We start from the raw sequence: 50,825 nt of genomic DNA on the forward strand, positions 1-50,825 counted from the left end.
AGATTGTAAATAAACTTTTGATGACGAAAAATAAGTTTAGTCAAAAATTAAATTTTATGGTAGCAAAGAATTACAGATTCACTACCGATAAAACTTTATTAAATTAACATATTAAATAAATAATAAGCAGCCTCACAGTGTATTTTACACTGTCAGGTTGTTTTCTTATTGTCGTTCGCTTTAGGTTGTGTTTTGTTATGTGTTTTTTGATTTGAGTAGGACGCAATTTGATAATTAAATTTATAAAAGACATAAAATTACTTGCCTGTGTACATGCTTCTTTAAAACGCTGTGAGTTGTAAAGCACTTTCGATAGCGTTAAATCCACTCAATAAAACTTTTTTAATAATTATACAGTAAAGCGTACATAGTATATGCCACAAATTGTTATTTATAATATAGAAAAAATAATTAGGAGATGAACAAACGGTGATTAATTACTTAAAATCATTAATCAAATTCGATAAAATAAAAATCGATCCATTAAAAGGGACGAGACAAGCCATATTAATGTTTATACCACTTATAATCGGTTATCTTACGGGTCAATTACAAATTGGTTTGTTAATGGCTACAGGTACATTAGCTCATATCTATGTTTTTGGAGGATCAGCACGTTCTAAATTACGCATCGTGTTATATTCAACCATTGGATTGTCTATAGCGATGGTGTTAGGATCCTTGACAGTTACGCAGCCACTAATGTTTGGTATGGTACTACTTATCGTAACTGTAGTTCCATATTTTATATTTAGCGCATTAAACATTCCGGGTCCGTCGTCTACATTCTTTATTGTGGCTTTCAGTTTACCTATTAATTTACCGGTAGCACCTGAAGAAGCACTGACTAGAGGGGGGACGATGTTTGCTGGTGGTTTACTAGCCACTTTAGTCGTTATTGTGAATATTTTAATTTCAAAAGAATCTGCAGAATTTAAAGCAGTTAAAAATGAATATTTAATTATTAAACAATTGATTGAACAATTTAATGATGCACAAGCATTTGCTACAACTTCTAGAAAAGCGGTTAATATGTTTAAAAATGCAGATAATCAATTTATCGCAGCGAGTCTACCTAAGGGTAAGAAATCGATTAAATTTCAAAAGCTATTAATCTTACATAATTTGGCACAAGGTATGTATGCTGAATTGTTAGAATTAAATGCTAGCAATAATAGACCGTTGCCAACTGAAATTGTAGAAATGGTAACATATATTAGCGATATGGTCACAAATAAAGGTCAAAATAATGCATTATGGCGAAAAGAAATAACCGTGAATCACGTGTATCAAAACTTAATTGACTATATTTTTAGAGTCGATGAAATTATGCATGCCAATGATGAAAAAATAGTTCATGAAATTGATATAAGAATACCTATTTATGGTCAGCATATGTATCAAAATTTAACTTTAGATTCTATTATCTTTAAAAACACTTTAAGATATATTGTTATAATGGGAATTTCTATTTTTGTAGCCTTAATGTTCCACTTTGACAAAGCGTATTGGATTCCATTATCGGCACACACCGTTTTAGTGGGAAGACACACGATGCATAGTCTCGAAAGAGCAGGTGCAAGGGGTATCGGTACCGTATTAGGTGTTGTCGCATTATCTTTAATATTAATAAGTAATCCATCAGTGCCTGTAGCGATAGCATTACTTGCGTTGACTGCTGGTATTACAGAAATGTTTGTCGGTGCGAACTATTCTTTCGCAGTTATATTTATTACGATTCAAGTGTTATTGTTAAACGGGTTAGCATCTCAACACTTAACACTGTCGATAGCCTTACCACGTATTACAGATGTTATGGTCGGTGTTATTATCGGTGCGATAGGATTAGTAATTTTGGGCAGAAAGACTGCTTCATCTATGTTGCCTAACTCTATAGGTGAAGTAGTAAGAGCTGAAGCCAAAATATTCCATTACCTTTTCTCAACTAATAGTTATGGTACGAAAGAAGAGGGTAAAAAAGAAATGTTATTGTTAAGCGTTAAATTAAATAATATGTCACGCGTATATGACAGTGCGAATGGTGAAATATTTAATCATAAAATTGCAATTCAAAATTATTATCCGACGATTTACGCTTTAGAAGAAATTAGTTTTATGCTGACACGCGCTTTAAATAACAATAAGCGACTTCATATAGATGATGCGCAAATGGGAGAATATTTAGTCGCGTTTGAAAATATTGCAAAACATTTTGACCATAACAATTATCTTGTTGTGAAAGAGTTATCGACGTTACCGCAATACGTATACATTAAAGAGGCCTTAATGAATATTCAACATAATTGTACGCATACAAACAATGCGTAACATAAAATTGGTAGAACGTTTCAGATAGTCAGTAAGTGGTAAAGCATTAGAAAAAGAAAGGTTGATGATAACATGCCTTGGACTATGGAAGACTATCCGCAAAGTTGGAAGAACTTTGATCAATTAGAACGTAAAAAAGCGATTGATATTGGCAATGCGATGCTCAAAGATGGCTATAGTGAAAATGATACTATTCCAATTGCGACGCAACAAGCCGAATCTTGGTATGAAAATGCCTCCCAACAAGAATTAGACGAACTAAAAAATAAAAAAATTACGCAACATCAAAAAGATAGTGAAGCCAATCCAAAACTTAACGAACGTGACGTGCATGTATACTTCGAAGATGATAGTTGGAAAGTGAAAACAGACGGAGCCAAACAAGCGTCAGATCGTTTTGATAAAAAAGAAGATGCGATGAAAAGAGCACGAAATATCGCAGATAATAGAGATGTAGAAATTATAAAACATAAAAAAGATGAATAATTTAAAGACAGAGTTTGGAGACAAGATCATGTCCAAAGCCTCTGTCTTTTAGCATATATAGTTATAATATTTCTACGACTGGGTAAGTAAGATATAAGTAATTAAAGGGGGCGTGTATCATGTATATACCAAAACATTATCAATTGCATGATTATGAGGAAATTAAACAGTTTATGCAAAACAATAATTTTGTCACTATAATTACTACTGATGGGGAAAAGCCAATTGCAACGCATTTACCAGTAAATATAGAAGAACACAGTAATGTTTTATATTTCAGGCCATTTTGCTAAAGGTAATAAACAATGGCAGACGATAAATAATAATGACAATATATTAATTATTTTTCATGGTCCTCATGCCTATGTTTCTTCAACTTGGTATGAACAAGAAGACGTTCCAACGTGGGATTATGAAAGTATCCATACATACGGAGAAGGACAGTGGCTTAATGAAGAACAATTGGCTGTACATTTAACGAAACTATTAAAGCAATATGAACAACAGCGAGAAAATGGTGCAACTTGGGACAATTTAGCGGACCAAACAAAAAAACAGATTAAAGGTATAGTAGGTTTCACAATAAAAGTTACACATATTGAAGCGGCTTATAAACTAAGCCAAACACGTAGTGAACTAGAAAAACGTAATATAACATCACAGTTAAATAACAGTGATAACCGTATGGAACATATTTTAGCTGATGAAATAGAGAAACATTAAAATCATATCAAAGATAAGTGCAGTGCGAATCAGAAAAGATTCGTACTTTTTTGTTGGCATAAAGGAAATTTAGCGTATAATTATCATTGTACAAATACAAAATACAAGTGTATTACTTAAAAAATCACTTCAAATAAAGTATACTTAACTTAACAAAGATAAAACCAGGGGGAATGAAGGATGTATGTTGAACGCAAGCCTTCACTATATTTAGAAGAATTAAGAGAAGATTTTAAGCATAGTTTTAACAATTTTAACGATTCGGACGAAGCTTTTTCGACACTCGTAGATTTTGTAAGTTTGGACCAAGTCTACAGTTCGGCACTCAAAGAGATTAGTACGAAATTAGATATATTAGATGATAATTTCCAACATATTTATAAACATAATCCAATACATCATATGGAACGACGCGTAAAACAATTAAGTAGTGTCATTTCAAAATTACAACGTAAGGGGTATGAAATATCAGCAACTTCGGCACGAGAAAATTTACTAGACATTGCAGGAATACGCGTAATTTGTAATTATATTGAAGATATTTATGCGATAGAAAAAATGTTATTAAAACAAGGCGATATTGAATTGTTAAAACGTAAAGATTACATTGAATATCCAAAGAGTAATGGTTACCGCAGTTTACATTTAGTAGTAACCATACCTGTGTTTCTCGCAGAATTTGTAGAATATGTTCCAGTAGAAATTCAAATACGAACTATCGGCATGGATATGTGGGCGAGTCTAGAACACCAGATTAGATATAAAAATGAAGCTAACACTGAAAAATATCGTAGTTTATTAAAGCAATGTGCGACACAAATTACCGATGTAGAACATACAATGCAAGATATACATTCCGAAGTTTTTGATCAACATTCATATAAATAAAAGTGGGGTGACCACATGCGCTATCTTGTTTTCGTTAACAGCGAAAACGAGATAGCTTTTTTGTGCTGTAATGTCTTAGTGTGCTGAATAAATAAGAGAATAAGGCGAAATGATTTTGTGGCGTTGGATAATAAAATTTAAAAATAAAAATTTTATATAACTGGAAGCGTTTGCAATTTTTACTAATTTGTACTAATATACTTGTATACAAGTATATTAGGTGTTTGTGAGGTGAGTACTTTTGGAATTTGAATATCCAGAACAATGGCTAGAAGGCGCATCGAAAGGTGAGATGATAGCAGCTGAAATTCGTTTGCAAATTGTTAAAGGAACGATTGAACCAGATACTTTGTTAACAGAAAATCAAGTAGCTAAAACGTATAACGTTAGCCGTTCGCCTGTACGTGACGCTTTTAAATTATTGAAACAAGATCAATTAATTCATTTGGAACGTATGGGAGCAGAGGTCTTACCATTTGAAGAAAAAGAGAAGAAAGAGTTATATGATTTACGTATAATGTTAGAGTCTTTTGCATTTTCAAGATTAAAAGAACAACAACTTGAGCAAGTCGTTAAACAATTAAGTAAACGGTTAGAAATGATGAAAGTTGCGGTCCAATTTGAAGATGCTGAGTCGTTTACAGAGCATGATATTAAATTCCATGAAGTAGCAATTTTAGCTTCCAAACATCAATATTTAAAAAGTTATTGGAATAATTTAAGACCGGTAATGGAGTCACTCATATTATTGTCTATGCGCCATAGAATGCACAGCGATAAAGAAGATTTTGAGCGTATTCATTATAATCACCAGACGTTTATTGATGCGATTGCTACGCAAGATTCAACGAAGTTAAGACATGCATTCCATTTAAACTTTGATGATGTCGGCGAAGATATTGAAAGTTTTTGGTTGAAATAGAAAAGTGTAAGTAATTTAGGAGATGACAAAATGAAATATATGATTGGTGTCGACATTGGTACAACAAGTACTAAGTCCGTATTATACGATGAGCAAGGTAACTTCATCTTAAAGCATAATATTGGTTACCCACTCAATACACCGAATGTAGATGTATCTGAAGAAAACCCCGATGAATTATTCGATGCTGTGTTAATGACAATCAAATATATTATTAGAGAATCAGGAATTAACAAAGATGATATAAAATTGGTTTCGTTTAGTGCACAAATGCATAGTTTAATCGCGATGGATAGTAATCATCAACGCTTAACAGAAAACTTAACTTGGGCGGATAATAGAGCAAGTAAGTATGCTGAAAAAATAAATAACCAACATAATGGTGTTGATATTTATCAAAGAACGGGTACACCTATTCATCCAATGTCTCCGTTAGCTAAAATATTTTGGATGAAGCATGAACAACAACAAACATATAATAATACAGCTAAGTTTGTAGATATTAAAACGTATATTTTTTATCAATTATTTGAGCAATATGTAATCGATCAGTCAATGGCTTCTGCAACTGGCATGTTGAATTTAAAATCATTGCAATGGGATGCCGAAGCATTACAATTACTCGGCATTGATGAAAGCCAATTACCTGAAGTTGTTCCAACAACGCACATTTTAACTGGAATGAAAAAACGTTATGCAACGTTAATGGGACTGAATGAAGACACACCATTTGTAGTAGGTGCAAGTGACGGCGTGTTATCCAATTTAGGCGTTAATGCGTTTAAAAAAGGTGAAGTCGCAGTGACTATTGGTACTTCAGGTGCTATTCGTACCGTGATAGATAAACCACGCACTGATTACAAAGGACGTATTTTCTGTTACGTTTTAACAGAAGATCATTATGTTATCGGTGGCCCAGTTAATAATGGTGGCGTTATCTTACGATGGTTGCGAGATGAAATATTAGCAAGTGAAGTCGAAACGGCTAAACGCTTAGGTGTTGATACTTATGATGTATTGACACAAATTGCAAGTAGAGTGAAACCAGGCGCGGAAGGTCTTATATTCCATCCTTATTTAGCAGGTGAGCGTGCACCGCTTTGGAACGCAGACGCCCGCGGTTCATTTTTCGGATTAACGTTATCACATAAAAAAGAACATATGATACGTGCAGCATTAGAAGGCGTATTATATAACCTTTACACAGTTTACTTGGCGTTGATTGAAGTGATGAACGAAACACCAAGCACGATTAAAGCGACAGGTGGTTTTGCTAAAAGTAAGATTTGGCGTCAAATGATGGCGGACATCTTTGATACACACTTAAGTGTACCTGAAAGTTACGAAAGTTCTTGCTTAGGCGCTTGTGTATTAGGAATGAAAGCACTTGGCGAAATAGAAGATTTCTCAATTATTGAAGACATGGTCGGTACGACTAATGAACATGAACCTGATAAAGAGCAAGTACAAACTTATCAGCAATTGGTCTCAATATTTATTAATTTAAGCCGTTCTTTAGAAGAACGATATGCTGAGATTGCAGATTTCCAACGTCAAAACATGACGACAGAGTAGAATTGTTTATAGAGCATAGGTGACACAATAACAGTGTCACCTCGCTATGCTCATTTAATTAGAATCAAATTTTTTTGGGAGTGAAAGAAAGCGTTAACAATTATAGAAAAAATAAATCGTTCATCGAGAGGGGATTAACTTATGTTTGAAACTATATGGCCACTTATTACAGTGGTAATAGGTATTGTATTTTTACTTGTACTTATTATCTTTCTGAAACTAAATACATTCATTTCTTTAATTATCACATCAATAGTTACAGCAATATTATTAGGTATGCCACTAGATAAAATACTTGATACAGTGGAAAAAGGAATGGGAAGCACACTCGGTCACATCGCCCTAATTTTTGGTTTGGGCGCAATTTTAGGTAAATTACTAGCAGATGGTGGCGGTGCAACTAGAATCGCAGATACATTAATCAACAAATTCGGACAAAAACATGTGCAATGGGCAATGCTAGTTGCGGCATTCATTGTAGGTATCGCATTATTCTTCGAAGTTGGATTGGTACTTTTAATACCATTAGTGTTTACGATTGCCAAACGCGCTAATGTTTCCCAATTAAAACTTGGTTTACCGATGGTGACAGCACTTTCTGTAACACATGGTTTCTTACCACCACATCCAGGTCCAGTAGTTATCGCTAAAGAATTGCATGCAAACTTAGGACATGTATTGTTATACGGTATTATTATTGCTATACCAGTAACGATTATCGCAGGACCAATCTTCAATAAAATCGCACACAAACTTACACCTACTGCATATACAAGAGAAGGGGATATCTCAGCTTTAGGTGCACAACGAGAATTTAAAGATAGTGAAATGCCTAGTTTCTTAATGAGTTTAATTACAGCTGTGTTACCAGTGATTTTAATGTTAATTTCGACGATAGTACAGTTAATAACAGGACACGAAAAGGCTACAAATGGCTTTGAAGGCTTTATTTACTTTATAGGAACAGCAGGTACTGCAATGCTAGTTGCCGTTATCTTTGCAATGTTTTCAATGGGCGTTAAACAAGGGCGAAAAAATTCAGAAATTATGGATTCAGTATCCAATGCTATCTACCCAATCGGTATGATGATCTTAATCATTGGGGGTGGTGGTACATTTAAAGAAGTACTTATTGATGGTGGTGTAGGTGATACAATTGCGCACTTATTCCAAGGTACAGAAATGTCACCCATATTATTAGCATGGATTGTAGCGTCAGTATTGCGTATTGCTTTAGGTTCAGCTACAGTGGCAGCTATCTCTACGACAGGAATCGTCTTACCATTGCTTCAACATTCAGACGTTAATATAGCGCTAGTCGTATTAGCTATTGGTGCCGGAAGCGTTATCTTGTCACATGTTAATGATGCAGGATTTTGGATGTTTAAAGAATATTTTGGTTTAACTGTAAAAGAAACATTTTTAACTTGGTCTTTATTAGAGACAGTTATTTCTGTATCAGGTATCATCTTCATTTTATTCCTAAGTTTATTCGTTTAGGCAAAAGCGATACTATAATAAAAGAAATGTATTTTATTGCTAAAATATAGAATATAATTGTAAAATAGAAGGGCACTTATTACATATATGTGCACATCTATTAGTCTTATAAATAGTGTATTATGTTACGCGTAATACAGAAGTCTAGGACATAATGCCTAGAGAATAGCCAGTAAATGGGTTTTTATGAATTCATTTACTGGCTTCTTTATTTGCAAAACTTCGTATTGTTGGCTCGCTTTCTTAGGGGACAGCTTCAGCCTATAGTCTTCAGCTTGTCCTGTTCCTTCAAGTGTCGCCAAATTACTTTTAAAAAGAATTATAAAAAAGGTGATTTCTATAGTATTTCAATAGAAATTGCCTTTTTTCACTTGTCCAAGAACTTTATGTCCTAGACCCTTTATTTATAATGGCACAGTATGAATCATTTTAGTTATAATTGATTTAAAGAAGGTGATTTACATTAGATATAGACAATTAGATTTACTGAAAGCACACGCACAAGAGTTAATAGGGATAAACCTAGAGGGCATACCAATTTCAAATTTATCTCGAATTACACAATTATTAATTTCACCGTTCACTAATACTAAAAGTAAAAAGTTCAATACTATGTTGAGCGACTTTTTAAGCAATATGTCAAGCGAAAAGATTTATCATTATTGTAACCAGTTTGGGGTTAACTACTTAATTTTTAAGTACAATAAAACGCAAGAATTGTTTGTTTTAGGTCCATATTTAGAACAGAGACCGAATGAACAAAAGTGTAGAGCATTACTAAATCATAATAATGTTAATATGAGTAAAATTAATGTCTTAAAGCAATACTTTATGAAAATACCGATATGCAGTCATAGTAAAGTGAAAAAGATGTGTAGGTTAGCAATTAAATTTATCAAAGGCAGAAATTACATTTATGATGTAGCATCTATAGATTTTCATTTTCACCTAGAGCAAGACAATTATGCGACGAAAGAATTGCAAACTCAATACGTTAACATGGATATTAAAGCACGCTATGACATTGAAAATAGTCTATTAATTGCCGTAGAAAATGGTGACATTAACGAAGCGGTAGAGTTACTAAGTACCATGTACACAAAAGTAGTGGGTTTAAAACGACTACAAGATGAAGTGCAAAACGCTAAATATAAGTCGTTTGTAATTAATGTATTATGTCGAAAAGCAATAGAACGAGCAGGGGTGGCATTAGTAACGATTGATGCACTGTCTTCCAAATATGCTGCTATAATCGATAGCACGATGAGTTATGAAAATATGTATGACGTAACGCAATCAATGATTATAGATTATACTGAAGCGGCTTTAAAAATTAAATCAACATTATATAGTCCTAAAATTAATAAAGTAGTGCAGTATATCGAATTGAACTTAATGAATGAACTGAATTTAAGTCAGTTAGCTACTTATGTCAATCTAGCTCCGGCATATTTATCACGTGTGTTTAATCAAGAGGTTGGTATGTCATTAGCGCATTATATAACAGAAATGCGTATAGTAAAGGCAAGTGAGTTGTTAATGAGAACGTCATTAACTGTGCAAACAATTTCAGAGCAAATAGGTTTTAAACAACTGAGTTATTTTAGTAAAAAATTCAAACAACATTTCGATATGACACCCATTCAATACCGCAAAAAATTTCAAAAGTTGGTATAAGTCGTGCTTTTTTGGCCGTGAACATACTAAATTAGCAAATATGTAAAGAAATTATTATTTTAGTAAATAAAATAATAAAATAACATCTAAAACTTTAGATATTTAGACGTTTCGATGTTGAAATATTGTGAAAGTCAAAAATAGAATTAACTACCGTGCAATAATTATTAATTCTGAAAAACACTATACATTAAGCGATTTAATGATAGTTCAATCTGATTTAATAATATACAAAGTTAAATCACAAAATAACAACGTTGTTATTTTGTGATTGACTGCCCACTTTTTCAAAATATAATGGTATGTAAAGGGAGAAGGAAAATAAAACAACACGACTATAAAATTTTTTGAGTAACAAAGAAAGCGTTTTCAAAAAGATTTAAACTTTAAGGGTGTTGTTTTTAAGTTGACAAGGGGTGAAATTATGGTCGTCGCAAAGTTAAAATCTGAAAATAGAAGGTTACGTACATTTAAAGAAATCCAGTCACCTAAATTAAAATTTAGAGAAAAACTTTCTTACGGTTTTGGTGATCTAGGCAATGGCATGATGTTTGATATGGGTCAAATATACTTACTTAAATTTTTTACAGATATTTTGGGGATTTCAAGTGTTTATGGTGGGTTAGTCTTCTTCCTTTCTAAAATATTTGATGCCTTTTTCGACACAGGTGTTGGCGCATATGTTGATAATAGGAAAAACATTGGAAGTAAAGGTAAGTTTAGACCGTTCATACTATACGGTTCAATACCACTAGCCTTATTTACGGTATTAACTTTTATTTCACCAGATTTAAGTTATACAGGTAAAGTAGTGTGGGCATTTACGACATATATATTGTTTAATTTTGCCTATTCAGTCGTGAACATTCCTTATGGTTCATTATCGGCGACGATGACATTAAACGCTGATGATCGTACGCAATTATCTGTATTTCGTAACTTAGGGTCGCAAGGCGCGTTGTTTATCGCTGGTATTGTAGTTATTCCTATGGTTAATGTGTTTCCAAACCATGCAGTGGGATATCCATTTGCTGTTGGACTACTTGGTATTGCCGGCGTTGTTTTCCATATGATTTGTTATAAAGGTACACAAGAACGTCACGTTATCGAACAACCTAAAACAAAAAATATGGGCCGCAAAGCGTTTAAAGAATTATTTAAAAATTTACCTTTTATTATTTTAGTTATCTATACATTGCTCACTATTACGGCACAATTTTTAAAACAACAAGTGCAGTTGTATTACTTCCAATACGTACTTGATTCACCAAATCTGGTAAGTATTGTGAGTACATTAAACTTTATTGTATTGATACCAGCTTTAATTTTAACAACGTTATTAAGTAAAAAATTCGGTAAGAAAATGACGGCAATTATTGGCGTAACTGCATTCTTTGTTTTTGAATTTTTAAACTTTGTAGTATTTGGTGGTGACTTAAGATCATTCTTGGTAGTAAATACATTATCTAATATGAGTTTGGTTATACCTACTACTGTGTGTTGGGCCTTTATTGCGGACGTAGTGGAATATCAACAGTGGAAAACAGGTATTCGCTCAGAAGGTATTATTTATTCTAGTTATAGTTTCACAAGAAAGATTACGCAAGCATTGGCTGGTTTGATTTCAGGTTCCGCTTTAACATTAGTAGGATATCAACCCAATGTACAACAAACGGCATCTACAATATTTGGAATGAAATTTATCTTCTTTGCAGTTCCTGGAATAGCTACGCTTATTGGTATGGTAATATTCTTAATATTTTATCCTTTAACAGACAAACGACATAATCAAATTGTTAAAGAATTAGCTTTACGTGAAGAAATTTAATTAAAAATGAGAGGAGATTTATTGTGTTATATCCAATTACAAATGAACATAGAAGCATAATCGATTTAAATGGGCTTTGGAGTTTTAAATTAGAAAATGTAGGTGATGTTATCGATGTAACGAAGCCGTTAGTGACCAATAAAGTGATGGCTGTACCAGGTTCTTACAACGAACAAGGCGTTACTAAAGAAATTCGTAATCATGTAGGTAATGTATGGTATGAACGTGAATTTACAATTCCTAAAGTATTGAAAGATGAACGTGTCGTTTTACGTTTTGGTTCAGCGACACATCAAGCTACTGTATACATAGATAGTGTTGAAGTTACTTCTCATAAAGGCGGTTTTTTACCATTTGAAGTAGTATTAGCTGACCAATTTTCACATGGTACGCACCGTTTAACTGTGTGTGTAAACAATATCTTAGACGAAACGACATTACCTGTTGGTTTTTATTCTGAATCAATTGATAAAAATGGAGACACGATAAGAAAAAACGAGCCAAACTTTGACTTTTTTAATTATGCTGGATTACATCGGCCGGTTAAAATCTATACCACACCGCAAACGCATATTGAAGATATTACAGTCGTACCTGAAGTATTTCCTTCATATGCTAACGTGAATTACAAGGTAGCAACGAATACACAAAGCGATGTACAAGTAAGGCTTTTAGACGCAGAACAAAACGTCGTTGCAGAAACAATTGGTGCTGAAGGCACAATCGAAGTTCAATCTCCACATTTATGGCAACCATTAAACGCTTATCTTTATAATTTAGAAGTAAGCTTAATTAATAATGGTGAAGTTGTGGATCAATACACTGAAAGATTTGGTATACGTTCAGTTGAAGTCAAAGATGGACAATTTTTAATAAATAACGAACCGTTTTACTTCAAAGGGTTCGGTAAACATGAAGATACTTATTATAATGGACGAGGTATGAATGAAGTAGCAAATGTGATGGACTTCAACTTAATTAAATGGATTGGTGGTAATTCATTTAGAACATCACATTATCCTTACTCAGAAGAAATGATGCGTTTAGCTGATGAGCAAGGTCTTGTCGTTATAGATGAAACAACAGCAGTAGGTGTACACTTAAACTTTAACGCCGTGTTAGAAGGTGTGAGTACACGTAATACGTTTAAAGAAATTGGTACGCAAGAAGCACATGAAAGTGTTATAAAAGAATTAATAGCTAGAGATAAAAATTACGCTTGTGTCGTGATGTGGTCAGTTGCTAATGAACCAGCATCAATGGAAGAAGGTGCTAAAGCTTACTTCGAGCCACTTGTTAATTTAGCGCGTGCGTGTGATCCACAAAAGAGACCAGTAACTATCGTCACATTGTTAACGGCTCAACCAGATAATTGTCTAGTGCAAGATTTAGTAGATGTACTTTGTCTCAATCGTTATTATGGTTGGTATACACAAACAGCAGACTTAGATGCCGCTAAGACAGCCCTAGCAAATGAATTGGATGAATGGGGACGTAAACAACCTAACAAACCCATTATGTTCACTGAATATGGTGCAGATACAGTTGTTGGACTCCATGCTACGGACGATATTTTATTCACAGAAGAATATCAAGTACGCTATTATGAAGCAAACCATGAAGTTGTAGATAAATATCCTCAGTTTATCGGTGAACATACATGGAACTTTGCAGATTTCGAAACAAGTAATGGTTTAATCCGTGTCCAAGGTAATAGAAAGGGTATTTTTACTCGTGAACGTCGACCTAAGGCAGTTGCGCACTACTTCAAAAAACGTTGGGAAAATATTCCGGATTTCGGTTATAAAAGTTAATATGTATTTGCGCAAAAGATAAAATAAACGTCAATTTCTATATCAATAGAAATTGACGTTTTCTGCATTTATACGTAGGCTTTAAAATTGTGTTTAACTTCATTATATTCATATAAAGAATTGTACATGCGCATGCGTATATGGTCTTCAGAAGCAAAAGGTATGCGGATGTGATTATGTTTATTCACAAATAAACGGAATGCGCGTTCGAGCGATTTACGTTGTGCTAACGGTAATTCAATCCATTCTTGCTCAGTAAATAATGCATTAAAATGAAACTCAAATGAAGTACGACCTTTTTGTTCACGAAGTTGGGCAATTCTATCTTCAAAGTTCATAAGATTCCCCCCCTATTTTAATATCCTTAATTCTTACTTTATTACTAAATTGAGAGATTTACAAGTAGTGGTATTGTTCATGGTGCTTCATTAATGATTGCAATAGTGGATATGTGGTAGTGTTAAATTAGTAAAGCATAATAGGGAGGTAAAATGATGAATTTAAACGGTAAAGTAGCTGTGATTACTGGTGCTAGCAGTGGCATTGGTGCTGGCATTGCTCAAGCATTTGCACAGCAACAGATGAATGTCGTATTAGGCGGACGTAATGAACAACGTCTAAAAGAGGTAGCATCAAGCATTCAAGAAGAAACACAAATACAAGTAAGTACATTTGTCGTTGATGTTACTAAAAATGAAGAGGTCAATAATTTAGTGGATTTTGCCCAAGATCAATTTGGTAAAATTGATGTTTTAGTTAATAGTGCTGGCCAAATGTTGTCATCTGCAGTTACAGATGGCGATGTCGACGCTTGGGATACAATGTTAGACGTTAATGTAAAAGGAATGTTATATGGCATAAATGCTGTATTGCCTAAGTTTTTAGCACAATCTTCAGGGCACATTATTAATATTGCATCTATTTCAGGTTTTGAAGTAACTAAACAAAGTACGTTATACAGTATGACAAAAACTGCTGTGCATACGTTAACACAAGGATTAGAAAAAGAACTAGCTAAGACAGGCGTTAGAGCTACAAGCATTTCACCAGGTATGGTAGAAACTTCTATGACAGCAAGTACAGATTGGGGCGGACGTAAAAAATTAGAGCCTAAAGATATTGCTGAAGCGGCAATATATGCTTTACAACAACCCGCACATGTAAATGTAAATGAAGTTACTGTACGGCCAGTATAAAAAACGTTGAGTGCATACTCAACGTTTTTTTATCGTTACCAATTATTAATATCAGAACGTTCACCTTTAAAATTGTTCGCTTGCTTATGACGCTCTGCTAAGACGCTTTCTACTTCTGCAAAGTTTATATTTAAATTGTGTAGTAAAACAAATAAGTGGTACAGTAAATCTGCAGTTTCATTTGTTACTTCTTCACGATCATTTTTCATTGCACCGATAACAACTTCAAATGCTTCTTCACCAAACTTTTTAGTGATTTTCTCAATGCCTTCTGCTAATAAATATTTAGTATATGAATTTTCTTTGTTAGATTCGGCACTAGTCGTAATAGTTTGTCCTAAATCTTGCACGCTGAATGGAATATCAGTATTAAAACAACTTTGGCTGCCAGTATGGCATGTTGGGCCATTAGGTATCACTTCAATAAGAATCGTATCTTGGTCGCAATCTAAATAAATATTTTTTACTTCTTGTGTGTGGCCAGAAGTTTCACCTTTAGTCCATAGACGTTGTTTTGAACGTGAATAAAAACATACGACATTGTCTTTAAGTGTTTGTTGATATGCTGCTTCGTTCATATAGCCGAGCATTAATACTTGCTTGGTCGTCACGTCTTGCAAAATAGCAGGTAAAAGTCCCTTGCTAAAATCAGGTTGTTGTGTCATCTTACAGGAATACCTCCTTCAGACATAAATGATTTAATTTCATTAACAGTCGTTTCTTTATCATGTAGTATGCTTGCAGCTAAACCAGCGGAGACATCAGTTTGGTTAAATAAATCAACGAAATGACTAGGTTGACCACCACCACCGGAGGCGATGACTGGAATATTTACACGATGTTCTATTTCGTGTAAATGTGTGACATCAAACCCTTGTTTCATACCATCATGTGTCATGCTTGTGATGAGTAATTCGCCTGCACCTAATGCTTCAACTTCTTCAACCCAATCATAAACACGTTTGTCTGTTCTTGTTTTTCCACCATGTGTATAACAAAAGTAATCGTCTAACGTTGAGTCGTAGTTACTATCTATAGCAATACAAATACATTGTCTACCAAATTTATCGCTAGCCTCTTTAATAAATTGAGGGTTTTTTAACGCGCTAGAATTTAGTGATACTTTATCAGCACCATGATTTAATAATTGTGAAATATCATCTAGCGTAGAGATGCCACCACCTACAGTTAAAGGGATAAATAATTTTTCTGCAGTCTCTTCAATTACATCTAAAACTAAATCATGACCAGCTTCAGTCTTTGAAATATCTAAAAAGACTAATTCGTCTGCGCCTTGTTCATTATAGTAGAGCGCGTAATCTACTGGATTGCCGATGTCTCTTAAGCCTTTAAATTGAATGCCTTTAACGACTCTACCGTCTTTTACATCTAGACAGGGGATAATTCTTTTTTTAATCAAGATAATTCCTCCCAAAATTGTGGGTTATGTGCAGCTTTACCAACGATTGCTGCATAAACATTTAATGCATCCAATTTTTTAATATCCTCTTGGTTTCGAATGCCACCTGAAGCAACGATAGGAATGTCAGTTTGTTGTACTAATTTGCCAGTGATTTCAAAATTAGGACCTGCTAAGCGACCATCTTTAGCAATATCTGTATAGATTAATCCACCTAAAGGTAAGTGATTTATTGTCTCTACAAGGTCAAATAAATCTAACTGTGCATCTTGTTCCCAACCGTTAATTTTAATCGCTTGCTCATAGGCATCTACCGATAAATAAATGCGATTTGGAAATTGTTGCGCCACTTGTGCTAACCAATCTAAATCTTGAATAGCTTTCGTACCAACTATGCAATAATCAATACCTTGGTCAAAGTATGCTTTTATTGTCTCTACCGTACGTATACCGCCACCAACTTCAATTGGTTTCGTTGTGAGTTCACGCAAAGTTTTAATATAATCTTGTTCAACTGAAGTTTGTTGTTTAGCACCAATTAAGTCAACAATGTGGATACGATCAACACAGTCAAATTTACTATAATGAGTAATACTCTCTTCAGCGCTACGTGCCATTTTCTCCTCAGAATCATATTTCCCTTCTGTAAGCCTCACGCTTGTTGCATTTATTAAATCAATTGCTGGCCAGAGCTTGATCATTTAAAAATCCTCCTTGTAAAGCTTGATTTAAAATAGCTAAACCATATTCGCCACTTTTTTCAGGGTGAAATTGGATGCCGATATAATTATCATATTGCACGATGCCAGGAATTTTAGTGCCATAGTCAGCGTAAGCTATGACGTTCTCCGACATTTCAGCTTGATAAGAATGAACAAAATAGACATCATGTTCGAGTTGTTTATGGTCACTAATTAAATTATTCCAACCTAAGTGCGGTACGGGATAGGGCGACTGGATGGGGATAATTTGACCAGGTATTAATTGTAAACCATCAACATTGCCTTCAGCGCTATGTTCGAATAACAATTGCATACCCAAACAAATACCTAACATGGGTTTGTCCTTAATATTTTTTAAAATTGGCAATAATTGACGTTGATTTATTGCACGCATCGCATCTTTAAAGTGTCCTACGCCTGGTAAAATAATGGAATCTGCTTGTTCTATAATCGTTTCATCGTCTGTTAATTGAGCTTCATAACCTAAATGTTCAACTGCACGTTTAATATTTTTAATGTTTCCTAAGCCGTAATCAATGATTGCAATCATTCAATCACTCCTTTTGAGGAAGGCACGCCTTGTACATCATTTTCTGCTAAAGCATCTTTTAAGGCTCTAGCAAACGATTTAAATATGGCTTCGATTTCGTGGTGTGTATTACCCCCTCTTATTAAATCAATATGTGCAGTTAAACGTGCATTAATCACTAGCGCTCGGAAAAACTCTTCAGTTAATTCTGTATCAAAAGTACCTACTTTTTCTTTACTAAGTTCACAATTGAATGACAAATAGGGTCTACCACTAATATCCAGAACTGTTCGCGCCAATGTTTCATCCATCGGAATGTAACTTGTCGCATATCTACTAAACGATTGTTTTTCTTTAACCATTTCTAGTAGTAATTGGCCTAACACAATGCCTATATCTTCGGTTACGTGATGATCATCTACCTCTATATCACCATTAGCATGTATCGTTAACGTTAACTGACTATGGAAAGAAAATAGTGTTAACATATGATCTAAAAATCCTACGCCTGTATTAATGTCGCTTTTAACTCCATCATCTGCTAATGATATGTCGAGCTTTGTCTCAGCTGTATTACGCGTTTTTTGAAATTTCATATTGTTTCCTCCAATCTTGAACAATTTGAGTTAATTCATCTAATTGTTCGTCAGTAGCGATAGAATATCTAACATACTCACTCATTTCTGGTTCATCATAAATTCTAGGTTGAAAACCTTTACCGGCGATATATTGACCTAAAGAATGTGCTAAAGCCCCTTTAGTTAAAACAAAATTAGTAGCCGAAGGGAAAATATAAATAACATCTCCGACATTATCATTGAATATGTCTTTAAGGCGTTGTGCTAAATGACGTTGATGTTCAATAAATTGTCTTGTTGTTGTCGAATGTTCAAACATATATATAGCGATATTTAAAGTTACTGTATTGAGTGGATAAGGATGTTCAATTTGCTTAATTTTATCTATCGTTTTAGGTGTGCTTATTAATACACCTAATCGAAGTCCAGCAATAGCAAATGCTTTAGACAACGTGCGCATTTGTAACACATGATCTGCCATAGTGAAGTCATATGCTGTGCCAAAATCTAAATACGCTTCATCAATAACGAAATAACCTCCGATGTCTTTCATTTTATTAGCAATCGCTGTTAAAAATGCAACGTCATATTGTTTACCTGATGGGTTATGCGGATTACTCATGATGAAAAACGAAGGCTGGTGTATGTCTATCGCAGTTAGAATTTTATTCAAATCGAACGTTAAATCTGTTTCTGCTTCTACAAAATGAATAGGGCGCTGAACTTGTTTAGCATAGGCTTGATACATAAAGAAATCTGGATTCAAAGTTAGCGCAGGGCCCTCTGGCATAATAAGCATTAACTTTTGAATTAGTTCGTCAGAACCGTTACCAGCAATAATTTGCTCAGCTTCAAAACCATAAAATTGTGCGTATGCTTGTTTGAAACGTTCATATTCTGCATCGGGATAAAAGTTAAAGGCAGATTCACTAATGATAGAAGCTATTAATGCTTGCGATAATGGTTTAAGTGGGCTTTCATTTTTGTTAATTCTAATCATTATGATTCTCCTTTATTGATGCGCACCTTAATTGATTGTTCATGATTAAACAACTGCTCAGTATGTGCGATAGTTTGCGCAGATTGTTGAATTTGGTTAAACGTCTGTTGAGATAAATTAATAACAGAATGTCTCGTTAAAAAGTCATTTACAGATAGGCCGTTAGCAAAGCGCGCATTTTGATTTGTTGGCAATACGTGACTAGGTCCTGCTACATAATCCCCAATAACTTCTGGAGAGTAATAACCTAAGAATAATGCACCAACATGACGCACATGATTTAAATAAACTTCAGGATCTTTAGTCTGAATAGATGCATGTTCTGGTGCAATGCGATTCATTACATCACAAGCATCGTCAAAATGATCGACATGAATAAGATAATGATTGTTATCGATACTTGCTTGTACAATGTCACGACGTTCTATTGTTGATAACTGTTCGGCTATTTTTTGTTCTAATTTTTGAAGGACAGTTAAGTCTTCGCTAATAACAAATGTGCGTGCTAATTCGTCATGTTCAGCTTGAGCAAAGACATCATAAGTAATTGCTTCTAAATCTGCAGTATCATCGATAATCAAGGCAATTTCACTTGGTCCTGCAATTTGGTCGATACCAACTGTTCCAAATAGATATTTTTTCGCATATGCAACAAATTGATTACCTGGGCCAACGATTTTATCTACCTTTGGAATCGTTTCTGTACCATAAGTTAAAGCTGCGATACTTTGGGCACCTCCAACTTGATAGACAGAAGTTATGCCTGTGATATAACAAGCAGCAAGCACGACATCTGATACGCCTTGATGTTGGGGCGGTGTAACGACTACGATAGTATTCACGCCGGCTACTTGAGCTAGCGTCGCAGTCATTAATACAGTAGAAGGATAACTTGCTTTGCCACCTGGCACATATATACCTACGCTATCTAGAGGATGATATAATTCATAACACTCTGCTTGGCCTCGCTTTGATTCCCATTTGATAGATTGTTGGTACGCTTTAATACGTTCATAACTTTGTATTAATGAATTTTTAAGTCCGCTATCTATACGGCTATAAGCTTCTTTAATAGTATCGGCAGAAATCGCTAGTTGTGGCGTATCGACTTGATCAAATTGTTTATTATAGCTACGTATCGCAGTATCTCCAGCATGCTTAACATTATCACAAATATCTTTTACTAATGGATATAAGTCTTCATTTAATGCAGGTGTATCTTTTGTTGAGTTTAGAAAAGAAGTTTTACTTAAAATCAATGAGTGACACCTCCAAAGTTTGTATAAAGCGGTCTATATCTTTAGATTTTTGAAAATATGAATGTTTATTTGTGATTAATTTCGCATTAATAGATGATATTTCATCTTTTTCTACTAAACCATTTGATTTGAGTGTTGTACCGGTTTGAACGATATCCACAATACCATCTACCATTTCAACTAAACATGCCAACTCTATAGAACCAGACAGCTTTACTAAATCGACATCTATACCTTGTTGCTCGAAATAATTTTGTGCTGTCTGTACATATGATGTTGCAACTTTGTTAAATGTAGTTGTTTCTGGTTTTGCAGCTAATGCGAAATGACAATCGCCAAAAGGGAGGTCTAATAAATTATTAATGTTATATTGGCCTTCATCTAGTATATCGCTACCCACTATACCAACATCTGCCACGCCTTGTTCTACATAAATTGGGACATCACTACCTTTGACTAAAATAAATTGAATATCTTCCACTGATATTAATAATTGGCGTTGTCTATTTTCTAATGCCTGTACGATTTTAGTTTCATTTTTATCGTGTAAATATTGAATAAAGCTTTTTAAAAGTCTGCCCTTGGCTAATGCAACTGTCAACATAAAGTCTTCTCTCCTTCAAAATTAAAGTATAAAACCTAAGCCGAACCCTTCTAATGTACCTTTGTAATAGCCACCAGTTAATTGTTGGTCTTTATTACGTTTTAACGTACAACTCATAAATGCACCTTTATAATATGAACGTGGGGGTTGAGGCGTGATGTCTAAATGGATATTATTTATGCCCAACGATTTGAAATATTGTTCCCAACGTGTTAGCGCTTGTATCGTTGTATGGTCCGGCGTATACAATTGTGTTAACAATTTTAATTGTTCAGTCGTATTAGTCGTCAGTAATTGAACAATAGGGTGCGCAGTACCTAAAAGTTGGGATAACGCCGAAATATTGCGCTCTTGAATATATTTTAACGTCGTATCGTCTTGATATGGTTGTTCTAGTAATAAGTCTATAAGTTGGTAATGGCCTAAAATAACAAAGTCAATGTCATCATCTAGCGTTGTTTTGATAAAGTCGTAAAATGCACTAAAGTCATGTTGCATTTGAGTAACAGTTGGATTGTAGTGTTCAATACCAAGTTGTGTATTAACGATGTTATCTCGTATTATAGGTCCAGAATATGCTACTTTATCGTATTCAGCAGGGTATTGACTGTAATAACGTAATAATTGATCAGTAAAGTCATTGCGTAAAGCAAAAATTTGATGGTTATGTTGCCAAAAACTACGTTCCGTCATTTGATGTAAATCATCTTGAGTGAGCGTAGGCCACTTTAAAGATTCAATAAAGCTAAAGTCAACAAGTTCAAAATTTGCGGCTTCAAAATGCTTTAAAAAGGCAATTTCGTTTTCTTTGTTTGCGATTAAAGTTGTTGAATTTGTCATAAAACCATCCTTTGCATTTGCTTTTACTCTCTACCGAAGTAAAGTATTAAATGATAAGTTATACTGTAACACACCAATTGTTTAAATTCAATAAATTTTCTGAATATTATAGATAGATTAATTGCACTTTATAATTTAGTGCAGGTGTTAAATTACAACGTGCAATGCGCTCTGTATTAATCTATTGATTTACCGTAAGCTATATAATTTGCCATATCGTTATCTGGCACCATATTGCCGCCTGTAGCCCAAACGATATGTGTTGTGTTTTTAGTATTTAAATGCGATAAGTGTTGAACAGTTTGTGCAAGCCCATTAAATCCTGAAGCGGCTGAGGGTTCAATGTTAATTTGTTCAGTCTTAGACAATAAATACAAGTAACGATACATCATCTTATCTTGCACTGTATATGAAGCGTATAATAGAGGTGACATAATTTTACTTACTAATTTTGAAGGGCGAGATACAGCTAATCCATCGGCATCTGTTTGACCATCTAAACCAATATCGGTTACTGCAATATTATCAAATAATTGTGTCATTAAACCTAAAGTCATACATGGTGCATGTGTTGGTTCGGCAAAGAAACAATAAACATGAGGGCCTAATACTTCACGTAAGCCGAATGCGATACCACCAGGTCCACCACCTACACCGCATGGAATGTGAACACATAAAGGATGTTCTGAATCAATCATGATATTTTGTGTTTCAAGCTGCTCTGTTAGACGTAAGGCAGATACTGTATAACCTAAAAATAGATCTTCAGAATTCTCATCATCAACAAAATGACACTTTGGATTTTTTTGAGCGATCTTTCTACCTTCAGCTACAGCTACTTGATAGTCAGAATCATGTTCAGTCACAGTTACACCTAAAGATCGTAATAATTCTTTTTTCCACTGACGTGCATCGCTAGACATATGGACATTAACAGAAAAGCCTAATTTCGCACTCATCATACCGATGCTTAAACCTAAATTACCCGTCGAACCTACCGCAATGGTATAGTCAGAAAATATTTTGTGGTAGTACGCTGAGTCTAATATTGCATAATCATCTTCTTGTGTTAGTGTACCTTTAGTCATAGCGATGTGTTCTGCATATTTTAACACTTCATATATGCCGCCTCGTGCTTTGATAGAACCAGAAATAGGTAAGGCATTATCACATTTCAATAATAATTGTCCTTTCAAATCAATGCCTTGTTGCTCTTTTAAAATGTTTTGCATATTTGGAAGTGGGACGAGTGCAGACTCAATGATACCGTTGGAAGCGCGCGTTTCAGGAAAAACAGATGCTAAATAACTACTAAAGCGTCTTAAGCGTGCATCAGCTTCTTCAATATCTTTAATAGAATACGTCGACATTGATTCATATTCGAAACGTGGATTACGCCAAAAAATAGTATCGTAATGCTGCATGCTTTGAATAAGAGGATAGTTATTTTTTAAAGTTGTTACATCAATCATTGATGGTTCCACTCCTTATTGTTGTTATTATTTATTAAGTAATTGCGCAATTACTTAATAAATGTACTAAACGTTCCTATATAACAATTATTTACATAGGAACGTTGTTTTTGCTTAATTTAATTATATAATGTTTGCTTTTATTTAGTAAGCAAAGGGCCGCCTGGACCTAATGGTAACCCGATTAAATACCAAATAATCATAAACAATGGCCACACGATACTTAATACAATGGTATAAGGCATTAAACTCGATATTAAAGATCCGAGTTGCATATTTTTGTCGTATTTTTGAGCGTATGATAACAGTAAAGGTAAATAAGGCATCATAGGCGTAATAGGGTTGGATATTGAATCTCCAATACGATATAACATTTGTGTGAATGCTGGATGGAACCCTACTAGTATAAGCATCGGTATAAATATTGGTGCTAAAATACCCCATTTTGCAGAGGCACTACCAATTAACATATTTATTAACGCGCTAAGAATAATAATACCGATAATTAACACGACGCCATTTTGACCTTTCAATAGTTCGGCACCTTTTACAGCTACAATAATACCTAAATTGCTCCATTCTAAAAATGCTAATAGTTGTGCTGCGAAAAAGACGATAACGATAAATGAACCCATAGAAGCCATAGAATCAGTAAACATTTGACCTAAGTCTTTTGTATTGCTTATTTCTTTAGTCATTACCCCATAAACAATACCCGGAATTAAAAATATAATGAGTAAAATTAAGCCAACGCCATTTAAAATTGGAGCATCATTGAGTAGACTACCCGTCTTGGCATTACGTAAGAAACTGTTTTCAGGTATGGCTAAAATAATTAAAACTATTATTGAAGCGACAAAACTGATATTAGCCCAAAATACTGCACGTTGTTGTGTTGGCGTGATGGAATTATTTGAATCATCCGTACTAATATCAGAATTTGTATCGTCATATGTACCTAATCTCGGTATGACTAATTTCATTGTAACCCAGTAAACTGCAGGTAATAATACGACAACACTTGCTGCAATAAAATACCAGTTCATTGCAACATTGATATGTATTTTATCTGACACGATTTTAGTTGCTGGTTCTGTAAATGAGTATACTAAGGCATCTGTCATACCTAATATTAAATTGGCTGAGAAACCTCCTAAAGCCGACGCATAAGCCATAGCTAAACCAGCGATAGGGTGATAACCTAATTTGATAAATACCATTGCGGTAATAGGTGGTAAGACGATAGGTGCTGCATCTCCAGCCGCATTACCTAATATGCCTATAACAATAATACAAGGTACGATAATCTTTTTAGGTGCTTTATGGACGACTTGAATCATTAACTTATCAAAATAGCCCGTTTTTTCAGCAACTCCAATTCCTAACATAACTGCTAGCACTAGGCCTAAAGCAGGAAACTCGGAGAAATTTTTTATCGCATCGTTTAAAATCATTTGGATACCATCGGCACTTATTATACTTTTAATTTCTACGGCTTTACCAGTTCCTGGGTGTTTAACTGACACATGAAATAAAGAAACAATCCATGTAAGAATTGCTAAACCAAGACACATTAAAAAGAAAAGAATACTAGGATCTGGTAAACGGTTACCCACGCCTTCTACGACGTTTAAAAATTTATTCATAAGTGACTTTTTCTGCTTAACATTTGAACTCATAAAACCGCCCCCTTTGAAATTTATCGAAATTATAACAAAGCAAAAGATAAAAAAACATAATTTTCTGTAAATTAATATTTTATTATGCGATTAGCTACTTATTTTGTTGAATGATTGAGTATATAAAAGTAACAACTACTTGTCGTATGTTTAGTAGTTTCTTAAACAGGCAATCTTTAAATAAGGAAAGGTAAAGTGACGATTATTAAAGGAGTGAGTTTTAATGGGAAGATTAGATAATAAAGTGGCAGTAATAACAGGAGCGAGTACTGGTATAGGTCAAGCATCTGCCGAAGCATTAGCAAATGAAGGTGCCGAAGTATTAGCCTTCGATATATCAAATGACATAGATGATACAGTTAAAGCTATAAATAATGCAGGTGGTAAGGCTAAAGCTTATCATATTGATATTTCCGATGAACATGCGGTAGAAAGGGCAGCCAAAAACATTCAAGAAACCTATGGTACGATAGATGTGTTATTTAATAATGCTGGTGTTGATAACGCAGCTGGTCGCATTCATGAGTATCCTATTGAAGTATTCGATAAAATAATTAACGTCGATTTAAGAGGGACATTTTTAATGACAAAATTCTTTATTCCACTCATGTTAGATAACGGTGGCGCTATTATTAATACAGCATCATTTTCTGGACAAGCCGCCGATTTAAATCGATCAGGTTATAATGCAGCAAAAGGTGGCGTTATAAACTTTACACGCTCAACAGCGATAGAATATGGACGTGAAAATATACGAGCAAACGCTATTGCTCCAGGTACAATTGAAACGCCATTGGTGGATAAACTCGTAGGTAGTGAAAACGACAAAGCGGGACAAGACTTTAGAGAAAATCAAAAATGGGTAACGCCGTTGGGTCGACTAGGTAAGCCGAGTGAAGTAGGTAAATTAGTGACGTTTTTAGCTTCTGATGACAGTTCATTTATTACTGGTGAAACGATAACGATTGATGGTGGTGTGATGTCTTACACATGGCCTGGTGAAATGTTAAGCGATGATAGTTGGAAAAAATCAATTAAATAAATTTATAGAAAAAGCTGATAGCATTGTGCTATCAGCTTTTTCTCTGTACCTACCATTTAATGCTTTCAACTGTGTCATCGTCTAATGATTTAATAATTTCTGTAATTAAATTAACCGAATTTTTATAGTCGTCAGTATGCAACACTGAAACGTTAGAGTGCATATAACGTAACGCCACACCAATAGATAATGTCGGCACACCTTCGTTAGCTACATGAATACTACCAGCATCTGTGCCACCACCGATAGTAGTATCTAATTGAATTGAGATATTATGTTTCTTCGCAATTTGCTTAACATGTTTACTGAAACCTACATGTCCAATAATACTGCTATCCATAATAATGACAACTGGGCCTTCACCAAGGGCAGTATCACTGAGTTGAGACATATCTGGTGTGTCATATGCTACGGCGACATCAACAGCAATCGCTAAATCAGGTTTGATTTTGTTGGCCGCTACTTTAGCACCACGTAAACCAACTTCTTCTTGGACATTTGCGCCAGAATATAAATCGATATTGATATTTTCATTTTTTAAATTATCTAATACATCAACAGCAAGGGCACAGCCATAACGATTATCAAAAGCTTTTGCCGTTAAATATTTATTGTTGGCTAAAGTTTCAAATTCGCTATATGGTGTAATCATATTACCTACGTCGATACCAAATTGTTCCGCTTCTTTTTTACTTTTGACCCCAATATCTATAAACATGTCTTTAATATCAATTGTTTTTTTACGTGCTTCTTGTGACAAGGCATGAGGTGGTTTAGAGCCAATAATACCACGAATTTGTTTCCCCTCGTCAGTAGTTATCGTTACTTTTTGTGAAAGCATTACTTGGTTCCACCAACCGCCAACTGGTGTGAATTTGATAAAACCATTATTATCAATTTGAGTAACGATGAAACCAATTTCGTCTAAATGGCCGGCAACCATAATCGATTTAGTACCATTAGTAGCATTCTTTTTGCCGAAAATGCCACCTAAGTTATCTTCAATAATTTCATCACTAAGTGGTTTTAGGTAGTCATGCATTAAAGACTTAACTTGCATTTCATGACCAGCAATACCATTTACATCTGTTAAAGTTTTCAACAATTCTATTGAATTTTTCACAAAATAACCCCCTATATTTTTATTTAATTATATTGTAGCACTAAATTTTTGAAATGCTATTAATGCAATACTTATACAGTTAAAATGATGAAAATATGTCGATAATTTAACAAAGCAGTTAGATTAACAAAACAGTAATGTTTATACACTGAATAAATTACTGGAAAAGAAATTGCGAAACAAAAAGGTGTAAGTCGCTCTACAGTATATAGGATGCTTAAGGATTAAATATATCCTGCTACAATTAGAAGTGTTTCAGTACTTCCTACATATAAACCTAAGGAAATTATGTTTTTTCAACTAATGTTTTAATTCAAAAAAATGAAAATTTAATTTTTTATGTAAATATAATGGGGAAAGCAAATATTATTTTTAGAGGTGTAAATAATATGAAAGAAAAAGTACAATGGAAATTATACGAGATAATATTTTTTGTGGTTGCTATTATATTTTTAATTTTAGCAAATATTAACCTGTTTCAAATAACTCATTTTAGTCAAACAGTTGAATCAATTTTCTATGCTATGTTTTTATTTTCTATGTTTATTGTGTATGTGAGAAAATCATTTCTTATAGCACTTTTACCGTTAATAGCAGGTATATTATTCTTTTTAAGTATATTTTAATATGAAATAGACTGCTCTCTATTTAAGGGAACAGTCTATTTTTACCTTATTAATTAATAAGGTTTAGCCCATGTAATTTTATAAACCCATCTTTCTACTGGTTTTTGATAAGGGTTTTCTCTTACTAATCTTTTAGTAGCTGTCCCACCAACAGTTACACCGTTATATTTAGAACCTGTGATAACTCCAGAAATAATTTCAAAAGCACCACCCGCTATAGAGGAAACTGTTCCAGCAGTTACAAGTCCACCAACAATTGATATAACCCCACCAATTGTTGCAGAAGTACCAGCTAATTGTCCTTTAGTTATTTTTTGAGACCATTTTTTAGTTGCTTCTGTTGCACGATTATAGAATAAATAGTAAATATATCATTTAAATTATTTCTTTTCCTAACTTGCTAGCATGATACAAATAAATTTATAACATATATAATACATTTCCATTGTCACTTCACTTGATTTATATGTGAAGGATTTCAGCTGAATAAATTGGTCATTTTTAGACATTGCTTAGTTAAACGCTATAGTTCTCGCTGAGAAAAAAAGAATTATCTTCTTTCTACTGATAAAAATATTATCCATATTTTTACTACACATGTGAGCTGTATGCATCTCTTCTAGTTTAGATAAAATGATAACCTTGTATTGATATAACCGTCTCATTTTGCCCTTTAATACTACGCTCACGTAATGCTTTTTTGAATCTTTTCAAAGTTACGAGGATTGCTTAATCAATTTGTTCAAGCATGTAAAAGGCTTCGTTATTATTTGATTTAAAAGATTCTTTAGCTTTAAAAACTAGTCATAATTGTTTATTTGTGTATAAAAAATAAATATTATTTTCTGAGTCTACCCAATTGTTTAACCTACATTACTTATGACTCTAATAATTTAAGTTTATAATCATTAATTGATTGTATGGTACCATCATGTTTTTTGATAATAATATGATCTTTATTAATTTGTGTCGGACTGTTAACACCAACAGCTGCTGCAATATTGAATAAGCCTTCGTGTAAATTTGTAATATAGTTAGTCACACGATATTTCTTTTCTTCTACTATAAGCGCTTGTTCTTTCTTAGGATCTGTCGTAGCAACACCTACTGGACAAGTATTTAAATGACATTGTTGACTCATAATGCAACCGACACTAATCATCATTCCACGCGCAATATTGACTAAATCTGCACCTAAAGCTAATGCTATAGCGATTTTATCTGGCGTAATAAGTTTACCTGAAGCAAAGATTTTAACTTGATCACGTACTTCATATTTTTCTAACAGGCCTGATACGATAGGGAGGGCTGTAAATAATGGTAGGCCAACACCATCTTGTAATTCTTGGAATGTAGCGCCTGTCCCACCTTCGCCACCATCTATAGTAATGAAATTAGGATAAATATTTGTTTCTATCATTGTTTTAATCAGTGTTTCAATTTCAGAAGTGGAGCTGACAACAATTTTGAACCCTACAGGTTTTTGTCCCACCGTTTGCAAATGTTCAACCCACGATAGCAACTCGTATGTATTGTTTATAAAATCGAAGCGGTTAGGTGAGTTAATCGTCACCCACGGTTTCACTTTTCTAATTTTAGCGATTTCTTCTGTTACTTTATTACCTTGCATATGTCCACCACGTGTTTTAGCGCCTTGTGCAAGTTTAATTTCAAATGCTTTTATATTTTCAGAATCAGCTAACTCTTTGAATAAATCTATATTGAAATTACCATCTTCGTCTCTGACACCAAATAGTCCAGGACCAATTTGGAAAATAATATTTGTATTACCAGTGAGATGATATTTTGAGAGGCCACCTTCGCCCGTATTCATCCACGTACCAGCTTGACCTAATCCTTTGGACAGTGCGGTAATTGCATTGCCACCTAAAGCGCCGTAACTCATACCTGATTGTCCAACTAAACGTTTTAAGCGGAATGGGTGTGCCAGTTTAGGTCCAATAATAATTTCATCTTTATCATCTAAAAAATAAGGATTAATTTGTGATGCTTCGCGATGCTCCTCTCTTTCGAAAAGGCGTTCGTTATCAATTTTATAAATGAAACTAGAAATTAATACACTTTGATCAATGCGCAATTCGGAAGCCTGATGCGGAAACATCGTATTTTTAATATAAAATCCTGCGGCGTAATCTTTTTCCGTTCCGAAACTTGCCATTCTTGAATTGTATTTACCAGCTAAAACAATGTTTTTATAATCTAATCTGGAAAATGGTTTACCTTCTTTATCCTCTAAGAAAAAATATTGACGCATTTCTGGACCGACTTTTTCAAAGAAATATCTAATACGTGCTAATAAAGGATAATTGCGTAACACACTATGTTGAGATTGGCGTTTATCTTTAAAAATTAATAATGCAGCAGTAATAACTCCGCCAAGTATAAAGCATACAATAATAATATTTACTATAAATTGTAAAATTGTTAAAAGTGTCATATTCATTCCTCCCCATTAAATTTAATATTACATCATATAGAAATTATTACAATTAAAAATAAGCTTTATTTAACTAAAATGTTCACAGTATAAATTTTAAAAATAATTAAATGCACTAGTGTTTTAAATCGTCAATAGTAATAAGTTTTAAGAACTTTGAAAAGTGTTATTACTAAGTAAATAAACAATTTGTCGAAAAGGACTTATTGTATAGATAATATAAAATTTAAGGTGGTATTTTATTAAAATATGGAGGAAAAAACATTGTTGCAAATCAAAGATATTTCATACATCGCAGATGATCGCACAATTATTGATGATTTAAGTTTCACTGTTAATAAAGGTGAAACTATCGCAGTAATTGGACCATCTGGTAGCGGTAAAAGTACATTGTTTAGACTTATGAGTAATTTAATAAGTCCAACTAAAGGGTCGATAACGTTAAACGGGACGCCTTATGAACAAATTAATCCAGAACAATTAAGGATGGAAGTCAGTTATTTATTACAACAAAGTGACTTATTTGAGCCTACAATAGGTTTGAATTTGTCATTCCCAGCACGTGTGCGTAACGAAAAATTTGATAAAAAACGTGCAAAACAATTATTGAAAAGAGTAGGTATGGGACACTATAACTTAGATGCGCGTGTTAACCATTTATCTGGAGGAGAGCGACAACGTATAACGATTGCTAGACAATTAATGTACATCCCTCAAATACTATTATTAGATGAAGCAACAAGCGCACTTGATGCAAAAAATAGAGCAACTATCGAAAAAATGATTTTTGATTTGGCTAAAGACGGTGTCACAATTATGTGGATCACACACAATGACGATCAAAGCATGCGTAATTTTAGTAAACGTATAAAAATTGTAAATGGAAAAATAGAAAGTGAGGAGAATTTATCATGAGTGTAACAGCATTAGCCCTAACAGCCTTACTACTGTTATTTCCAATTATTGTTTCTTATAAAGAGAAGTTGTATATTACAAAAGATTTGTTAATTGCTACTGTACGTGCGATTGTACAACTTGCAGTATTAGGCTTTTTACTACATTTTATCTTTAATGTAAATCAAGTTTGGATTTTAATTTTATTTGTTTTAGTTATTATTATCAATGCTTCATGGAATACCATTCATCGTGCATCACCAGTTATGCACCATGTTTTTTTAGTGTCTTTTGTCGCAATATTCGTCGGTGTGACTTTACCACTAGTCGGTGTAACTTTAACTGGTGCTATTAGTTTTAAACCTAATGAAGTTATACCGGTAGCTGGTATGGTCGCAAGTAATAGTTTAATTGCCATTAACCTCGCTTATCAAAATATGGATAAAGAGTTTGTGCAACAATTAGAACAAATTGAAGCCAAATTAGCTTTAGGGGCAGATCCAAAAATGGCGTCCAAAGCTACGGTGCGAGAAAGCATTAAAACAGCTATTGTTCCAACGATTGATTCTGTTAAAACGTATGGTATCGTTTCGATTCCAGGGATGATGACAGGTCTTATTATCGGTGGAATGCCGCCGTTAGATGCCATTAAATTCCAATTGATGGTTATTTTTATTCATACTACGGCAACGATTATGTCAGCACTTATCGCTACATATATTAGTTATCGACAATTTTTTAACTATCGTGATCAACTCATTGCTAGAACGATGCATGACGCTAAATGATAAGAAAAAAATAATTAAAAATATTTTGATGCGGAGCGGGACATCATATGGTCTTCGGGCGCTACTTTTATATAGGCAGTAGATGACTGAATTGAAAATGCGTTTATATCAAGCTGCTTTCAACGCTAGTCATCCTTGCCGGGGGGATTACAAAATCTTCTTATAAAAATAAGAATTTTTTCGCTTCCTTCGTATTTTTTAAGTCGGTAATATAGAAATAGTGTGACTCCCAAACCTGTTGACGCATGGTATATAATGGAATGGCTATGTGAAAAATGACAACAGGAAGGAGGAACCGTATGACTATAATGCGTACGACCACTTTTATATTTAGTATTTTTATTGTTGGTATGGTTGAAATGATGGTTGCAGGTATCATGAATTTAATGAGTGATGATTTAAATGTTTCTGAACCCGTTGTGGGGCAACTTGTAACGTTATATGCCATTACTTTTGCTATTGCAGGACCAATTTTAGTAAAGTTAACGAATAAATTTAATGCTAGACCGTTATTACTTATAACTTTATTCGTATTTATTATCGGAAATTTAATTATTGCTGTAGCGCCTAACTTTACAATATTAGTGATAGGTAGAATCTTATCATCAGCAGCGGCATCACTTATCGTTGTGAAGACACTTGCGCTTACTGCATTGCTCACTTCTCCACAAAATAGAGGGAAAATGATTGGTATAGTTTATTCTGGCTTCAGCGGTGCAAATGTTTTAGGTGTTCCAATCGGTACAATTATTGGTGATTGGATAGGATGGCGTTTCACTTTTGTGTTTATCGTTGTTATTAGCGTTATTGTAGGTTTATTGATGTATATTTATATTCCTGTAAGTAAAGAAAATAAAGCTACAACACAAACATCGTCATCGCATAATCAAACACTATCTCGTGTGTTACGACCATTTGAGATAGGTAAATATTTATGTATTACATTTTTATTATTAGTAGCAAATTCAGTGACGTTTATTTATATTAACCCACTCATGTTATCGAACGGTCATACTTTATCGTTTGTATCAATTGTTTTACTAATAAACGGAATCGCTGGCGTTATGGGAACGTCGATGGGAGGATTCTTATCAGATAAATTGACGAGTAAATATTGGCTGACAATCGCGACAACAATATTTATCGTTATGATGTTACTGTTGAACTTAGTATTACCTGGGACTATTTTGTTATTATTAACTATATTTATATGGAATGTCATGCAATGGAGTACCAATCCTGCGGTACAAAGTGGTGTCATAGAACACGTTGCAGGCGATACGAGCCAAGTGATGAGCTGGAATATGTCTAGTTTGAATGCCGGTATTGGTATTGGAGGCATTGTCGGCGGACTTGTAGTATCAAAAATGAGCGTCCATGCAACGACTTATGTGACGGCCATTATTGCATTTGTTGCATTGATTATAATTATTAGTTTAAAACCAAGAGCTAAATATGCTAATGAATCCGTAAATAAAAATTAAATGATACAGTTAATAGCCAAACGTTATCACTAACGTTTGGTTTTTTCATGTATTCGGTTTACTTTTAAGTAATTAAAATGATTAGATTAGATTATAAATAAAACTTTAAATGGAATAATAAATTGATATTGTAGTATGATATAAATAATTAATAGGACGTGACTATTGGAGGGAAGAACATGAGCGACAATACACCGACACATGATAAAGTAGATGGCTTTATTGACAACTTAAAACAATGGCAGGATGAGTTTAAATTTTTAAGAACATTATTACTAGAATCTGAATTAACAGAAGACTACAAGTGGATGCATCCATGCTACACTTTAAACAATAAAAATGTCGTTATCGTTCAAGATTTTAAACATTACTGTGCATTATTATTTGAAAAAGGCGCTATTATGGAAGATAAATATAATAGTTTAATTCAACAAACTAAAAATGTTCAAGCAGCCAGACAGTTACGATTTGAAAGTTATACAGAAGTTCAAAAACGTAAAGCTGAAATTGCGTGGTATATAGCAGAGGCTATTAAAATAGAAAAGTCAGGTAAAAAAGTGCCGATGAAAAAAACAGAAGACTATGAAATGCCTGAAGAATTACAAGCAAAATTTGATAGCATGCCAGAATTAAAAACAGCGTTCGATAACTTAACACCAGGTAGACAGCGTCAGTATATGTACCACATTGGTCAAGCTAAAAGATCTGCAACGAGAACGCAACGAGTTGAAAAATATGTTGATCATATACTTGATGGGAAAGGTATGAATGACTAAAACATTTGAAATAAGATAATGAAAGAAGGGACGTAAATGGCAAAATCATCTAAACGCATTCAATTATTAGAATCTGCAGCGCACATTGTAAACGAACAAGGTATTGAATATTTAACTTTAGATGCTGTTGCTAAACGAGCTGGAGTTAGTAAAGGCGGGTTACTATATCATTTCAATAATAAAGCTGCATTAATACAAGGCTTGGTGAATTATGCAGATGAATTGTACCGTACTAACGTGAATGAGCATAAAGCTGAACAAACAGAACAGCAAGGTAAATTAATACGAGCTTTTATTGAAGCGACAAGAGAGCATCGTAAAGAAAATGCCTCCATAACTTCTGGAATGTTAGCAGCACAAGGTACGGATAGTAACTTGTTACTTCCGTTACAACAAACATATAAATCTTGGCAATCCGAGATTGAAAACGATGGTTTGGATGATATAGATGCGACGATTTATAGGCTAGCAGTAGACGGGTTATGGCTGTCTGAAATATTTGGTATAGATGCAATAGATGAACAAATGCGTCAAGCTGTGTTAAATCGTTTAGTAGATTATTCATATCATAATAAAAATTAAATAATTTTCTATATCCTAAGAGGTAGTAAGTGTTCGAGCTTATGACCTCTTTTTTTATTGCTTAGACAAAGTTGAAACTTAACCGTCCAGTTGGTACACTAACCAATGTGTTAATTCAAGTTTGGAGGTAAAATTATGAACAAAGTCATGCTTACAGTTGCTTTAACAGGAGCGGGAGATACTGTAGAGAAAAATAGTAATGTACCTGTTACACCAGAGGAAATTGCAGATTCAGCAATTAAATGTGCAAAAGCAGGTGCGACGGTAGCACATATTCATGTAAGAGATCCACAAACTGGAAAAGTATGTCATAACGTAGAATTTTTTAAAAAAGCTGTCGAACTCATTAGAGCGGCAGACGAAGATATCATTATTAATATTACTTCAGGTGGTGGCGGTGATTTTATACCGAGTTTAGAAAATCCTGAAGTGGGTGGCGTAGGTACAGATATGCAAACACCCGAACAACGTCATGAACCGGTAGGTAAATTATTGCCTGAAATGTGTACATTGGATTGTGGTAGCGTCAATATGGGGGATGATGTTTATTTAAGTCCTACAAATTGGTTGCGTAAACAAGCAGCACTTGTTCAAGAAGCGGGCGTTAAACCAGAATTAGAATGTTTTGATACAGGTCATGTCAGCTTTGCTAAACAACTTATTAAAGAAGGTTTGATTGATGGTCAACCATTATTCCAATTTTGTTTAGGTATACCATGGGGCTTAGAAAACGACCCAGAAACAATCGAATATTTAAAAACGCGTATACCAGAGGGCGCATCTTGGTCGGCGTTTGGTATCGGCCGTCTACAATTGCCAACGGTCGAAGAAGCAGCAAAACGAGGTGGTAATGTACGTGTAGGTTTAGAAGATAATTTATATTTATCTAAAGGTGTTAAAGCTACAAATGAACAACTCGTAAAACGTGCTAAAGAGATACTTAGTGAGTTAAATATTGAACCGATGACGCCGCAAGAAGCAAGAGAATATTATAATTTAAGAAACCCTAAAGGAGACTTATAAATGAAATTTGCTGTAGTTGGAACGGGAGTAATAGGTAGCGGTTGGATTACAAGAATGTTAGCGCACGGGCATCAAGTCGTAGCAACAGATCCAAGTGAAGGCGCATATGAGCGTATGTTAACTCAAGTTAAACAGAACTGGCCATACGCTAAAGCATTAGGTATGAGTGAGCATGCATCATTAGACAATTTGACGTTTACTGAATCATTAGCTGAAGCGGTAAAAGATGCCGACCATATTCAAGAAAATGTGCCAGAAATTGAAGAACTTAAAGATAAAGTTTTAACTGAAATTGACTTCTATGCCAAACCAGATGCGACGATAGGGTCTAGTACATCGGGTATTATGCCGTCTGAATTACAACAAAATTTAAAACATCCTGAACGTTTTGTAGTAGCGCATCCTTTTCATCCGGTCTACATTTTGCCGTTAGTCGAAATTGTAGCTGGGCAAAATACGGCAGAAGCTACTTCTATAGCTGCAGAAAAACTTTATGAAAGTATTGGCATGGACGTGTTACATGTCAGACATGAAATTGAAGGACATATTGCAGATAGATTAATGGAAGCACTTTGGAGAGAGGCATTGCATATTGTAAATGATGGCATCGCCACAACTGAAGAAGTAGATAAGGCATTTACACATGCGGCAGGGTTAAGATATGCACAATATGGTCCGTTTATGACTTTCCATTTAGCCGGTGGAGAAGGTGGCATGCGCCATATGCTTAAACAATTCGGTCCTGCCTTGAAAAAACCATGGACTAAATTAGTTGCTCCAGAACTAACTCAAGATTTATACGATAGTGTCGTTGAGGGATGTGAAACGTCATCTCAAGATTATTCGATGTCTGATTTAGATAAAAAACGTAATGAATTTTTAGTCAAAGTAAAAAAACTAGCAGAAGAATATTGGCCAGAAGATACGCCGCAAATGAAAAAATCAGAAGGACAGTCGGTGTATTAGTATGACTCACGAATTGTACAGTTTTCATACAGAGGTAAAGGCCGAATGGGTGGACCATAATAACCATATGAATGACGCAGCATATAACCGTGTGTTTAGCGATGCAACGGATAGTTGGTTAGCATTTCTAGGATTAGATAAAGAGGCGATCGAGAAATTATCTTACACAGTATTCACATTGGAAAATCATGTTTTATTTTTAAAAGAGTTAAAGTTACATGAGCCAGTAACAGTTAAAGTTGCATTAATTGATCATGACGCCAAAAGACTGCATGCATTTATGACCATGCTAAATGAAGACAATGTTAAATGTGCAACTTATGAAGTGATGTTGATGGGTATAGATACTGAAAATCAACGACCAAGTGCTTTTCCTAAAAAAATTAAATCAGCTATAAACGACTATGCGAGTAGGGCTGATAAACATGAAGCACCTTCAGAAATTGGACATAAAATTGAAATTATAAAGAAATAAGTCTATGATAATAGTGTATTTAATCGTAACAATTAAAAAAATTTTTTAATTGAACAAACCGACATTAAATACAAAAACAGATTAAATCTTACAACTTATAGACAACATAAATTTTATTGAAAGTAGACATTGCCATTAGAAATGATGGCCATCGTTGTCTAAGTCACATAAAACGAGAAAATGGGTCATTCGTATCTTGTTTTTACTTATTCGTGAATTTGTAATACATCTTACTAATGACCCTTTTGCTTATTAAGGGGATAAATTACATATAGAAAGGAATTAGTCAATGTTAAGTATTAAAAACTTATCAAAAGTTTATTCTGGAGGAAAAAAAGCAGTAGATAATATTTCTTTAGATATTGAAGCTGGGGAATTTATTGCTTTTATTGGTACAAGTGGTAGTGGTAAGACGACAGCCTTAAGAATGATAAATCGCATGATTGAATCAACAGAAGGTCAAATTAAAATAAATGGCAAAGATATTAATAAGATGAATGGCGTTGAATTGCGACGTAGTATTGGATATGTAATTCAACAAATTGGTCTTATGCCGCATATGACTATTAAAGAAAATATCGTACTCGTACCTAAGTTATTAAAGTGGTCTCAAGAGAAAAAGGATGCAAAAGCAAAAGAATTAATTAAATTAGTAGACTTACCGGAAGATTTTTTAGATAGATATCCATCTCAATTATCTGGTGGTCAGCAACAACGTATTGGTGTGGTGAGAGCATTAGCTGCCGAACAAGACATTATTTTAATGGATGAACCTTTTGGTGCACTAGACCCAATCACACGTGACACATTGCAAGATTTAGTTAAAGAATTACAACAAAAATTAGGTAAAACATTTATCTTTGTTACACATGATATGGATGAAGCGATCAAATTAGCAGATAAAATTTGTATTATGTCTGAAGGGAAAATCGTACAATTTGATACGCCAGACAATATTTTACGTAACCCTGCGAATGATTTCGTACGTGACTTCATTGGTCAAAATAGACTGATTCAAGATCGACCTAATATGAAATCAGTTGAAGAGGCAATGATTAAACCGGTAACTGTAAATGTTGATCGTACATTAAATGATGCTGTTGAAATCATGCGTGACAGACGTGTTGATACCATCTTTGTTGTTGGTGAAAAGAATCGCTTGTTAGGCTATCTCGATATTGAAGATATTAACCAAGGTTTAAGAAACAATAAAGAACTTATCGACATGATGCAACGTGATATTTACAGAGTACGTATAGATAGTAAGTTACAAGATTCAGTACGTACTATTTTGAAACGAAATGTACGAAATGTGCCTGTAGTAGACGAAGACAACCATACATTAATCGGACTCGTTACAAGAGCAAACTTAGTAGATATTGTCTATGACAGCTTATGGGGCGATTTAGATTCAGATGAAAACAAAGATGCGATTATTGAACCTGCTGATGTGGGAGCTGATAACCGATGATGGATTTTCTAGCCCAAAACGGCAGTCAGTTAGTTTCTAAAACGATAGAACACTTTTATATTTCTATCATAGCCTTACTGATTGCGATCGTAGTTGCTGTTCCTATAGGAATTTTGTTATCAAAATTAAAACGTACTTCGAATATCGTTTTAACGATTGCCGGTGTACTACAGACAATACCAACATTAGCGGTATTGGCAATTATGATTCCGATATTTGGTGTAGGTAAAACACCAGCTATCGTAGCATTATTTATCTATGTACTATTACCGATTTTAAATAATACAGTACTTGGTGTACAAAACATCGATAAAAATTTAAAAGAAGCTGGCACAAGCATGGGTATGACACGCTTCCAATTAATGAAAGATGTCGAATTACCATTAGCATTACCACTTATTTTAGGTGGCATACGGTTATCATCAGTTTACGTAATAAGTTGGGCAACATTGGCAAGTTATGTAGGTGCTGGTGGATTAGGTGACTTCGTCTTTAACGGATTAAATTTATATGATCCATTGATGATTGTTAGTGCGGCTGTGTTGGTTACAGCTTTGGCATTATTTGTAGATTTTATTCTGTCTTTAATAGAAAAATGGGCAGTTCCAAAAGGGTTAAAAGTATCTAGATAATTGAAGGAGGACATTATGAAATACGTAAAAAGCAAATTGTTTATTCTCGTCATATGTCTAGTTTTATTATCTGGATGTGGCTTACCTGGATTGGGAGATAGTAAGTCTAATGATGACGTGAAAATTACTGCAGTTGCGAATAGTGAATCTCAAATCATGGCACACATGGTGAGATTACAAATTGAACATGATACAAAAGGTAAAATACAACCAACATTAATTAATAACTTAGGTTCGAGCACCATTCAACATAGTGCATTAGTTAATGGCGATGCTAATATTTCTGGTGCACGCTACACAGGTACAGATTTGACTGGTGCTTTAAATGAAGATCCGATAAAAGATCCTAAAAAAGCGCTCAAAGTAACACAAGATGGATTCCAAAAAAAATTCCATCAAAAATTCTTTAACTCATATGGCTTTGCTAATACTTACGCATTTATGGTAACGAAAGAAACGGCTGAAAAATATAATTTAAAAACAGTATCTGATTTAAAAAAATACCGTAATCAATTACGTTTAGGTATCGATAGTTCATGGGCTAACCGTAAGGGTGACGGATATCCTGGTTTTACTAAAGATTATGGTTTTTCTTTCAAAACAGTAAGACCGATGCAAATTGGTTTAGTATACGATGCGTTACAATCTAAAAACTTAGACGTTGCAGTAGGCTATTCAACAGACGGACGTATTGCGGCTTACGACTTAAAAGTATTAAAAGATGATAGAAAATTCTTCCCACCATATGATGCGAGTGCGGTTGTAACGAATAAACTATTGAAAAAACATCCAGAAATAAAACCATCAGTTGAAAAATTAGAAAATAAAATTTCGACTAAAAAAATGCAAGAATTAAATTATAAAGCCGACGGTAAAGGTCAAGAACCAGCAGTCGTAGCAGAAGAATTTTTAAAGCAACATAATTACTTCGAAGATGATAAAAAGAAAGGTGGTCAATAATCAATGAGTGGAAATTTATTACAGCAATTAGTTGAATATTATTCTGTAAACTTTGGCTACCTATGGGAATTATTTATTAAGCATTTGTTAATGTCAGTATATGGCGTGCTTTTCGCCGCAATAGTAGGTATTCCCATTGGCATATTTATTGCTCGATATAGTAAATTATCATGGGTCATTATTTCAATAGCTAATATTATTCAAACAGTACCTGTGATTGCGATGTTAGCAATATTGATGCTTGTTATGGGATTAGGACCTACAACAGTAGTTGTTACAGTATTTTTATATGCCCTGTTACCGATTATAAAAAATACTTATACTGGAATTAGTAGTGTCGATGTCAATATTAAAGATGCCGGTAAAGGCATGGGTATGACAAAAAACCAAGTATTAAGAATGATTGAATTACCACTTTCAATGTCAGTTATTTTAGGTGGTTTGCGTATCGCACTTGTTGTTGCGATAGGTGTTGTTGCCGTAGGTTCATTTATCGGAGCGCCTACACTAGGTGATATCGTCATTCGTGGTACCAATGCCACTGACGGTACAACTTTTATACTTGCCGGTGCGATTCCGATTGCTTTAATTGCTATCATTATTGATGTTGGTTTAAGACTGTTAGAAAAACGTTTAGATCCATCAAATAAAAAAAGCAAAAAACAACCCACACCGACAACACAAGATTCAAACGCATAAGGGGAGTTGACTCATATGGCGGTTATTACGCTAAATTATAATTCGAAAACAATTGGCATGCATCAAAATATCACAATTATTTTACCTGAAGATGATAGTTATTTTGAGGCACATAAAGAAGCCAAACCATTAAAATCACTCATGTTACTACATGGTTTATCAAGTGATGAAACAACATACGTACGTTATACAAGTATCGAAAGATATGCCAATGAGCAACAATTGGCAGTCATTATGCCACGTGTTGATCATAGCGCCTACAGCAATATGGCATTTGGGCACAATTATTATGATTATATATTAGAAGTTTATGATTACGTCCACCAAATATTACCCCTATCTAAAGATAGAGATGATAATTATATTGCTGGTCATTCTATGGGTGGCTATGGCACGATTAAATTTGCATTAAACGAAGGCGACAGATTTAGTAAAGCTTGTCCATTATCTGCCGTGTTTGATGTAAATAAATTATTAGATATTGATTGGTATGACTTTTCTCCACAGGCAATAGTGGGCAATGACAAGGATATAACAGGTACCGATTTAGACGTATATCATCTTGTTGATGCAGCAATAGCGCACCAAAAAATGTTGCCTGAACTATTGATAATGTGTGGGAAAGAAGATTTTCTATATGAAGATAACAAACAATTTATTAATTATTTAGATAACCGAGGTGTGACATATCAATTCAAAGAAGACCACGGTGAACATGATTATGCATACTGGGATAAGGCGATAAAACAAGTTATTGAATGGTGTGCACAAACTAAATAAATAACAAAAGCCTATCAGCTTTGTGCTGATAGGTTTTTTTGTAAGTGAAAATTAAGTTTGACGGAGTTTAAAAATCAAAGCATGAATTTTTATTAGAAAAATACTATTATTACACCTCGTATAAATAAATTATTTAAAATTTATAATTTTAAAGTTTTTCTTTTAGCTTTTTGTTTTTCAAAGTGTTACTCTTTTTAAATGGACTTTTTTAAAGAGAAGTTAAAAAGCTTTTGTTTAACGAGTTCTGTGTAAAATTAATAGGTTACTTATTGTAATTTGAAATAGCGGTAGACTTTTTTAAAGTGTGAATGGGTGTCATGTTAAAAAGGTGTATAACTATTTTAAATCAGGACTATGTGGTAAGTAACTTTAGGAGGAAATTTGTAATGGATACATCTCGAACCTTTAAAGGAGATAATCGACTTCTTTTAGGTATATTTTTAGCAGTTATTACTTTTTGGTTATTCGCCCAATCATTAGTAAATATCGTCCCTGATTTACAAAAATCATATTATACGAATGACGGTATTATTAGTACTGCAGTTAGCTTAACAGCCTTATTATGCGGATTGTTTGTCGTTGGTACTGGTGGTTTAGCAGACCGGTACGGTAGAATGAAAATGATGTATATAGGTTTAGTGCTTAATATTTTAGGTTCAATATTAATAGTAATACCAGGTAATGGGCTAGCTACATTGTTAGTTATCGGTAGAGGTGTACAAGGATTATCTGCAGCCTTTATTATGCCTGCTACTTTAGCGGTAATTAATGAATATTATATTGGTAAAGATCGTCAGAGAGCATTGACGTATTGGTCAATAGCATCGTGGGGCGGTAGTGGCATAACTTCATTTTTCGGTGGCATTATGGCTACCTATTTCGGATGGCGTTCAATATTTATTATATCAATTATTGTCACAATCATTGCAATGATTTTAATTAAACATACGCCTGAAACAAGGGCGCCATTAACGCAAAAAGCTAAAAATGCTAAATTTGATTTTAGTGGCTTAGTGATATTAATTATTGCGATGTTAAGTATTAATTTAATTATTACACAATCATCACATTTTGGTATAACTTCACCATTAATTTTAAGTTTAATTGCGTTGTTTATTATTGCTATCATTGCCTTTGTAACAGTCGAACGAAAACGCGTTAACCCACTCATTGATTTTAGAGTTTTTAAACATAAAGGATACAGTGGCGCAACAATCTCTAACTTCATGCTTAATGCAGTTGCAGGTACACTAATTGTAGCAAACACGTATTTCCAATCTGGATTACATTTCACTTCATTCCAATCTGGTGCAATGTCTATCACTTATTTAGTTTCGGTGTTAATTATGATTCCGGTTGGTGAAAAAATAATGCAAGCTATCGGGCCTAAAAAACCTATGCTATGGGGAGCTGCATTAAATGCACTTGGAATAATCTTAATTTCCTTTACTTTCTTATCATCTATGTTATATATCGTAATATGTATCATTGGCTATTTACTGTATGGTATAGGATTAGGAATATATGCAACTCCTTCAACGGATACAGCCGTTACGACAGCGCCAGAAGATAAAGTAGGCGTGGCCTCAGGTATTTATAAAATGGCATCTTCACTAGGCAATTCATTTGGTGTGGCAATTTCTGCCACAGTATTTAGTGTCATGACAGCACATTATAATGTACATCTTGGTGCTATGTATGGATTCTTCTTTGATGCGTTATTAGCTATATTAGGATTTGTTGCAGTCTTAGTCTTTGTACCAAAAAACCAAAGTAATATATAAATTATAAAGAGTTTAAGTAATAAATATAAGTTTCAACTGTTAATGTTGTTGTTATTTTTATATTGCTTAAACTCTTTTTGCTTTTATTTGCTATATGATTAAAGAAAATATTATACTCGTATAAAAGCGTTCTCAAAGGGGTGAATGAAGCTATGGGATTACTATGGCAAACATATGAGGATAGGGAACAATTATTAAAAGAACTGGTTAATCAAGAAACGATTACCAATTCATCAGGAGAGTTAAAGTTTCCTAAACTAGTAGAGCAAAAATTAATGAAATTGGACTATTTTCAGCAACATCATGAACATATTGCATTAACTAAGACAGAAGATAATAAGGAACTTGTTACTGCACTTTACAAAGGACCGACAGCTACTAAAACTGTAGTCTTAATAAGCCACTTTGATACAGTGGGGATTGATGATTTTACTACGTATAAAGATGCGGCATGTAATCCGGATAAATTAGCACAACTTTTTACTGAAAATAGAGGTAATTTGAGCGATGCCGCAGTTGAGGATTTACAATCAGGTGATTATTTATTTGGACGAGGCATCATGGATATGAAAGCAGGACTAATGTTACATTTATCATTACTTGAAAAAGCGAGTATTGAACAATGGGATGTCAACTTATTACTTGTTACTGTTCCAGATGAAGAGGTTAACTCCTCAGGTATGCGTAAAGCAGTGGAAGTCATCGAACAATACCAACAAGATTTTAAACTTGATATTGCATTACATTTAAATAGTGAGCCTACGTTTCAACAAGAATCAGGTGATCCAAGCCATTCCATTTACAGTGGCTCTATAGGGAAAATAATGCCTGGCGTGTTATGTTATGGTATCGAAACACATGTTGGCAATCCATTGAGTGGTTTAAGTTCAAATTATATGAATAGTTATATTACACAAGCAATTGAATATAATCGCCAATTCAAGGAACAGTATGAAGGTGAGTTTACACCAGTACCAGTAGCAATAGTAAATAAAGATATTAAAGAAACATATGATGTGCAAACACCATTTAGAACGTTTGCTTTATATAATATGTTCTTATTCAATAAAACACCACAAGCTTTATATCGCCAGTTTTTAGATGTGGTTATTAAAGCAGTAGAACGTTGCGAGAGTGATTGGTTGAATATTTTAGAACAAGAAAATTTACAGTTTGATTCGAAAATTAATGTACTTACATATGATCAATTAAAACAATATGCGGTTGAACAATATGGTCAAGATTATATTGAGAACCTTATTAATGAGGTGTTACAAAATACACCTGAGTTACATTTGCAAAGCGTCAACATAGCGGATGAATTAATGAAAATCTGTCGCGATATTACACCGGCTGTAGTAACTTTTTTTGCACCACCATATTATCCGGCTGTCAATTCTTCACAAGAACCCATCGTCAATGATATTATCAACACAGTTATAGAAATTAATAATAACCAGTTTAAACGCGCAACACATCGTATTAATTATTTTAATGGTATTAGTGATTCAAGTTATTTAAACCTAAATACTAATATAGAAAAAATGGAAGTATACGCAGACAATACACCAAGTTTTAATCATACCTATCATATTCCATTTGATACGATTAAAAATATTAGCGCACCAGTTATATTATGTGGCCCAAGAGGTAATGATGCCCATAAAGTAAGTGAGCGTTTAAACAAGACGAGCGCTTTTACAGAATTGCCTATTGTTTTGGCAGCAATTATAAAACAATATTTCTGTAAATAGTTGTGCAAAAAATATTATTTAAGTTATATTTATTATTAGATGAATTTATGGAGTGTTGAATATGGTTAATGCATACAAAGACTTTTGGAAAAGGTATGTAGATTTTACTAATAAATCTAACAGACAAGAATTTTGGATACCTGTATTAACGCATATAATAATTATTTTTGTCATAGCTATTATCGGAATGGCCGCATTTATAGCAGGTTCTTTAGTTGTCGGCGCAATATTGTCTGCACTTGTTGGCATTTTTGTATTGGCTAATATTATTCCAATGATTGCTATAACGATGCGTAGATTTTATGATGCGGGACGCAAAAGAATGACGGCGTTAATATTAATTATTTTATCACTTGTCTTAGATGTTTCTTTTGATATAGTGCAAGTGAATGGTGTAGCTATATTTTTAAATGTAGTGACATTTATTTGTACTATTATATTAGTAGTAATTGCCTTGCTTCCATCAAAGCATGTAGCAGAAAATGAACTAAAATGGCTATAATAATAAATATAGCAAAATAAAAGCACCGTAACTCACTGTACTAGTGGGCTATGGTGCTTTTATTAGTTGTCATGTTCAGTGCGATAATAGTCCATTCTAATTTCTTGATAAGTCTTACCAAAGAATACAGGCGCAGTATTTTGTGTTTTTTTGAAGCCTACTTGTTCGTAAAAATTAATAGCATTGTCATTCTCTTCAACTACCCACAATGTGACGTTGTCTGGATATGATAATTCGAGGGCACGTTGCGTTAATGCGAAGCCAATCATATGACTTTGGTATTCTTCGAGTAAATATAGTGCGAATATTTCACTCCAGTCATCATTATCATTTTGTTCTTTAGTTTTTCCAAATGAAATAAAACCAACTACTTCATTATTGATAATTGCAACAAGTGTAGGTGCATTTTGAGAAGAAGACTTTTGTATAAATTGATGTCGATCAAGATTTTCTAAATAGTTATCTACTGAGAGTGGTGTATAGGTTTCCATCCAACTTTCATAGTGGACTATGGCTTTTCCTTGTTTGTCTTCTTCACGCATTTCTCTAATCGTAAACTCCATGACCAGACCCTCCTCGTTCGTTAAATTGATACAATTATAGCACTTTTAAATGAATATAAAAATTAAAAGAACTGTAATTAAAGTTTATAAAAACGCTACTAATTTAAATATAAAAACCTCTACTATGTAATTTGAAAATGTTAAAAGTTTCATAGTAGAGGTGTATTAAATATTAGTGCGATGACATGACGATTTCATTATAGTTAATATTTTCGCGAATTTGAGATGCTACCTTATCATCGACTTTTTGTTGCTCAATTAATTGATCTAAAAATTGTCGTTGTAAATAGAGTCCTTCTAATTTTTGAGCTGAAGTTTGAGTTGGAATGAGCCCTTTTTTAATTTTACTTTTGTTTCTAATACTAGATAAACGTTGCTGATACTTGTTTAGTACAATGCTAACTTCTAAGTAATTATCCTCATTTTGCTCTTGTTTCAAACGTTTGATAATTTGATGGTTAATCGTACGTATAACGTTCATAACTTCTTGATAATGAGACTTGAATTGTTCGATTTCATTATCATCGCTATGACGTTTAGCTCGGAAACGTAAAATTAATATTTTGAGCACAGTTTTAATTTTATGTGTGCTTGAAGCTTCCCTAAATTGGCGCGTGTTTTCAAGCAATGCGCGATAGTTAAGTAATGTTTGTCTATCTAGCTTATCTTGATCTATTAACTGTTCTAAAGTAGCTGTTTCTACTTGACTCGCAATATTTTCTAAACGTTGTACTTCTTGACTGTTTTTATTATCAGGATCTAAATTTAATAAGAAGAATAACTCCTCATAATAATCAGATAGAATGGCTTGGTAATTTTGATTGTTTTGTTCTTTAGATAATTTTTTAAAGTGAAAAATGACTTTTTGTACGATATAGACTTTTGCCGTTTGATAACTCATAGATGTCGAAATAGATTTACTTTCTGATGGGGTGATTAGTGGTAGTACAATTTGGGCTAAGACTAAACTAATTAACACCATGAGTGACGCTATAAAGAGTAAATCGTTTTTGTAATGAAATGGTGTATGATTCGCTAACAATGTAGGTAAAGTCAATGCCATCGAGAGCGAAATTGTACCGTGAATACCGCACATGGTCATTGTAAATGCATATTGAAGCCGATTAACTGGTCGCTCTTCACCATCATCTAAATAAGATTGAATATTGTTTGGGTAATAAAATACTTTATATAAAGCAAAGACCCAAATAAAACGGAACGCATAGATAGCCAATGCTATAAGTAGCGTAGTGATTATTAAAAATGAAATATTGTCTCGTTCATGAGCAATAATTTCTGAAACTACTTTAGGAATGATATAACCTAATACAACAAAGACGAAACCGTTTAGTGCATAACTTAAAGTATTCCATATTTGATTGTAGTTCATTTGTAATTCGGTTTGTGCACGAATTAAACGGTCACGTTCAAAGCCGTGTATCAAACCAGCGATAACAACTGCGATAATGCCTGATGCATGAAATTGTTCTGCTATTAAATATGTAGCAAAAGGTGTTAATAATTGAATGAAAATAAGCGTATTACTATCTTTTAAAGATTTAGTAGTCGTTAAGTATATTCTCAATCGTATAATTGCAAAACCAATAATTAAACCTATGAGTACACCTAATATAGTTGAGATAACAAATTGTTCCACTGCATGAATAGCAGAGAATGCACCTGTAACTAAAGCCGTCACAGCGATTTTAAATGATATAATACCTGCAGCATCATTTAGTAAGGATTCTCCTTCTAAAATCGTAATTGACCCTTTAGGTAAGATTTTCCCTTTAGTAATTGCTTGTACGGCAACTGCATCGGTAGGGCATAATATTGCGGCGATAGCAAAGGCTGCTGGCATAGGTAAGTTTGGCCAAATCCAATGTATGAAAAAGCCGACGCCGATAACAGTAGCAAAAACTAAAGCCATTGCCATTAAAATAATCGGTTTACGGTATTCTAATAATTTAGTACGTGAAACATGTGTACCTTCTACAAATAATAACGGAGCGATAACTGCCATCATAAATACTTCAGAATTAAATTCGAAGTGTACGGGTATAGGTAGAATAAATAAACAAACGCCTAGAGCTATTTGAATAAAAGCCATTGGAATCTTTTCGAATTTATTATGTATAACTGAACTAACGATAACGGCCATTATAAAAATTAAAAAAGCTTCTAATAATAACATAAGTACTCCTTTTCTAGTTTTAGTACTATTTATTTTATCATGATGAACGTAAGAATAAACACAATAAAGTCTATTATAATTAAATTGAAAATTAATGTAGTTATCATGTGATAATAGGCTAATTAATAATAAAAATAATGCTGATATGTCATAATTAATAAGATATCGACAATAGAAGAGGGATTGAAATGAAAATAGGTGTAATAGCTGATTTACATATCGATAGAGGGAATAAGTATTCACCTGAAGACTTTGAATATTACGTGATAAAAACCGCTCAAAACAAAGGTATAGAATTATTGCTTATAGCAGGAGACATTTCAAATAATTATCAAATAACTGCAAATTATATAAAGAAAATTAAGCAGTCGCTGAACGTCCCAGTATTATTTATTCCTGGTAATCATGATTTTTGGACGAATGATACTGATAGATCATCTTTAGAAATTTTAGATTTTTATTTGAATATGGATGAATGCTTAATTGATAGACCTTATTATATCAATGATGAATGGGCGATTGTCGGTAATACAGCTTGGTATGATTATAGCTATGGCGATAGTAAATTTTCTGCGGAACGCTTAGCACAACGTAAATATTATGGTGCCACATGGCAAGATAAAGAAAAAATTGATTGGCCGTTGAATGACCAATCGATGTCCGAGTTAGCACTAAAACAAACCGAGAAAGATCTAGCTAAAGTAAAAGATAAGAAAATAATATTGATGACACATATTGTTACGCATAATCAATTTATTGTACCGACGCCACATCGTATTTTTGACTATTTTAATGCGTTTATAGGTACATCGAAGTTTAATAAGTTATATAACACATATCCAATTAAGTACAGCATTATGGGCCATGTACACTTTAGAAAAAGAGTAGAAGAAGCGGGCATTACTTATATTTGCCCTTGTTTAGGATATGAACGACAATGGCGTACAAAGGATTTGCAGACTGAACTTGAAAATACACTTGTGACTATTATGGTATAAATTTAATAGTTAGTTGTTTTTCAAATAAAAGCTCATTTTACCTGGCGCATTATAACTTGTTTCCATTTTGTCTTTACTAATTTTTAATATTTGTCGACGTGTTGGTATGATTGCGGGTAGATAAATTTTTTGGGAAACGTTTAACCATAATGGGTCAATATAATAGTAGTTTGACTCATCATAACCTACTAACACAGTTGTATGGATATTAGAGACTAATTTGGTTGGCATGTTATCAAGTTTAAATACGCGTGATACTGGTTTTTGACCTAAAACAGTATGGTATATGACTACAGGTTGGCCTTGATCTATTACTTTGGTTAATTCAGTTAATGATTGACCCGTGCTATCTATAATGTCAGTATCATATTTTTTTAAGTAGGGGACGATAGCACTGGGAAATATTGTCTGATGGTGGCCTAATTTGATAGAAAAATGATGACCGACATATCCCTTATGTGGATTGTTATCATGTTTAGGCCAATGACGCATCAATTTTAAAGGTGAAATGTTGATATGGTTATGTCTTAAAATCATTGAGGCGCAGACACCTTCACATCCCATTATAATTGGAACAGGACTTAATTGGCTTAGTGGTTTGACATTGAGTAATTTTTGCATAATTTAGGCACTCCATTATTGTGTGAATAATTTCTTATAAATATTATAGCGCTTATAATATGAAAGTGATTGTAAAATGCTTTATAACAGGAATTAAGCATTATACTTTTTAAGTGAAAAGATGATAATGGTGAACTATCATGTAGAAGAAAAATTGAGCCTTATAGTATCCGGATACTTACGTGAATATGAATCTGGTATATAAGCACCAGAGCATATCTTTCGTTTTTGGTTAAATTTCAATGAGGGTAATAACGGTCAATATTTAATGGGATTAAAAAATAATCAATTAAATGGACTAGTAAGGTTATATACCACGTTAATCTGGAAGCATGGACTATTTGATAGGTGTATCAGTAAATAAAGCAATCGTGAAAGTACCGGCGTCAATTTATCTAGCTATGGAAGAAATTCATCAGCAAGTACGACCTAAATTGGATGTTACTTTAAAAAATGGTCCTTTCTTTGAATTGTATTGCTCAGAAGATACAGAAAATGATAATTATGTAACTGAATTATGTTTTCCAATTGAATGACAAATAAGCGCCGAATATCAAACTTTGATATCCGGCGCTTATTAATTAATCTGC

48 protein-coding genes and 1 pseudogene are annotated in these 50,825 nt (G+C 33.7%); 32 read left to right on the forward strand and 17 right to left on the reverse strand.

The window, feature by feature from the left end; genetic code table 11:
* The first annotated feature begins 429 nt into the window (after nt 1-429).
* The 10 genes and pseudogenes from RPL90_RS02550 to uidA all read left to right on the forward strand — a co-directional run bounded on the left by RPL90_RS02550 (nt 430) and on the right by uidA (nt 13,741).
* Entirely contained in the window at nt 430-2,328 is a 1,899-nt protein-coding gene (locus tag RPL90_RS02550) for an FUSC family protein (protein WP_313542924.1), read from the forward strand.
* Between the two features lie 72 nt (nt 2,329-2,400).
* A complete protein-coding gene (locus RPL90_RS02555; protein ID WP_313542936.1) occupies nt 2,401-2,814 on the forward strand; it encodes a DUF2188 domain-containing protein in 414 nt (137 codons plus the stop codon).
* A 119-nt stretch (nt 2,815-2,933) separates the two neighbouring features.
* A pseudogene (locus RPL90_RS02560) lies at nt 2,934-3,537 on the forward strand (FMN-binding negative transcriptional regulator).
* Nucleotides 3,538-3,717: 180 nt separating this feature from the next.
* Nucleotides 3,718-4,425, forward strand: a complete 708-nt coding sequence (locus RPL90_RS02565) for a GTP pyrophosphokinase (RefSeq protein WP_313542951.1) — start codon at nt 3,718-3,720, stop codon at nt 4,423-4,425.
* Nucleotides 4,426-4,666: 241 nt separating this feature from the next.
* On the forward strand, nt 4,667-5,347 hold the full coding sequence (locus RPL90_RS02570; RefSeq protein ID WP_313542965.1) for a GntR family transcriptional regulator: 681 nt from the start codon (nt 4,667-4,669) through the stop codon (nt 5,345-5,347).
* Nucleotides 5,348-5,377: 30 nt separating this feature from the next.
* Complete coding sequence (gene gntK / locus RPL90_RS02575) at nt 5,378-6,922, forward strand: gluconokinase (protein WP_313542981.1); 1,545 nt, start codon at nt 5,378-5,380, stop codon at nt 6,920-6,922.
* 141 nt (nt 6,923-7,063) lie between these two features.
* Nucleotides 7,064-8,422 carry a gluconate:H+ symporter gene (locus tag RPL90_RS02580; RefSeq protein WP_313542996.1) on the forward strand — a complete coding sequence of 453 codons (1,359 nt, stop codon included), beginning with the start codon at nt 7,064-7,066 and terminating at the stop codon, nt 8,420-8,422.
* Between the two features lie 453 nt (nt 8,423-8,875).
* The gene (locus RPL90_RS02585) at nt 8,876-10,099 is read left to right on the forward strand and encodes an AraC family transcriptional regulator (RefSeq protein ID WP_313543012.1); all 1,224 of its coding nucleotides are present in this window, start codon (nt 8,876-8,878) and stop codon (nt 10,097-10,099) included.
* 424 nt (nt 10,100-10,523) lie between these two features.
* Complete coding sequence (locus RPL90_RS02590) at nt 10,524-11,927, forward strand: MFS transporter (RefSeq protein WP_313543025.1); 1,404 nt, start codon at nt 10,524-10,526, stop codon at nt 11,925-11,927.
* 23 nt (nt 11,928-11,950) lie between these two features.
* Nucleotides 11,951-13,741, forward strand: coding sequence for a beta-glucuronidase (uidA, locus tag RPL90_RS02595; protein ID WP_313543039.1), 1,791 nt, complete (start codon nt 11,951-11,953; stop codon nt 13,739-13,741).
* A gap of 68 nt (nt 13,742-13,809) precedes the next feature.
* On the opposite strand, the gene RPL90_RS02600 is transcribed toward uidA, so the two are convergent.
* Nucleotides 13,810-14,079, reverse strand: coding sequence for a DUF1413 domain-containing protein (locus RPL90_RS02600; RefSeq protein ID WP_313543056.1), 270 nt, complete (start codon nt 14,077-14,079; stop codon nt 13,810-13,812).
* Nucleotides 14,080-14,232: 153 nt separating this feature from the next.
* Here RPL90_RS02600 and RPL90_RS02605 point away from each other — a divergent pair, with 153 nt between their 5' ends.
* The gene (locus RPL90_RS02605) at nt 14,233-14,937 is read left to right on the forward strand and encodes an SDR family oxidoreductase (protein ID WP_313543069.1); all 705 of its coding nucleotides are present in this window, start codon (nt 14,233-14,235) and stop codon (nt 14,935-14,937) included.
* A gap of 35 nt (nt 14,938-14,972) precedes the next feature.
* Here RPL90_RS02605 and hisIE read toward each other — a convergent pair whose 3' ends face one another.
* From hisIE to RPL90_RS02660, 11 genes are all read right to left on the reverse strand, one after another.
* Nucleotides 14,973-15,602 (reverse strand): bifunctional phosphoribosyl-AMP cyclohydrolase/phosphoribosyl-ATP diphosphatase HisIE, encoded by a 630-nt coding sequence (gene hisIE, locus RPL90_RS02610; protein ID WP_313543113.1) that lies wholly within the window; start codon nt 15,600-15,602, stop codon nt 14,973-14,975.
* Nucleotides 15,599-16,357, reverse strand: coding sequence for an imidazole glycerol phosphate synthase subunit HisF (hisF, locus tag RPL90_RS02615; RefSeq protein ID WP_313543142.1), 759 nt, complete (start codon nt 16,355-16,357; stop codon nt 15,599-15,601). Before hisF ends, hisIE begins: the two co-directional genes overlap by 4 nt.
* Nucleotides 16,354-17,058: a 1-(5-phosphoribosyl)-5-((5-phosphoribosylamino)methylideneamino)imidazole-4-carboxamide isomerase gene (gene hisA, locus RPL90_RS02620; RefSeq protein ID WP_313543156.1), complete on the reverse strand. Its 705-nt coding sequence runs from the start codon at nt 17,056-17,058 to the stop codon at nt 16,354-16,356. The genes hisF and hisA overlap by 4 nt, the downstream gene beginning before the upstream one ends.
* The gene (hisH, locus tag RPL90_RS02625) at nt 17,033-17,629 is read right to left on the reverse strand and encodes an imidazole glycerol phosphate synthase subunit HisH (RefSeq protein ID WP_313543193.1); all 597 of its coding nucleotides are present in this window, start codon (nt 17,627-17,629) and stop codon (nt 17,033-17,035) included. The genes hisA and hisH overlap by 26 nt, the downstream gene beginning before the upstream one ends.
* Entirely contained in the window at nt 17,626-18,204 is a 579-nt protein-coding gene (hisB, locus tag RPL90_RS02630) for an imidazoleglycerol-phosphate dehydratase HisB (RefSeq protein WP_313543206.1), read from the reverse strand. Before hisB ends, hisH begins: the two co-directional genes overlap by 4 nt.
* On the reverse strand, nt 18,182-19,186 hold the full coding sequence (locus tag RPL90_RS02635; protein WP_313543218.1) for a pyridoxal phosphate-dependent aminotransferase: 1,005 nt from the start codon (nt 19,184-19,186) through the stop codon (nt 18,182-18,184). Before RPL90_RS02635 ends, hisB begins: the two co-directional genes overlap by 23 nt.
* Nucleotides 19,186-20,442 carry a histidinol dehydrogenase gene (gene hisD / locus RPL90_RS02640; RefSeq protein ID WP_398573847.1) on the reverse strand — a complete coding sequence of 419 codons (1,257 nt, stop codon included), beginning with the start codon at nt 20,440-20,442 and terminating at the stop codon, nt 19,186-19,188. The genes RPL90_RS02635 and hisD overlap by 1 nt, the downstream gene beginning before the upstream one ends.
* Nucleotides 20,432-21,049 carry an ATP phosphoribosyltransferase gene (gene hisG / locus RPL90_RS02645; RefSeq protein ID WP_313543247.1) on the reverse strand — a complete coding sequence of 206 codons (618 nt, stop codon included), beginning with the start codon at nt 21,047-21,049 and terminating at the stop codon, nt 20,432-20,434. The genes hisD and hisG overlap by 11 nt, the downstream gene beginning before the upstream one ends.
* Nucleotides 21,050-21,070: 21 nt before the next feature.
* Complete coding sequence (locus tag RPL90_RS02650) at nt 21,071-21,889, reverse strand: ATP phosphoribosyltransferase regulatory subunit (RefSeq protein WP_313543262.1); 819 nt, start codon at nt 21,887-21,889, stop codon at nt 21,071-21,073.
* Nucleotides 21,890-22,065: 176 nt separating this feature from the next.
* Complete coding sequence (locus tag RPL90_RS02655; RefSeq protein WP_313543277.1) at nt 22,066-23,361, reverse strand: D-serine ammonia-lyase; 1,296 nt, start codon at nt 23,359-23,361, stop codon at nt 22,066-22,068.
* A gap of 140 nt (nt 23,362-23,501) precedes the next feature.
* Nucleotides 23,502-25,040 (reverse strand): AbgT family transporter, encoded by a 1,539-nt coding sequence (locus RPL90_RS02660; RefSeq protein WP_313543289.1) that lies wholly within the window; start codon nt 25,038-25,040, stop codon nt 23,502-23,504.
* 223 nt (nt 25,041-25,263) lie between these two features.
* Here RPL90_RS02660 and RPL90_RS02665 point away from each other — a divergent pair, with 223 nt between their 5' ends.
* Nucleotides 25,264-26,082, forward strand: coding sequence for an SDR family oxidoreductase (locus RPL90_RS02665; protein ID WP_313543304.1), 819 nt, complete (start codon nt 25,264-25,266; stop codon nt 26,080-26,082).
* 49 nt (nt 26,083-26,131) lie between these two features.
* On the opposite strand, the gene RPL90_RS02670 is transcribed toward RPL90_RS02665, so the two are convergent.
* Complete coding sequence (locus RPL90_RS02670; RefSeq protein WP_313543317.1) at nt 26,132-27,205, reverse strand: M42 family metallopeptidase; 1,074 nt, start codon at nt 27,203-27,205, stop codon at nt 26,132-26,134.
* A 156-nt stretch (nt 27,206-27,361) separates the two neighbouring features.
* Between RPL90_RS02670 and RPL90_RS02675 the strand changes: the two genes are divergently transcribed.
* Nucleotides 27,362-27,433 (forward strand): helix-turn-helix domain-containing protein, encoded by a 72-nt coding sequence (locus RPL90_RS02675; protein ID WP_313543756.1) that lies wholly within the window; start codon nt 27,362-27,364, stop codon nt 27,431-27,433.
* Between the two features lie 161 nt (nt 27,434-27,594).
* A complete protein-coding gene (locus tag RPL90_RS02680) occupies nt 27,595-27,831 on the forward strand; it encodes a hypothetical protein (protein ID WP_313543330.1) in 237 nt (78 codons plus the stop codon).
* An 877-nt stretch (nt 27,832-28,708) separates the two neighbouring features.
* On the opposite strand, the gene RPL90_RS02685 is transcribed toward RPL90_RS02680, so the two are convergent.
* The gene (locus RPL90_RS02685) at nt 28,709-30,289 is read right to left on the reverse strand and encodes an FMN-binding glutamate synthase family protein (protein WP_313543343.1); all 1,581 of its coding nucleotides are present in this window, start codon (nt 30,287-30,289) and stop codon (nt 28,709-28,711) included.
* Nucleotides 30,290-30,538: 249 nt separating this feature from the next.
* Here RPL90_RS02685 and RPL90_RS02690 point away from each other — a divergent pair, with 249 nt between their 5' ends.
* The 16 genes from RPL90_RS02690 (at nt 30,539) to RPL90_RS02765 (ending at nt 45,859) form a co-directional block, all read left to right on the forward strand.
* Entirely contained in the window at nt 30,539-31,204 is a 666-nt protein-coding gene (locus RPL90_RS02690) for an ABC transporter ATP-binding protein (RefSeq protein ID WP_313543360.1), read from the forward strand.
* Nucleotides 31,201-31,971 (forward strand): ABC transporter permease, encoded by a 771-nt coding sequence (locus RPL90_RS02695; protein WP_313543377.1) that lies wholly within the window; start codon nt 31,201-31,203, stop codon nt 31,969-31,971. The genes RPL90_RS02690 and RPL90_RS02695 overlap by 4 nt, the downstream gene beginning before the upstream one ends.
* 299 nt (nt 31,972-32,270) lie before the next feature.
* A complete protein-coding gene (locus tag RPL90_RS02700; RefSeq protein ID WP_313543415.1) occupies nt 32,271-33,455 on the forward strand; it encodes an MFS transporter in 1,185 nt (394 codons plus the stop codon).
* A gap of 179 nt (nt 33,456-33,634) precedes the next feature.
* Nucleotides 33,635-34,231: a YdeI/OmpD-associated family protein gene (locus RPL90_RS02705; RefSeq protein WP_313543432.1), complete on the forward strand. Its 597-nt coding sequence runs from the start codon at nt 33,635-33,637 to the stop codon at nt 34,229-34,231.
* A gap of 36 nt (nt 34,232-34,267) precedes the next feature.
* Nucleotides 34,268-34,813 (forward strand): TetR/AcrR family transcriptional regulator, encoded by a 546-nt coding sequence (locus tag RPL90_RS02710; protein WP_313543448.1) that lies wholly within the window; start codon nt 34,268-34,270, stop codon nt 34,811-34,813.
* Nucleotides 34,814-34,948: 135 nt separating this feature from the next.
* Nucleotides 34,949-35,836 (forward strand): beta-keto acid cleavage family enzyme, encoded by an 888-nt coding sequence (locus tag RPL90_RS02715; RefSeq protein ID WP_313543465.1) that lies wholly within the window; start codon nt 34,949-34,951, stop codon nt 35,834-35,836.
* A complete protein-coding gene (locus tag RPL90_RS02720; protein WP_313543479.1) occupies nt 35,837-36,802 on the forward strand; it encodes a 3-hydroxyacyl-CoA dehydrogenase NAD-binding domain-containing protein in 966 nt (321 codons plus the stop codon). It abuts the gene before it with no gap.
* Nucleotide 36,803: 1 nt separating this feature from the next.
* The gene (locus RPL90_RS02725) at nt 36,804-37,277 is read left to right on the forward strand and encodes a thioesterase family protein (RefSeq protein WP_313543495.1); all 474 of its coding nucleotides are present in this window, start codon (nt 36,804-36,806) and stop codon (nt 37,275-37,277) included.
* A gap of 289 nt (nt 37,278-37,566) precedes the next feature.
* Nucleotides 37,567-38,748 carry a betaine/proline/choline family ABC transporter ATP-binding protein gene (locus RPL90_RS02730; protein ID WP_313543509.1) on the forward strand — a complete coding sequence of 394 codons (1,182 nt, stop codon included), beginning with the start codon at nt 37,567-37,569 and terminating at the stop codon, nt 38,746-38,748.
* Nucleotides 38,745-39,380, forward strand: a complete 636-nt coding sequence (locus tag RPL90_RS02735; RefSeq protein ID WP_103294949.1) for an ABC transporter permease — start codon at nt 38,745-38,747, stop codon at nt 39,378-39,380. Before RPL90_RS02730 ends, RPL90_RS02735 begins: the two co-directional genes overlap by 4 nt.
* A gap of 15 nt (nt 39,381-39,395) precedes the next feature.
* Nucleotides 39,396-40,340, forward strand: a complete 945-nt coding sequence (locus RPL90_RS02740) for an osmoprotectant ABC transporter substrate-binding protein (protein WP_313543567.1) — start codon at nt 39,396-39,398, stop codon at nt 40,338-40,340.
* A 3-nt stretch (nt 40,341-40,343) separates the two neighbouring features.
* A complete protein-coding gene (locus tag RPL90_RS02745) occupies nt 40,344-41,039 on the forward strand; it encodes an ABC transporter permease (protein WP_313543610.1) in 696 nt (231 codons plus the stop codon).
* 15 nt (nt 41,040-41,054) lie between these two features.
* Nucleotides 41,055-41,819: an alpha/beta hydrolase gene (locus RPL90_RS02750; RefSeq protein WP_313543626.1), complete on the forward strand. Its 765-nt coding sequence runs from the start codon at nt 41,055-41,057 to the stop codon at nt 41,817-41,819.
* A gap of 386 nt (nt 41,820-42,205) precedes the next feature.
* Nucleotides 42,206-43,603 carry an MFS transporter gene (locus tag RPL90_RS02755; RefSeq protein WP_313543649.1) on the forward strand — a complete coding sequence of 466 codons (1,398 nt, stop codon included), beginning with the start codon at nt 42,206-42,208 and terminating at the stop codon, nt 43,601-43,603.
* Between the two features lie 152 nt (nt 43,604-43,755).
* The gene (locus tag RPL90_RS02760; RefSeq protein ID WP_313543666.1) at nt 43,756-45,357 is read left to right on the forward strand and encodes a M20/M25/M40 family metallo-hydrolase; all 1,602 of its coding nucleotides are present in this window, start codon (nt 43,756-43,758) and stop codon (nt 45,355-45,357) included.
* Between the two features lie 61 nt (nt 45,358-45,418).
* Nucleotides 45,419-45,859, forward strand: coding sequence for a DUF805 domain-containing protein (locus RPL90_RS02765; protein WP_313543682.1), 441 nt, complete (start codon nt 45,419-45,421; stop codon nt 45,857-45,859).
* Between the two features lie 62 nt (nt 45,860-45,921).
* Here the strand turns inward: RPL90_RS02765 and RPL90_RS02770 are convergent, their stop codons facing one another.
* Both RPL90_RS02770 and RPL90_RS02775 read right to left on the reverse strand, forming a co-directional pair.
* Nucleotides 45,922-46,422, reverse strand: a complete 501-nt coding sequence (locus tag RPL90_RS02770; protein WP_313543697.1) for a GNAT family N-acetyltransferase — start codon at nt 46,420-46,422, stop codon at nt 45,922-45,924.
* A gap of 172 nt (nt 46,423-46,594) precedes the next feature.
* Nucleotides 46,595-48,616: a cation:proton antiporter domain-containing protein gene (locus RPL90_RS02775; RefSeq protein WP_313543711.1), complete on the reverse strand. Its 2,022-nt coding sequence runs from the start codon at nt 48,614-48,616 to the stop codon at nt 46,595-46,597.
* A gap of 188 nt (nt 48,617-48,804) precedes the next feature.
* Here RPL90_RS02775 and RPL90_RS02780 point away from each other — a divergent pair, with 188 nt between their 5' ends.
* Nucleotides 48,805-49,614: a metallophosphoesterase gene (locus tag RPL90_RS02780; protein WP_313543727.1), complete on the forward strand. Its 810-nt coding sequence runs from the start codon at nt 48,805-48,807 to the stop codon at nt 49,612-49,614.
* A 9-nt stretch (nt 49,615-49,623) separates the two neighbouring features.
* Here RPL90_RS02780 and RPL90_RS02785 read toward each other — a convergent pair whose 3' ends face one another.
* On the reverse strand, nt 49,624-50,238 hold the full coding sequence (locus tag RPL90_RS02785; RefSeq protein WP_313543767.1) for a C39 family peptidase: 615 nt from the start codon (nt 50,236-50,238) through the stop codon (nt 49,624-49,626).
* 329 nt (nt 50,239-50,567) lie between these two features.
* Here RPL90_RS02785 and RPL90_RS02790 point away from each other — a divergent pair, with 329 nt between their 5' ends.
* Nucleotides 50,568-50,771, forward strand: coding sequence for a GyrI-like domain-containing protein (locus RPL90_RS02790; RefSeq protein ID WP_313543741.1), 204 nt, complete (start codon nt 50,568-50,570; stop codon nt 50,769-50,771).
* Nucleotides 50,772-50,825 lie beyond the last annotated feature (54 nt).

Origin of the sequence: Staphylococcus kloosii (assembly GCF_032139365.1) — a bacterium.
In the GTDB taxonomy this organism is placed as follows: domain Bacteria; phylum Bacillota; class Bacilli; order Staphylococcales; family Staphylococcaceae; genus Staphylococcus; species Staphylococcus kloosii_A.

Excerpts from the sequence above, each read along its gene's own strand:
- RPL90_RS02555 (WP_313542936.1), top strand. The coding sequence starts at position 2,401 with ATGCCTTGGACTATGGAAGACTATCCGCAAAGTTGGAAGAACTTTGAT.
- RPL90_RS02565 (WP_313542951.1), top strand. The coding sequence starts at position 3,718 with ATGTATGTTGAACGCAAGCCTTCACTATATTTAGAAGAATTAAGAGAA.
- gntK (WP_313542981.1), top strand. The coding sequence starts at position 5,378 with ATGAAATATATGATTGGTGTCGACATTGGTACAACAAGTACTAAGTCC.
- RPL90_RS02580 (WP_313542996.1), top strand. The coding sequence starts at position 7,064 with ATGTTTGAAACTATATGGCCACTTATTACAGTGGTAATAGGTATTGTA.
- RPL90_RS02590 (WP_313543025.1), top strand. The coding sequence starts at position 10,524 with ATGGTCGTCGCAAAGTTAAAATCTGAAAATAGAAGGTTACGTACATTT.
- RPL90_RS02600 (WP_313543056.1), bottom strand. The coding sequence starts at position 14,079 with ATGAACTTTGAAGATAGAATTGCCCAACTTCGTGAACAAAAAGGTCGT.
- RPL90_RS02605 (WP_313543069.1), top strand. The coding sequence starts at position 14,233 with ATGATGAATTTAAACGGTAAAGTAGCTGTGATTACTGGTGCTAGCAGT.
- hisIE (WP_313543113.1), bottom strand. The coding sequence starts at position 15,602 with ATGACACAACAACCTGATTTTAGCAAGGGACTTTTACCTGCTATTTTG.
- hisA (WP_313543156.1), bottom strand. The coding sequence starts at position 17,058 with ATGATCAAGCTCTGGCCAGCAATTGATTTAATAAATGCAACAAGCGTG.
- hisH (WP_313543193.1), bottom strand. The coding sequence starts at position 17,629 with ATGATTGCAATCATTGATTACGGCTTAGGAAACATTAAAAATATTAAA.
- hisB (WP_313543206.1), bottom strand. The coding sequence starts at position 18,204 with ATGAAATTTCAAAAAACGCGTAATACAGCTGAGACAAAGCTCGACATA.
- RPL90_RS02635 (WP_313543218.1), bottom strand. The coding sequence starts at position 19,186 with ATGATTAGAATTAACAAAAATGAAAGCCCACTTAAACCATTATCGCAA.
- hisG (WP_313543247.1), bottom strand. The coding sequence starts at position 21,049 with ATGTTGACAGTTGCATTAGCCAAGGGCAGACTTTTAAAAAGCTTTATT.
- RPL90_RS02650 (WP_313543262.1), bottom strand. The coding sequence starts at position 21,889 with ATGACAAATTCAACAACTTTAATCGCAAACAAAGAAAACGAAATTGCC.
- RPL90_RS02655 (WP_313543277.1), bottom strand. The coding sequence starts at position 23,361 with ATGATTGATGTAACAACTTTAAAAAATAACTATCCTCTTATTCAAAGC.
- RPL90_RS02660 (WP_313543289.1), bottom strand. The coding sequence starts at position 25,040 with ATGAGTTCAAATGTTAAGCAGAAAAAGTCACTTATGAATAAATTTTTA.
- RPL90_RS02665 (WP_313543304.1), top strand. The coding sequence starts at position 25,264 with ATGGGAAGATTAGATAATAAAGTGGCAGTAATAACAGGAGCGAGTACT.
- RPL90_RS02680 (WP_313543330.1), top strand. The coding sequence starts at position 27,595 with ATGAAAGAAAAAGTACAATGGAAATTATACGAGATAATATTTTTTGTG.
- RPL90_RS02685 (WP_313543343.1), bottom strand. The coding sequence starts at position 30,289 with ATGACACTTTTAACAATTTTACAATTTATAGTAAATATTATTATTGTA.
- RPL90_RS02690 (WP_313543360.1), top strand. The coding sequence starts at position 30,539 with ATGGAGGAAAAAACATTGTTGCAAATCAAAGATATTTCATACATCGCA.
- RPL90_RS02695 (WP_313543377.1), top strand. The coding sequence starts at position 31,201 with ATGAGTGTAACAGCATTAGCCCTAACAGCCTTACTACTGTTATTTCCA.
- RPL90_RS02700 (WP_313543415.1), top strand. The coding sequence starts at position 32,271 with ATGACTATAATGCGTACGACCACTTTTATATTTAGTATTTTTATTGTT.
- RPL90_RS02705 (WP_313543432.1), top strand. The coding sequence starts at position 33,635 with ATGAGCGACAATACACCGACACATGATAAAGTAGATGGCTTTATTGAC.
- RPL90_RS02710 (WP_313543448.1), top strand. The coding sequence starts at position 34,268 with ATGGCAAAATCATCTAAACGCATTCAATTATTAGAATCTGCAGCGCAC.
- RPL90_RS02715 (WP_313543465.1), top strand. The coding sequence starts at position 34,949 with ATGAACAAAGTCATGCTTACAGTTGCTTTAACAGGAGCGGGAGATACT.
- RPL90_RS02720 (WP_313543479.1), top strand. The coding sequence starts at position 35,837 with ATGAAATTTGCTGTAGTTGGAACGGGAGTAATAGGTAGCGGTTGGATT.
- RPL90_RS02725 (WP_313543495.1), top strand. The coding sequence starts at position 36,804 with ATGACTCACGAATTGTACAGTTTTCATACAGAGGTAAAGGCCGAATGG.
- RPL90_RS02730 (WP_313543509.1), top strand. The coding sequence starts at position 37,567 with ATGTTAAGTATTAAAAACTTATCAAAAGTTTATTCTGGAGGAAAAAAA.
- RPL90_RS02735 (WP_103294949.1), top strand. The coding sequence starts at position 38,745 with ATGATGGATTTTCTAGCCCAAAACGGCAGTCAGTTAGTTTCTAAAACG.
- RPL90_RS02740 (WP_313543567.1), top strand. The coding sequence starts at position 39,396 with ATGAAATACGTAAAAAGCAAATTGTTTATTCTCGTCATATGTCTAGTT.
- RPL90_RS02745 (WP_313543610.1), top strand. The coding sequence starts at position 40,344 with ATGAGTGGAAATTTATTACAGCAATTAGTTGAATATTATTCTGTAAAC.
- RPL90_RS02750 (WP_313543626.1), top strand. The coding sequence starts at position 41,055 with ATGGCGGTTATTACGCTAAATTATAATTCGAAAACAATTGGCATGCAT.
- RPL90_RS02755 (WP_313543649.1), top strand. The coding sequence starts at position 42,206 with ATGGATACATCTCGAACCTTTAAAGGAGATAATCGACTTCTTTTAGGT.
- RPL90_RS02760 (WP_313543666.1), top strand. The coding sequence starts at position 43,756 with ATGGGATTACTATGGCAAACATATGAGGATAGGGAACAATTATTAAAA.
- RPL90_RS02765 (WP_313543682.1), top strand. The coding sequence starts at position 45,419 with ATGGTTAATGCATACAAAGACTTTTGGAAAAGGTATGTAGATTTTACT.
- RPL90_RS02770 (WP_313543697.1), bottom strand. The coding sequence starts at position 46,422 with ATGGAGTTTACGATTAGAGAAATGCGTGAAGAAGACAAACAAGGAAAA.
- RPL90_RS02775 (WP_313543711.1), bottom strand. The coding sequence starts at position 48,616 with ATGTTATTATTAGAAGCTTTTTTAATTTTTATAATGGCCGTTATCGTT.
- RPL90_RS02780 (WP_313543727.1), top strand. The coding sequence starts at position 48,805 with ATGAAAATAGGTGTAATAGCTGATTTACATATCGATAGAGGGAATAAG.
- RPL90_RS02790 (WP_313543741.1), top strand. The coding sequence starts at position 50,568 with ATGGACTATTTGATAGGTGTATCAGTAAATAAAGCAATCGTGAAAGTA.